Genomic DNA, 56,176 nt, shown 5'->3' on the forward strand with positions numbered 1-56,176 from the left:
GGGGATGCCGGACTCCGCAGGGGTGTTTCGTTCCCCCTTTTTTCCCCCCCCGCCCCCCCCCCCCACCAAGGGTCACCGCGGGCGACCGAAGTCCGTGCGGGTAGCCTCTCGACGCCGCGGACGCCCTTCAGTGGCGCCGCTGCTAGATACGGCCGAGAGTCCCGATGTCCTCCAGGAAATCCTCGAGGACCTCGTCGCTGACCGTGGTCCGTGTCTCTCCGATGGCCTCCAGGTAATCCTCGGTCGAGGGGCCGTTCCGGACCGTCTCGCGGACGGAGAGCTTGCCTCCCGGGGCGGGGCCGCCGGTCTCGTAGACGGCCTTCTCGAGGGCCCGCTGGGATGCGCTGCGGGCCGCGTACTCGATATCTGCGGGAGAGAAGCCTGACGTCCGGTCGACGAGCAACCCCACATCGACCGCGTCCACGACGGACCCTGGGATGAAGCGCCGCCAGATGGCCTCGCGGGCTTGTGTGTCGGGCAGGCCGATGGGGATGACGTAGTCGAACCGCCCGTGCCGGAGAAACGCCGTGTCCAGGGAACGTATGAAATTCGTGGCGCAGACCAGCAACCTCCCGGGTTGTTCACGGAAGGCCGGGATGATCTTGAGCAGCTCGTTCGTGACGCCCTGGAGGGGCGACGGCGGCTCCCCGGATCGATGGGATGCGATCTCCTCCACCTCGTCGATGAAGACGACGGCGTGTTCGAGCCCCGCGATCTCCAGGAACGTCTCCCGTAGGGCTCCGGCCAAGCCTTGTGGGTCGGCCGCCAGGCGGGACGGGAACACTTCGACGAAGGGCCATTCCAGTCGGGAAGCAATGGCTTTCGCGAAGGTGGTCTTGCCCGTGCCGGGCGGACCGAACAGGACCACGGCACGCGGCGGTACCACCCCGAACTCGTCGGCCAGATCCGCCTCGGCAAGGGGGAGTACGAGACGGCGTTCCAGTAGTTCCTTCTCGGTGCGCATGCCAGCGACGTTCTCCCATAGATCGCGCGCGAGGAGGCGCCCGCCCAGTTGGTCCAGTGCGTGGAGTTCCTGGCGCTGGACGGGGATGGTGCGCTCGAAGTAGCGGAGGTTCTTCTTCAGGGCGAAGCCGCGACTGAGGAAAGCCTCCACCCTGGTCTCCGATTCCGGCATCAGGGCAGAGAGCTTGTCGAGGCCGTGCGGCGCCATCCGATTCTCGACCGAAGCCAGCAGCGAGGTACCGATACCGCGGCCGCGGTGCTCGGGGAGGGTCGCCAGGAAGACGATCCACCCCTGGTCATGAGCAGCCCGCCCGACAGCCGCGCCAACGATCTCCTCGTTCTGCACCGCGACCACCGCGTGGTCCTTGGTGCACGATGCGAGTACCTCGGAGAGTGCATAGACAGGTTCGACATTGCTCGCCTTGAGTGTCTCCCAGAGATGCAGGATGCCATCGAGATCTGCAGAGTGGAAATCCCTGATCCGCCAACTGCTCATGCCGTCACCCTCCCACGTCGACGTTCACGGTCCCGCACCCCGGTATCATCGGGCCACCCTGCGTTCTGGTCAGGGTCCAGGCTGTGGCCGGTCACTGAAGTCTCACACCTGCGCCAGGACCAGGGACTGATCATCGCGCAGGTACTTCAGATAGGCGGTGACGGTCAGGAACGCCGGGAAGTCCCTCCCGAGGGCCACTTCCTCGAGGACCTCGCGTGCCTCGTCGAAGCGGTCACCGTCGAATCGGTCCAGGGCCGCGAACTCGTCGTCGAACAGATCGATGACCCACTCCCGCGTGATGACCTCGCCCTCGTCCGTGATGGCGCTCGTGTAGATCCACTGCCAGATCTGGGACCTCGAGATCTCGGCCGTGGCCGCATCCTCCATCAGGTTGTTGATGGCGGCCGCACCGTTTCCCCGGAGCCACGACTCGATGTACCGGACGCCGACCTCCAGGTTGTCGCGGACGCCGCGCTCGGTGATGGAGCCCGGCGTCGAGGCGATGTCGAGCAGGCTCTTCCCGTCCGGCTGGACGTCGTCGCGCAGGCGGTCGAGCTGGTTCGGCCGGTCGCCGAGGGTCGCGTCGAAGACTCCCATGGCGACGGGCACGAGGTCCGGGTGGGCCACCCACGATCCGTCGAAGCCGTCGGCGGCTTCGCGTGCCTTGTCCGCGCGGACCTTCTCGAGGGAGAGCGCGTTGGCTTCCTCGTCGCGACGGTTCGGGATGAACGCAGCCATACCCCCGATGGCATAGGCGCCGCGTCGGTGACAGGCACGGACGAGTTGTTCGGTGTAGCTCCGCATGAAGGGTGCTGTCATGGTGACCGAGTTCCGGTCGGGCAGGACGAACCGCGGTCCGCGGGTGCGGAAGTTCTTGATGATGGAGAAGATGTAGTCCCAGCGGCCGGCGTTCAGCCCGGCCGCGTGGTCTCGCAGTTCGTACAGGATTTCCTCCATTTCGAAGGCCGCGGTGATGGTCTCGATCAGCACCGTGGCGCGGACGGTGCCGTGCGGGATGCCGAGCAGTTGCTGCGCCTGGATGAAGATGTCGTTCCAGAGCCGCGCCTCGAGGTGGTTCTCGATCTTGGGCAGGTAGAAGTAGGGCCCGCGCCCCTGATCGATCAGTGTGCGCGCGTTGTGGAAGAAGTGGAGGGCGAAATCCAGGAGCCCGCCGGCGACGGCGACCTCCTGGATGAGTACGTGCTTCTCGGACAGGTGCAGGCCCCTCGGTCGCACGACGATGGTCGGCAGTTCGTCCTTCGGCTCGTGGACCCGGTACTGCTTGCCCTCGGGAGAGGTGAAATCGATCCGGCCCGCCAGGGCGTCCTTCAGGTTCAGTTGGCCGTTGATGACGTTCACCCACGACGGCGTCGAGGAATCCTCCATGTCCGCCAGCCAGACCTTGGCGCCGGAGTTCAGCGCGTTGATGGTCATCTTGCGGTCCACCGGGCCGGTGATCTCGACGCGGCGGTCCTCGAGCCCGGGTGCAGGCGCTGCCACCTGCCAGGTGGCATCCTCGCGGATGTGCCGCGTCCCGGGCAGGAAGTGGGGGTCGGCGCCCGCCGCGACGGCTTTCCGCTGACGGAGGCGGTCGTGGAGGAGTTCCTCCCGCCGCTTGTGCGTCGCACGGTGGAGGGCTTTGACGAAATCGAGTGCCTCGTGTGTGAGGATCTCGTCCTGCCGTGGGACCGGGGAAGCGGTGAGGGTGATGCCGTTCAGGGTGTACATGTGATGCATGGGAGGCTCCTGGGATTCTTGCCGGTCCGCGAGGCGGGCGGTGGGGAATGGCTAGTGGAACTGCTGGGCTTCGGTGGACCCTGCGAGGGCGAGGGTGCTCCCGGTGGGGTTGAGGACCGTGGCAACCTGATCGAAGTAGCCGGTACCCACCTCGCGCTGGTGCTTCGTCGCGGTGTAGCCGCGGGACTCGGCGTCGAACTCGCGGTCCTGCAGGTCCACGTAGGCGCTCATGCCGTTGCGGGCGTAGCCGTGGGCGAGGTCGAACATGGAGTAGTTGAGGGCATGGAAGCCGGCGAGGGTGATGAACTGGAAGGTGAAGCCCATGGCTCCGAGCTCGCGCTGGAACCGGGCGATCGTGGCGTCGTCGAGATGCTTGCGCCAGTTGAACGACGGCGAGCAGTTGTAGGCGAGCATCTGGTCGGGGAACTCGGACTTGATGCCCTCGGCGAACTGCCGTGCCAGGTCCAGGTCCGGGGTGCCGGTCTCCATCCAGAGGAGGTCGGCGTAGGGTGCGTAGGCCCTCCCGCGGGCGATGCATGCCTCGAGGCCGTTGCGTACGTGGTAGAAACCTTCGGGAGTCCGCTCGCCGGTGACGAAGGGCTGGTCCCGCTCGTCGACGTCCGACGTGATGAGCGTGGCCGCCTCGGCGTCCGTGCGGGCCACGATGACCGACGGTGTTCCCGCGACGTCAGCGGCGAGCCGGGCCGCGTTCAAGGTCCGCACGTGCTGCTGCGTGGGGATGAGCACCTTGCCGCCGAGGTGCCCGCACTTCTTCTCGGACGCGAGCTGGTCCTCCCAGTGGATGCCGGCCGCTCCTGCCTGGATCATGGCCTTCATGAGCTCATAGGCGTTCAGCGGTCCACCGAAACCTGCCTCGGCGTCGGCGACGATCGGCACGAGCCAGTCCTCGACGGTGGAGGCGCCTTCGGCCCACTCGATCTGATCGGCCCGCAGCAGCGCGTTGTTGATCCGCCGGACGACGGTGGGCACGGAGTTCGCCGGGTACAGCGACTGATCGGGATACGTGTGGCCGGAGTTGTTCGCGTCGGCCGCCACCTGCCAGCCCGAGAGGTAGATGGCTCGAAGGCCGGCCTTGACCTGCTGCACGGCCTGGTTGCCGGTGAGGGCGCCGAGTGCATTCGTGTATCCCCCGGTCGCCGCCTCGGTGGTGAGCTGATGCCAGAGCTTCTCGGCTCCACGGCGGGCGAGTGTGTGTTGCTCCTGCACGCTTCCACGGAGGCGGACGACGTCGGCTGCCGAGTAGTCGCGCCGGACGCCTTCCCAGCGCGGGTCGGCCGACCATTCCAGCTCGAGAGCGGTGGCGGCCGGGGCCGCGTCGCGGTCCCGGCTGGAAGGGGTCGAAGGGGTGGGCTCCTGCGTCATTGCGGTCTCCTCGGGTGCTGGCGGGGCGTCCGCCCGATTACTGTAGGACCCACGATTCGCCACATCTCCTCCTCGGCCTAGGCCTCGAGGCTGGAAAGAAACGACGTTCTTCGCTTATCGTCAAGAAATGACGACTCCCGCCTGGTCCCGGCCCGTTCCCGCGGCATCCCCTCCCGACGGCGTCGCGCTGGACCTCATCAGCCTCGGGCGGCGGGTCCGTCACCTCCGGAAGGCGAAGGGGATGACGCTCGATGACCTCGGTGCTGTCGTGGGGACGGCCGCTTCCCAGCTCTCGCTCCTCGAGAACGGGAGACGTGAACCGAAGCTCGGGATGCTGCAGGGACTCGCCGGGGCCCTCGGGGTGACGATCGACGAGCTGCTGGGCGCAGGCCCGCCCTCACGTCGGGCCGCGTTGGAGATCGAACTGGAACGCGCACAGCGCGGCCCGCTCTACGAGTCACTGGGGTTGCCGAAGGTGCGCATCTCCTCACGACTGCCGCTGGAGGTGCTGGAGTCCCTCGTCGGGCTGCAGGCCGAACTGGAGCGACGTCTCAACGAACAGGTCGCCACGCCCGAGGAGGCGCGCCGGGCCAACGCGGAACTGCGCGCGATCATGCGGGAGAGGAACAACTACTTCCCGGAGATCGAGGCGGAGGCACAGACCGTGCTCGATGCGGTCGGGTACGCCGCGGGGCCTGTGTCGCAGCACCTGATCGCGGACATCGCCGCCCATCTCGGGTTCACGCTGCACCACGTGGGCGACCTCCCGCACTCCACACGCTCGGTCACCGACCTGAAGAACCGCCGCATCTACCTGACGCAATCGGAGCGGACGGACCACGACCCCCGCTCGGTTCTGCTGCAGGCGCTCGGCCACTATGTCCTCGGGCACCGCACGCCGGACAACTACGGGGAGTTCCTGCGACAGCGCGTCGCGACGAACTACTTCGCCGCGGCCCTCCTGCTGCCGGAACGTCCGGCCGTCGAATTCCTCAGGCGGGCGAAGGTCTCGAAGGAGATCGCCGTGGAGGACATCCGCGACAACTTCGCCGTGTCGTACGAGACGGCGGCGCACCGCTTCACCAACCTCGCCACCGAGCACCTCGAGATCAGGACGCACTTCCAGAAAACCCACAAGAGCGGGATCATCTACAAGGCCTACGAGAACGACGGCGTCACCTTCCCGCAGGACCACACGGGAGCGATCGAGGGGCAGCCCTCGTGCCGGCGGTGGACCTCGCGGGTGGTGTTCGACGTGCAGGACAAGTTCCGGGCATACAACCAGTACACGGACACGCCGAGCGGGACCTACTGGTGCACCGCACGCACGGAGCGGGCAGCAGGCGGCGAGTTCTCGCTGAGTATCGGGGTGCCCTACGCACAGGTGAAGTGGTTCCGCGGACGCGATACGGACATCCGGGAGAAGTCGACCTGTCCGGATGAGTCATGCTGCCGACAACCGCCGTCGGACCTCGCGCGGGAATGGGCGGGACACGCCTGGCCGAGCGCCCGGGCCCACTCGCACCTTCTGGCCGCGATGCCGCCCGGTGCGTTCCCCGGCGTCGACGAGACCGAGGTGTACTCGTTCCTGGCGACGCATTCCAGCTGACACTCGACGAGGTCGTGCAGGGCAGCACGGTCGAAGCCGGCCTGCGCGCGGATGCTGCGTGCGGGCCGCAGGCCGGCCCTGGTCGGAACATCCGCGACGTCAGCCGGAGCTTCGCCAGTAGCCGTCGGCACGCTGCGCAAGGAGGGTCGTTCGCCGATGGTGAAGCCCAGGTCGCAGGCGCTGCCCGAGGCTCCTGGGAGGAGGGCGCGGGACCGTCCCGTCGGCCCGACCGTCGCGCCGGGTGGTCGGACGCCCCGTGGGGTGATGTGCTCTCTTGACGCCGATGAGCGGCGGGAGCAGGATGCGGGCATGGCACATCCGGCGCAGGGTGACGTTCCCTCCACCGGGGTGAACGCCACGGTCGGTGTGACCCGGCACGACGGCGAGGGCACACGGATCACCTACGACGTCCTGCGCTGGATGATGATCGGGCTTCCCGCACTCCTGTTCACGGTCACCGTCCTCTACGCGTGGAGGACCGGGAGCCTCGAAGGCTCCATCAGCGCCTACTACGGCGGCCCGGTCCGGGACGTCTTCGTCGGGGTGGTCGTCGCCACCGCCGCCTGCATGGTGGCGTACCGCGGCTGGTTCGCGCTCGAGGACTTCGCGCTGAACGCGGCCGGCTTCTTCGCCGTCTTCGTGGCACTGGTACCGGACGGGCTCGGCACCATCATGGGCGACCTGCGCGACCGTGAAGCGGCGTTGGCGACCGTGAGGACCGGGAGCACCCTCACGGGAGAGCTGCCGGCTGCGCTCGAGAACGCCCAGCCGGCGTTCACCGCCGAGGAGTACGGCTGGTCCCTGCGGATCGCCCTGACCGCCGTCGCCCTGCTGTGTGCCTGGCTGGTGTGGAACGAGGTGCAACAGTCCCGCCGTACCCTCGACCTTCTCGACCGTGGCGGGTGGAGCCGGCGAACGGTCATCTGCACGGCCGTGGTCGTCCTCGGGTTCGTCGTCCTGACGTCCTGGCAGCTGTGGTTCCTCGGCCCTGCGGACCGTGTCTCGCTGCCCGGAATCGTCCTGGGTCCGTTCCAGGTCGAAGTGCACGACATCGCGGCGATCCTCATGATCGCCTCGTTGCTGGTCGTGGTGGCCGGTCACGGGTGGCCCGAGCGGGCGGCGCAAGCGGACCCGGAACGCTCCGTGCAGCGCGCGGATTCTGACTTCCGGCATGGCTACAGGATCATCGTCGGCCTGATGTCCGTCGGCGCGGGTTGCGTGCTCGGCCTCGGGTCGCTGTTCTTCCGTCAGCACGTCGTCCTGGTGCTGGAGTGGTACGAGATCCTCCTCTTCTGCTGGTTCTGGTTCCTCGAGACGCGAAGGGTGAGCAGGTGTCGTCGCGACGTCGCGACGGCCGGGAAGTAGAGGCTGCCGACCATCGAGCCGATGTCGAGCCAGGGCGGTTTTCGCCGCACTTTCCTGCCCGCGCCCCCGCGTCGACCAGTACCCTTCACGGGCCCGGCGCTGCCTGATCGGGTGCGGAGAACCGCCGCAGGAGCTGGAAGCCGTGCCTGTCGACGGACCGGTGGACCGCGCTGAGCACGACGACCCCGGTGCCGGCGCCCCGGTCGACCCCGATCCAGCTGCTGAAGCCTCCGGTACTGCCGTTGTGCCAGGTCATCCCCCGGCCATTGCGCTCGAGGGTGATCCACCCGGCGCCGATCCCGACCCGGGGACCGAAGTCCGTGACAGGATCGAGCGCCGAGACGCCCCGGACCGTCCCGTCGAGGACCGAACGGAGGAAGCCGCGCATGGTGCCGATGGTCGCGCGGACCCCTCCCGCGGGAGCGAGGGCCTCACCGACCCAGGGGTGCATGCGGCGTCCGAAGCGATCGGATCCCGTGAGGTCCGCGGGGCCGAGGTCCTCCATCCGGGCGGGAGCCGGGAACCCGGGCCCCAGGACGTCCTCCAGGAGCTGTCCGTAGCTCCTGCCGGCCGCTGCCGCCACGGCATGCCCGAGCAACTGGAAGCCGAGATTCGAGTACCGCGGTCTGGGAGCGCCGAGGCGCACGTCGCGTGTCTGCACCAGGAGATCGGCGAGCGAATCGCCGTAGGGGTTCTCGCCGCGGACCCAGAACCCGAGGGTTCGCCGGAGCGGGTGCATCCCCGGGGGCAGGCTCGGGAGCCCGGAGCGGTGGGTGGCCAGGGAGCCCAGGTCCACGGATGCGACCCTCCCGCTGCCGACCGGCGGAAGCAGTTCGCGGAGAGCGGTCGTCTGCGAGACGAGGCCGCGCTCCACCGCATCCCGGTAGACCATGCCGGTGAGCGCCTTCGAGATCGACCCGATCTCGAAGGTGGAGGAAGGGTTGGAGCCCACCATCGCCGTCATCTCGCGGTCCGGCGTCACCACAGCCACCGCTGCGGTCGATGATCGGAACCCGCGATCCACGGTACTCACGAGGTCCGCATCCCCGACCCATCCAGCCGCCACCGCGATCTCCCTCCTAAGCCGACAACGCACCATCAGTCAACACCTGTTGACGGACGGTCCCTCACGGCATAGTACCCATCGGCGGTCCGCGACGTCAGGGGGCAGGAGCAAGGGATCCTGCCACCGGGCAGCCGGTGCGTCAGAAGCGTGCCGACGCTTCGTTCTGCGCCGGGACGACCGGCGTGAGGCGGGTGAGCTGGGTGACGTGCCTGGGCTCGAGTTCGTCGAGGGAGGAGACGCCGAGCAGGCGCATGGTCCTCTCGATCTCGTCCCGGAGGATGGCGATGGCCCGGTCCACGCCGTCGCGCCCGCCGGCCATGAGCCCGTAGAGGTAGGCCCGGCCGATGAGCGTGAACTTCGCGCCCAGGGCCATGGAGGCGACGATGTCCGCTCCGTTCATGATGCCGGTATCGACCATGATCGTGGCGTCGCTGCCGACCTCGCGGACGACCCGGGGGAGGAGGTGGAAGGGGATGGGGGCGCGGTCGAGCTGGCGGCCGCCGTGGTTGGACAGGATGATCCCGTCGACGCCCAGGTTCACGAGGCGGACGGAGTCCTCGACGTTCTGCACGCCCTTGATGACGATCTTCCCGGGCCACAGGTCGCGGATGACGGCGAGGTCGTCGTAGCCGATCGTGGGGTCCATCGCGGCGTTCAGCAGGTCTCCCACCGTCCCACCGGTATCGGTCAGGGACGCGAACTCCAGCTTCGGGGTGGTCAGGAAGTCGACCCACCACCAGGGCCGCGGGACCGCGTTGAGGATGGTGCCGATGGACAGCTGCGGCGGGATGGAGAACCCGTTGCGCCTGTCCCGCAGCCGGGCGCCGGCGACGGGGGTGTCGACGGTGAACATGAGGGTGTCGAAGCCGGCCTCACCTGCCCGGCGGGCGAGCTCGTACGAGATCTCCCGTTGCCGCATCACATACAGCTGGAACCAGTTGCGCCCGGTCGGGTTCGCCGCCTTCACGCCCTCGATGGACGTCGTGCCGAGGGTCGAGAGGGTGAAGGGGATCCCGGCGGCGGCCGCTGCGCCCGCGCCGGCCGTCTCCCCCTCCGTCTGCATGAGGCGGGTGAAACCGGTCGGGGCGATGCCGAAGGGCAGCGCGCTGGGTCCGCCGAGGATCTCGACGGAGGTGTCGACGTGCTCGGCGGGACGGAGGATCGAGGGGTGGAACTCGATGTCCTCGAACGCCTGGCGGGCACGGTTCAGGGACAGCTCACCCTCGGCGGCGCCGTCGGTGTAGTCGAAGGCGGCCTTGGGCGTACGGCGCTTGGCGATCGTGCGCAGATCGGCGATCGTGAGCGCGGCAGCCAGGCGCCGCTTCTTGCCGTTGAGCTCGATCTTCTTGAACTGCATCAGCTCGAGCATCTCCGCGGGAACGGGGAGTTGGCGCTTGGTCACTGGGTGATCCTTTCAACGGTAGGAACAGTGCCGGGATCGCGGCTGGGTTCGTAGAGTACCGGCGTGACCCCTGCCACGACGACGTGCCGGAGCTCCGGCAGTCCGCCGTCGAGCCGGCCACCTGCCCGCGCCTGGACGAGGATGTTCCCGAGCGCCGTGGCCTCGACCGGGCCCGCCAGCACATTCCTGCCGGCGGCGTCGGCCGTCAGCCGGCAGAGCAGCGCGTTCTGCGAGCCGCCCCCGACGATGTGGATGACGTCGGCTCTCGTCCCGGTGAGCCTCTCGGCGTCGGCGATAGTCCGGGCATAGCCGTCCGCCAGGCTGTCGAGGATGCAGCGGACGATCGCCGCCGGCCGGCCGGGAAGGACGAGGCCGGTGCGCGCCACGGCCTCCACGAGGCGACGGGGCATGTTGTCGGGCGCGATGAAGGAGGCGTCGTCCGGATTGACCGTCGGCCCGCCGACCGGCAGGGCCGCGGCGGCGGCCAGCAGCGCGGCGAGATCCGGCTCCGGCCCCTCGACACTCCATTCCCGCAGGCACTCCTGCAGCAGCCACAGACCGCCCGTGTTGCGGAGGTAGCGGATGGTCCCGTCGACGCCACGCTCGTTGGTGAAGTTCGCGGCGCGGCTCTCCTCGGTGAGGAGGGGCGCGTCGAGTTCGACGCCCACGAGGGACCACGTCCCCGACGAGATGTAGGCGAACGAGCCCGACGTCGCGGGGACGGCGGCGACGGCCGAAGCGGTGTCGTGGGATCCGACGGCCACGACCCGGGTCGCCGACGGAAGCCCGGTCCTGGCCGCGACGGCCGAGGACAGCGTCCCGATCGTCTCGCCCGCCTCGATGAGCGGCGGGAACAGGTCGGGGGCCAGGCCGAGCGGGTCGAGGAGGTCGGCGGCCCAGGTGCCGGTGGCGGCGTCGAGCAGTCCCGTCGTGGAGGCGTTCGTGGACTCCGTGCGGCGCTCGCCGGTGAGCCGGTAGGCCAGCAGGTCGGGGATGAGCAGCGCCTGCACACCGTCCAGCGACCGCTCCGCGGCCAGCTGGTACAGCGTGTTGAACGGCAGGAACTGGAGCCCGGTCCGCGCGTAGAGCCGTTCCGGCGGCACGGCCCGGTGCACGACGTCGATCACGGCCGCCGTGCGCCCGTCCCGGTAGCTGAAGGGGAGGTGGCGGAGCACGCCGGCGTCGTCGACCAGTCCGTAGTCCACCGCCCACGTGTCGATCCCGATGCTCGCGACCGTATCGCCCGTCCCGGCCGCGGCCTCCGCGGCCAGGCGGAGGCCCACCAGCACCTCGTCGAACAGGGCCTCGACATCCCACCGCAGGGCACCTCCCAGGAACTGCGCGCCGTTGGGGAAACGGTGCACGGTCGTGAGGCGCGGGCCGGCGTCCGTCAGCTTCCCGACGATCACGCGGCCCGAGGAGGCCCCGATGTCGACCGCCACGAACACCGCTGAACCGTCTGCCCTGGCGTCGGCGTGCGTGTCGGTGTCGGCGTGCGGGTCATCGGCCATGTCAGCGCAGGAACGCGGCGGCGACGCCCGCGTCGACGGGGATGTGCAGCCCCGTGGTGTGCGAGAGTTCCGCGGAGGTCAGGACCGCGACGGCGTTGGCGACGTTCTCCGGCAGCACCTCGCGCTTGAGGAGCGTGCGCTGCGCGTAGTACTCGCCCAGCTTGTCCTCCTCCACGCCGTAGACCGCTGCCCGCTTGGCGCCCCAGCCACCGGCGAAGATGCCGGAACCGCGGACGACGCCGTCGGGGTTGATGCCGTTGACGCGGACGCCGTGGCCGCCCAGCTCGGCGGCGAGGAGCCGGACCTGATGGGCCTGGTCGGCCTTGGTGGCGCTGTAGGCGATGTTGTTGGGGCCGGCGAACACGGAGTTCTTGGACGAGATGTAGATGATGTCCCCGCCCATGTCCTGCTCGATCAGCACCCTCGCAGCGGCCTGGGACATGAGGAAGGAACCCTTCGCCATGACGTTGTGCTGCAGGTCCCAGTCCTTCTCGGTGGTCTCCAGGAGCGGCTTGGAGATCGACAGCCCGGCGTTGTTGACCACGAGGTCGAGCCCGCCGAAGGCGAGCACGGCGGCCCTGACGGCCTTCTGCACCTGCGCGGGGTCTGTGACGTCGGCCTGGACGCCGAGCGCGACGTCCGGCCCGCCGAGACCCTCGGCGACCGTGGTGGCGCTGTCGATGTTCAGGTCCGCGATGACCACGCAGGCACCCTCGGCGGCGAGGCGGGTGGCGATGGCCTTGCCGATGCCCGACGCCGCCCCCGTCACCAGGGCGATGCGCCCGGCATGGGACTTCGGCTTCGGCAGGCGCGCGAGCTTGGCCTCCTCGAGGGCCCAGTACTCGATGCGGAACTTCTCGACCTCCTCGATGGGGGAGTAGGTGGAGATGGCCTCGGCGCCGCGCATCACGTTGATGGCGTTGAGGTAGAACTCCCCGGCGACCCGGGCGGTCTGCTTGTTCGCGCCGAAGGAGAACATCCCGACGCCGGGCACCAGGACGATCGCGGGGTCCGCGCCGCGCATCGCCGGGGACTCCGGGGTCGCGTGGCGGTCGTAGTAGGCCGCGTAGTCCGCCCGGTACTCGGCGTGCAGTTCGCGCAGGCGCAGCAGGCAGCTCTCCACGTCGGCGCCGGCCGGGAGGTCGAGGATCAGGGGCTTGACCTTGGTGCGCAGGAAGTGGTCCGGGCAGCTCGTGCCGAGGGCGCCCAGCCGGGGGTGCGCCTCGCGGGCCAGGAAGTCCAGGACGCGGGGGTCGTCCGTGAAGTGGCCCACCTGGGCCTTGTCCGTGGACGCGAGCCCGCGGATGGTCGGGGCGAGGGCCGCGGCCTTCGCCCGGCGTTCCCCCTCGGGGAGTGCGGCGTAGCCCTCGAGGGCCGGACCGAACGGCTCGGCCGAGCCGTGCTCGGCGATGTAGCGCTCCGCCGTCTCGATGATCCACAGGGAGTTGGCCTCGGCCTCCGCGGAGGTCTCGCCCCACGCGGTGATGCCGTGACCGCCGAGGATCGTGCCGATCGCGCCGGGGTTGGCTCGCCTGATCGCGGCGATGTCGAGGCCGAGCTGGAACCCGGGACGGCGCCAGGGCACCCAGACGACCTTCGGCCCGAAGATGGCCGTCGTCAGTGCCTCGCCGTCCGCCGACGTCGCGACGGCGATGCCGGAGTCGGGGTGCAGGTGGTCCACGTGGGCGGCGTCGACGAGGCCGTGCATGGCCGTGTCGATCGACGGGGCCGCCCCGCCCTTGCCGTGCAGCGTGTAGTCGAAGGCCGCGACCATCTCGTCCTCGCGCTCCACGCCCGGGTAGACGCCCTGGAGGGCGCGCATGCGGTCCAGCCGCAGGACGGCGAGTCCGGACTCCTGCAGCGTCCCGAGGTCCCCGCCGGATCCCTTGACCCAGAGTAGTTCGACGTCCTCGCCCGTCACCGGGTCCATGCCCCGGCCCTTGGCCGAGGTGTTGCCGCCGGCGTAGTTGGTGTTGCGCTTGTCGGCACCGAGCCTGTTGGAACGCGCGATGAGGTCGCCGACCGTCGGGTTGGTGGACGTGGTCGTCGGTTCTGTCATGGCTGTCATGCTCCCCATCCGGCCTGCCGGCCGCCCTGTCGTTCGGTGTTGATCCGGTCCTGGTAGCCGCTCGTCCGGTACGCCGCCATCGGATCGGCGGGCAGTCCCTTCGACTCGCGCCACTGGGCGAGGCCGGGACGCACGTCCGTGTAGAAGGCGTCCATCAGGATCGCGTTGGCGCCGAGCACGTCACCGGACTCCTGCGCCGCGGTCAGCGCGGTCCGGTCGATGAGCAGCGCACGCGCCGTCATCTCCTGCACGTTCAGCACCGACCGGATCTGGCCGGGGATCTTCTCCTCGAGGTTGTGGCACTGGTCGAGCATGAGGGCGATCCCGCTCGACGGGTCGAGGCCCCCGCCCCGGACCACCTCGGCCATGATGCGGAAGAGCTGGAACGGGTCGGCGGCGCCCACGATGAGGTCGTCGTCGGCGTAGAAGCGCGAGTTGAAGTCGAAGGAGCCGAGCTTCCCGAGGCGGATCAGCTGCGCCACGATGAACTCGATGTTGGTCCCCGGGGCATGGTGGCCGGTGTCGAGGCAGACGAGTGCCTTCTCGCCGAGCTGGAGGCAGTGTGCGTAGGAGGTGCCCCAGTCGGGGACGTCCGTGTGATAGAACGCCGGCTCGAAGAACTTGTACTCGAGCACGAGGCGCTGGTTCTCGCCGAGGCGGTCGTAGACCTTGCGCAGGGACTCCTGGAGCCAGTCCTGCCGGGACCGCATGTCGGCCTGGCCGGGATAGTTGGAGCCGTCCGCCAGCCAGATCTTCAGGTCCCGCGAGCCCGTGACGTTCATGACCTCGATGCACTCGTACATGTGGTCGATGGCCTTGTTCCGCACGGCGGCATCGCTGTGGGTCAGGCTGCCGAACTTGTAGTCGTCGTCCTGGAACGTGTTGCTGTTGATGGTGCCCAGCCTCATGCCGTGCTCCGCGGCGTAGGACGCGAGCGTGCCGTAGTCGTCGACCCTGTCCCAGGGGATGTGGAGGGCGACGCTCGGGGCGAGGCCGGTCAGCCGGTGGACCATGCCCGCGTCGGCGATCTTCTCCTCCACGGTGCGGGGGGTGCCGGGGGTCGCGAACACCTTGAAGCGTGTTCCGGAGTTGCCGTAGGCCCAGGAGGGAACCTCGATGGCGAGCTGGTCCAGCTCCGCGGCGATGTCGTCGATGACAGTCATATACTCTCTCCAGCGTCGGAAGGGCGGCCACCGGGTGCCCGGGGGCACTGCCGACGGCGGTTGTTCGGGTGTCTTCACCTGCCCGGAACGGACCGGGGAGGACTCCGACAGATCGACGTGCTTTTGAATCGTTTCATTGGCACGTTTCAAAGTTATCCTTGCTGAAGACCGAGTGTCAACAGTCCTTCCGGCCCCTGTTCCTGCCGGGCCCGGGCGTCGAGGTAGGCGAGGTAGTCGTGGAGAGTCGGCCAGTGAGCATCAAGGACGTCGCGGACCGGGCGGGAGTGGCAGTCGGCACGGTGTCCAATGTGCTGAACCACCCCGCACGCGTCTCCGCCGTCACGCGGGAGCGCGTCCAGGGGGCGATCGACGCGCTCGGCTTCGTCCGGAACGACGCCGCACGGCAGCTGCGTGCGGGCCAGAGCCGCACGATCGGCCTGATCGTGCTCGACGTCGGCAACCCGTTCTTCTCCTCGCTCGCCCGCGCCGCCGAGGACTGTGCGGCAGAGAACGGCAGCACCGTGGTCCTCGGCGACAGCGGCCAGGATGCCGAGCGCGAGACCCGGTACATCGACGTCTTCGAGCAGCAGCGCGTCCAGGGCATGCTCATCTCACCCGTCGGCGATGTCGGGCCCCGCGTCGAGGCGCTCCGCGCGCGCGGCATGCCGGTGGTGCTGGTGGACCGGGTCGATGCGCAGCGGCGCTGCAGCTCCGTGTCCGTCGACGACGTCGCCGGGGGCTCCATGGCCGTACGGCACCTCCTCGCGGCGGGCCGACGGCGCATCGTCTTCGTGGGGACCCGGGCGGACTACCGGCAGGTGGCCGACCGCCTGGCAGGGGCCCGCCAGGCGGTCGGGGAGCAGGACGGCGCCGTGCTCGAGGTCGTCGAGGCCGAGGCGATGACGGTCCTCGCCGGCCGCGACGTCGGCGGCGAGATCGCGCAGCGCCGCAGGGAGGAGCTGCCCGACGGCATCTTCTGCGCGAACGACCTCCTGGCGATCGGCGTCATGCAGGCGGTGCTGCTGATCCGCGGACTGCGGATCCCCGAGGACATCGCGCTCATCGGCTACGACGACATCGACTTCTCGGCCTCGGCGGTGGTCCCGCTGTCGAGCGTCAGGAAGCCGACCACGCTCATGGGGCGCACCGCCGTCGAGCTCCTCCTCGAGGAGATCGAGGGGCCCGCGTCACGACGCCGGCAGGTCATCTTCGACCCCGAGCTCGTGGAACGCGGCAGCACGCAGGCGCCGGTCCGCGCCGTCGGCTGACAGCCCCCGATGCCCGGACACCGGAGGTAACAGGTCGATCTCGGGCTGTTGACGGTGATGTGGCTCACGCCTACTATTCGAGGTGAACCGTTGCTCTGAAACGATTCATTTCTGACGAGGAGTCGCATTGACGCACTTTTCCGGTCCTGGCAGTGAAGCCGGTGACCCGACGGGCCCGGAGCGGACGTCCGTGCTGACCCTCCGCGGGGCGCTGAAGACGTTCGGCCCGGTCGTCGCGCTCGCCGACGGCACGATCGACCTCGCGGCCGGCGAGATCCACGCGCTCGTGGGGGAGAACGGGGCGGGCAAGTCGACGCTCGTGAAGATCCTCGCCGGGGTGCACCAGCCCGACGCCGGGGACTTCCTCGTCGCGGGACGGACCGTCAGCTTCCGCAACGTCGCGGACAGCAAGGCCGCGGGCATCTCCGTCATCTACCAGGAACCCACGCTCTTCCCCGACCTCACGGTGGCCGAGAACATCTTCATCGGACGCCAGCCGAAGGGCCGCTTCGGCCTCATCAGCCGCGTCGAGATGCGCCGGCGCGCCAAGGAGCTCTTCGATCAGCTGGGGGTCCCGATCGACCCGGACCGCGTGGCGGAGGGGCTGTCCATCGCGGACCAGCAGATCATCGAGATCGCCAAGGCCATCTCGCTCGACGCGCGCGTGCTCGTCATGGACGAGCCCACGGCGGCGCTCAGCGGCGTCGAGGTGGACCGACTGTTCGCCGTCGCCCGTCGCCTGCGGGATGCCGGCAGCGGCATCCTCTTCATCTCGCACCGCTTCGACGAGGTCTTCGGGCTGTGCGACCGCATCACCGTCATGCGCGACGGCACCTACATCGCCACCCATGAGACGGGTGCGACGTCGGTCGAGGCGATCGTCCGGGAGATGGTGGGCCGCGACATCGACGCCCTGTTCCCCAAGAGCGAGACGGAGGCGGGCGACGTCGTCCTGCGGGTCCGCGGGCTGACCCGCCCCGGCGTCTTCCACGACATCGACTTCGAGGTCCGGGCCGGCGAGATCGTGGCGCTCTCCGGGCTCGTCGGCGCCGGGCGCACCGAGGTGGCCCGGGCGGTCTTCGGCATCGACCGCTACGAGCAGGGCGCCGTCGAGATGGCCGGACGGCCCCTGCGGCGCAAGGACCCCCGGGCCGCGATCGACGCCGGCATCGGCTTCGTGCCCGAGGACCGGCGCAAGCAGGGGCTCGTCATGGACCTGTCGGTCGAACGCAACGCGGCCCTCACCCTCCGGCATTCGCTCGCGCGGTTCGGCATCATCAGCGCCCGCGCCGAACGCGAGGCCGCCGAGACGTGGGGGAAGCGCCTGCAGGTGAAGGCCGGTTCGCCGGAACACGCGGTCTCCACGCTGTCCGGCGGCAACCAGCAGAAGGTGGTCCTCGCGAAGTGGCTCGCCACGGACCCGAAGCTCCTCATCGTCGACGAGCCCACCCGCGGCATCGACGTCGGGACCAAGGCCGAGGTGCACCGCCTCATCTCCGAGCTCGCCGGGCGCGGCATCGCGATCCTCATGATCTCCTCCGAACTCCCCGAGGTGCTCGGCATGGCGGACCGCGTGCTGGTCATGCGGGAGGGCCGCATCACCGCCCACCTGGACCGCGCCGAGGCCACGGCCGAAACCGTCATGCACGCCGCCACCGCATCCCTGGAGTCCTCGCGATGAGCCTCGACAGCAAGAGTGCGGTCCCCGCGCACCCCACTCCGGAGCACTCCCGCCCGTCGGCGTTCGCCTCCTTCCTCAGGCTCCGCGAACTCCCCGTGATCCTCGCCCTCGTGGTGCTGGTCGCCGTGACCGCGGCCCTCAACCCGCTGTTCCTCAGCGAACAGGGCATCAAGGACCTGCTGCTGAACGCGACGATCCTGATGATCCTCGCCGTCGGCCAGACACTCGTGATCATCACCCGGAACATCGACCTGTCGGTGGGCTCCATCCTCGGCCTCGTGGCCTTCGGCACCGGCAGCATCTTCGTGGCCGCGCCGAACCTCCCGATCATCGCGGTGTTCGTGGCCGGCATGCTCTTCGGTGCGGTGCTCGGCGCCCTGAACGGCCTGCTCATCACCATCGCGAAGGTTCCGGCGCTCGTCATCACGCTCGGCACGCTCTACATCTTCCGCGGCATCAACAACGCCTGGGCGGGCGGCACCCAGTACTTCGCCGGCGACCGCCCCGAGGCGTTCGGGAACCTCTCGGTGGACACGATCCTCGGGTTCCCCGTGATCACCCTGATCGCCGTCGTCGTCGTCGCGATCGTCGCCGTGTACATGCTGGGCACGAGGCCGGGCCGCGACCTCTACGCCATCGGCTCCGATCCCGACGCCGCGCGCCTCTTCGGCATCCCCGTCACCCGCCGGGTCCTCCTCGCCTTCGTGGTGAACGGCCTGCTGGCCGGCCTCGCCGGTGTGCTCTACGCCAGCCGCTTCAACTCGGTGGGCGCGACGACGGGCTCCGGACTCGAGCTCGACGTCGTCGCCGCGGCGGTGGTCGGCGGCGTCGCGATCTTCGGCGGCAGCGGCACCGTGGTCGGTGCCGCCATCGGAGCGCTCCTCCTGACCACCATCACCAGCGCCCTCACGGCCCTGCGCGTGGACAAGTTCTGGCAGCAGGCCATCGTGGGCATCCTGATCCTCGCCGCCGTCGTCATCGACCGCATCGCCAGCGTGCGGTCCGCCCGCAAGCTCCGGATCGCGGAGGCCCGCAATGTCTGACCGCCTCGACGCCCAGCCCGGGCCGGGCACCGGGTCCGGCACCTCCGCCCAGCCCGGCCGGGACCAGCCGGAGACCGGCTCACCAGCGAAAGGCACGCGCATGGCCGCCCCAGGCACCAGGACCTCCGAGGAGAAGGGCGCACGCCGGCCCGCAGCCGGGAAGGCCGACACCACCAGGGTGCTCGCCGTCCCCAAGGGCCGCACCGGCGCCGCGCGGATCCTGCTCGGACGCGACGCGATCATGATCTACGTGCTCGTCGTCGTCGTGCTGTACGCGAGCCTCGTGATCCCGCGCTTCGCCTCACCCGTCACGGTCGGCTTCCTGCTCCTGGACGTGATCCCCACCCTGCTCATCGCCCTGCCGATGACGCTCGTGATCATCTCCGGGGAGATCGACCTCTCGGTGGCGAGCATCGCAGGGCTCACCAGCGCCCTCATGGGCGTCCTCTGGCAGGGCGGCATGCCGATCGCGCTCGTCCTGGTGATCTGCGTCCTCGCGGGCCTCGTCGCCGGCGCGTTCAACGGCATGCTCATCGCCTACCTCGGCCTGCCGTCGCTCGCCGTCACCATCGGCACGCTCGCCCTGTTCCGCGGGCTCGCCCTCGTGGTGATCGGCGACAACGCGGTGGCGAACTTCCCGCCGGGGCTCACCGCGTTCTTCACCTCGAAGATCGGCGGCACAGGCATCCCCACCGTGATGGTCGGCGTCGTGGTGCTGATTCTCGCGTTCGCCGTCGTCCTGCACTTCACGCCGTTCGGCCGCGGGCTCTTCGCCCTCGGGTACAGCAAGGAGGCCGCGACGTTCGTGGGGATCGACGTCGCCCGCTCGAAGTTCCTCCTCTACCTGGCCACCGGGACCGTGTCGGCACTCGCCGGCATCTACTGGACACTCCGCTACTCGAGCGCCCGCAGCGACAACGCGAGCGGGCTCGAACTCGCGGTCATCGCCGCCGTGCTGCTGGGCGGCGTCTCGATCTTCGGCGGCAAGGGGTCCATCCCGGGCGTGCTCGCGGGTGTGCTGCTGATCGGCACCATCAACTACGCCCTCAAGCTGGACCGCGTGTCCGAGGTGGTCCTCATCATCGTGACGGGCTCCCTGCTCATCCTCTCCGTGGTGGCGCCGAACATCGCCGCCGCCGTCCAGCGGGCACGCCATGCCAGGCAGGTCCGCTCAGCACCACTTCCCTAGGCCGTCCCCCTGGGGTTGCACCCGGCGTCTGGAGTCCAGCGCCCTTCGAAAGGAAAAAACGATGAGGTTTATTCATTCCGGATCCACCCGGCGCCGGGCGGCGTTCGCGGCTCTCGCGACGAGCGCCGCACTGGTCCTCAGCGCCTGCGGTGGCGGTGCGGCCACCGAGGGCGGTGCTGAGGGCGGCGCAGGAGCGGACGGCGATCAGACGATCACGTTCATCCCCAAGCAGCTCAACAACCCCTACACCGACGTGGTGCTCGGCGGCGGCGAGGACGGCGCGACGGAGGCCGGCTTCGCCTCCTCCGAGGTGGTCGGCCCGCTGGATGCCAGCGCGTCCAGCCAGGTGTCCTTCATCAACGCGGAGACGCAGCGCGGCACCAACGTGATCGTGATCGCCGCCAACGACCCCGACGCCGTCGGGCCGGCCCTCGAGGAGGCCCGCACCGCGGGCGCCAAGATCGTCGCGTTCGACTCCGACACCAACCCCGACTACCGCGACCTCTTCGTCAGCCAGGTCAACGCCAAGGACGTGGCCCTGATCCAGCTCGAGCTCATCTCGGAGCAGATCGGCGGCGAGGGCGAGGTCGCGATCCTCTCGGCCACCGCCAACGCCACCAACCAGAACGAGTGGATCAAGTTCATGGAGGAGGAGCTCGCCTCCAACCCCGAGTACGCCAAGATCAAGCTCGTGGCGAAGGTCTACGGCGACGACGACGACACCAAGTCCTTCCAGGAGGCCCAGGGCCTGCTGCAGGCCTACCCGAACCTGAAGGGCATCATCTCGCCCACGACGGTCGGCATCGCCGCGACGGCCCGCTACCTCTCCACGTCGGAGTACAAGGGCAAGGTCGCGCTGACCGGGCTCGGACTGCCGAACGAGATGCGGCCGTTCGTGAAGGACGGCACGGTCTCCGAGTTCGCGCTCTGGGACCCGGCACAGCTCGGCTACGTGGCGGCCTTCGCGGGCAAGGCGCTGGCCGACGGCGACATCACCGGTGAGGTCGGCGACACCTTCGAGGCCGGCGAGCTCGGCGAGCGCGAGGTCGCCGAGGGCGGGATCGTCCTGGTCGGTCCGCCCACGCAGTTCAACGCGGAGAACATCGACGACTACGACTTCTAGTCGCCCTGGCGGGGCGCCATTCGGGGCGCCCCGCCTTCGTCCGCCCCGCCCGTCCGCCCCGCCCGTCGGCCCCGCCCGTCCCCGTCCCGATCGTCCCAGGAGCACCCATGACCGCCGACCCTCCGGTCCCGTCCGCCGCGCCGCTCGCGCTGTCCGGCCTGCTCGAACCGATCCGCCGCCGTCGCACGCGCCTCGGACTCGTCGCGGGAGGCCTCGGCGCGTACTGGCCGCAGTTCCCCGAGCTCCTGCCGCAGCTGCAGGAATCGGCGCGGTACGTCACCGCCCGCTTCGAGGCGCTCGACGCCGACGTGACCGACGTCGGCTTCGTGTCCGATGCGCGGGAGGCGGCGCTGGCCGCGGAGGAGCTCCGGCGGGCCGACTGCGACCTGATCGTCATCTTCCTCACCACCTACCTGACGTCGTCGATGGTCCTGCCGATCGCGCAGCGCTCGCAGACCCCGGTCCTCGTGATCGACCTGCAGCCCACCGAGGCCATGGACCACGCGAACTTCGACACCGGCAGATGGCTCGCCTACTGCGGGCAGTGCCCCGTACCGGAGGTCGCGAACGTCTTCAGGCGCGCGGGCATCCCGTTCCGGTCCGTGTCGGGCCACCTCACGCAGGAGTCCGCGTGGGAGCGCATCAACCAGTGGGTCCATGCCGCCGGGGTGCGCGGCCGGCTGCGGCACGCCCGCCACGGGCTGATGGGGCACGTGTACCCGGGCATGCTCGACGTCTCGACCGACCTCACCACCGTCTCGACGACGTTCGGCTCCCACGTGGAGGTGGTCGAGTTCGACGACCTCCGCGAGTTCGTGGGCGAGGTGACGGACGAGCAGGTCCGCGAGCGCGTGGCGCTGGCCCGCAGCCTCTTCACCGTGGACGGTTCCGTGAACGACGACGACTTCGCGTGGGGCGCGAGGGTCTCGGTGGGGCTCGACCGGCTCGTCGCCGAGTTCGACCTCGATTCCCTCGCCTACTACCACCGCGGCCTCGCGGGGGAACAGCACGAACGCCTGGGTGCCGGCATGATCCTCGGCGCCTCGATCCTCACCGCGCGCGGCGTCCCCATGGCGGGCGAGTACGAGCTGCGGACCTCGATCGCGATGCTCGCGGCCCAGGCCATGGGTGCCGGCGGGTCCTTCACCGAGATCCAGGCGCTCAACTTCTTCGACGACGTGGTGGAGATGGGCCACGACGGCCCCGCCCACCTCGCTGTGAGCGCAGCGGACCCGCTGCTGCGCGGACTCGGGGTGTACCACGGGAAGCGGGGGTGGGGCGTCTCGGTCGAGTTCGACGTACGCCACGGGCCCGTCACCACGTTCGGCATCGGCCAGGACCCGGACGGCTCCTACGTCTTCATCACCTCCGAGGGGACCGTGGTCCCCGGACCGCTGCTCGCGATCGGCAACACGACGTCGCGCGTGGACTTCGGGGGAGACCCCGGGCTGTGGGTGGACGAGTGGAGCCAGACGGGTATCGGACACCACTGGGCCCTCTGCGTGGGTCACCGCGCGGCCGACGTGAAGGCTGCCGCGTCCCTCCTCGGCGTCGAGCACCGCCACGTGGCGCTCTAGCGCCCCTCCCGCTGCCACCAATCGCCCTGAACCCCTGATACCTACGACGAACGGAGACCGATGGAACGCCTGTGCTTCCAGCTGCAGGTCAGGCCCGAGCTGATCCCCGAATACCGCGAGCGCCATGCTGCCATCTGGCCGGACATGGCACGTGCACTCAAGGACACCGGGTGGGACAACTACTCGCTCTTCCTGCGCCCGGACGGTTTGCTGATCGGGTACGTGGAGTGCGAGGACTTCGCTGCTTCCCAGGCCGCCATGGCGGGTACGGAGGTCAACGCCCGGTGGCAGGCCGAGATGGCGCCGTTCTTCGTGGCGCTCGAGGGCCGGCCCGACGAGGGCTTCCTCCGCCTCGACGAGGTCTTCCACCTCGAGGACCAGCTGCAGGGCTGAGAAGCCCCGGGCGGTACTCGGCGGGCGGTGTCGAGCGGTGCGGGGCCTGGAAGAGCATCGTCCGGCTTGCGGTGTTCAGCGGTGCGGTGTTCAGCCGCGCTGGGCATCACCCGTCGGGAGGCCGCGCGCCACGCGCAGCAGGGTGACGGCGAGCGTGCCCGCGACGGGGGTCCAGAGCGTCCGCTCCAGGCGCGACCGTGACGCGAGGTTCATGGCGGTGCCCAGCATCATGAGGGCGGAGGCCCCCGAGAGGATCCGGCGCCTCGTCGCCGCCCGTGGTCCCCTGCCGACCGTGACGAGGACGAGTGCTCCGTACATGACGGAGGCCACCGCACTCGACGCTCGATACCGCGCGGGCAGGGCACCCCGGTGCATACCTCCGTACGCAGCGCGCCCCCACGGCACGCCGGCGGCGAGAGCGGCCTGGAAGGCGGAGACGACGGCGAGGAGGAGGGCGGCGAGGGTTGCCGGGCCCTGCTGTGCGGTCGGGCGGAGCGGGCTTCTGGTCATGCTCGGATCGTAGCGAGGAATACCGTGCGGGAGGAGGGCCGGGGTGAAGCGCGACGAGTTTGGCGGCGTGCCCCTGCGCGGTGGAATGTGAGCATTTGCGCTGCAATCCACCAAGTTCCCGGTGGTGGACAGCAACACCGGCGTCTAGTAAGGACTCTCGGACGCTGTCACGCCGAAGCCCTCCGATCCGTAAAGCGCCTGATCAGAGGGCGTTCCGGGGCGGCAGGGCGGCCGGTGGAGGAGCGTGAAGGCCGGCGCGCCACGCACGTGCCCGGAGCGGGGTTCGGCAGGGAGCGGGAAGTCGCGTCGGTGGCAGGCGCTAGCGTAGGGGGTGGACCGGCATTCGTCCGGCGGACTCAACCACTGTGTGGTTCCTTGGAAGTGGCACCATGATCAGCCAGAACGTACAGCAGTGGGTGGCTGTTCAGACTCTCCGGACCGCGAATTTCGAGACCTCGTCCGTGTGGTTCACCTATGTGAGCTTCGGGGGGCAGCGTGACGTCCTCGAGGTCACCGCCTACCTCCAGGGGGTAGGGCGACTGCCCACCGCCGACCGGGACCTCGTCGCGCACGCCCTCAACGAGATGATCGACGACTGCGGGCTCCCCATGGACGGCGCCCACTACAGCACCATGGACGTCGCGGACATGTCGGGCTACGGGGACAATCTCCGCAGGCTCATCCTCGACCCCGACAGGTACAGGTTCGACCGCCCCGCGGCCACGGAGCCCCGCGGGATCTCCTGCGACGGCCGGGGCGTCGACGACACGGCGGAGCGCGAGGCGGAAGCCGAGGACCGGCGGTGCCGTGCCCTGTACGCGACGGGTCTGCTGGACACCGGAGCCGAAGACCGCTTCGACCGCATCACGCAGCGCGCGCGCCGGCATTTCGGGGTGAAGTCCGCCTCGATCGCCCTCATCGCCGAGGACCGGCAGTTCATCAAGTCCGTCGTCGGGCCCATCGGGAAGGACCTGCCCCGTGAGACCGCCCTCTGCGCCAGGACCATCGAGGCTTCCCGCACGCTGATCATCAGGGACGCCAGCACCGATCCCGGGTACCGGGACCACCCGCTCGTCGTCGACGGGCCGCACATCCGGTTCTATGCCGGGCACCCCATCGAGACGGTCGACGGGTGGAGGATCGGCTCGCTGTGCCTCATCGATGATCAGCCGCGTACCTTCGACGAGGACGAGGCGCGGGACCTCCGGCGCATGGTGCTGGACGTCCAGATCGAGATCTGGCTCGGCAGCACGCAGTAAGTACCCGACCGGCTCCCTGAGTCCGCCGGTCCGGCCCGACGCCGCCGAGCGCTGCGCCCCGCCTCCTCCGCCTCCGGGCTCCTCGCCGACCGGATCGACGGCTCTACTACTCCCTCTTGCTATGTACCGGTAGCCAGTGCTACTTTGTACCGGTATCAAGCGTCACTGAGTAGTTGGAGAGAGCCCATGGGCAAGCAAGCGACGGAGATGCTGAAGGGCACCCTCGAGGGGATCGTCCTCGCCCTCCTGTCCGGCAGGGCGGCATACGGGTACGAGATCACGGCCTGGTTGAGGGACCAGGGCTTCACGGACATCGCGGAGGGCACCATCTACGCGCTCCTGATCCGGAGCGAGCAGCGCGGCCTCGTCGACGTCGAGAAGGTCCCGTCGGAGAAGGGCCCGCCCCGCAAGGTCTACTCACTCAACGCGCAGGGGCAGGACTACCTCAACGAGTTCTGGAGGACATGGAGCTTCCTCTCTGAACGGCTCGAACAGCTCCGCGAAGGAGGACGGTGACCATGTGGATCGAGAAGATCGTCGGGGACCTCGGCGAGAAGAAACGCTACAAGGAGTACAGGGAGCGCGTCCGGCAGTTGCCCGACGGCTATCGCCAGGCGGCCGGCGCCCTCGAGCGCTACCTCCTCAACCTCGGGCCGAGCAACGACGGCAGCAGCCTCATCGCGATGCTCACCGACCTCGCCGACCTGCTCGAGCAGAGCGTCGCGGCGGGCACCCCGCTCCGCGACGTCGTCGGGTCGGACCCCGTCGGGTTCGCCGAGGAGTTCATGCAGAACTACGGCGGCGGGAGCTGGATCCGGAAGGAACGGGACCGGCTCGCCCAGGCGATCGACCGCGCCGAGGCGGAGGAACGGCCATGACCACGCACGCTCCTGCCATTCGTGTGACGGCGCTCGAGAAGTCCTACAAGGACCTGCAGGTCCTCCGAGGCGTCGACTTCGAGGTGGCCCGCGGCAGCATCTTCGCGCTGCTCGGCTCGAACGGCGCGGGCAAGACGACGGTCGTGAGGATCCTCTCCACACTGCTCGCGGCGGACGCCGGGACGGCGGCCGTCAACGGCTTCGACGTCTCCACCCGGGCAGCGGACGTGCGCGAATCCATCAGCCTCACCGGACAGTTCGCCGCCGTCGATGAGGTGCTCAGCGGACGCGAGAACCTCACGCTCGTGGCGAGGCTCCGGCACCTGAAGGATCCGGGCGGCATCGCCGATGATCTCCTGCGGCGCTTCGCGCTGACCGATGCGGGGGACCGCAGGGCCGCGACCTACTCCGGCGGGATGCGGCGTCGCCTGGACATCGCCATGAGCCTGATCGGCCACCCGCCGGTCATCTTCCTCGACGAGCCGACCACCGGCCTGGACCCCGAGGCGAGGCTCGAGGTGTGGCGCGCCATCCGGGAACTCGCACGACAGGGCACCACCGTGCTGCTGACCACCCAGTACCTGGACGAAGCCGAGCAGCTCGCGGACCGCATCGCCATCCTCCACGACGGCCGGATCATCGCCGACGGCACGCTCGCCGAGCTCAAGAAGCTCCTTCCCCCTGCCCGCATCGAGTACGTCGAGAAACAACCGACGCTCGAGGACGTGTTCCTCGCGATCATCGGCAGCGGGTCCGCGGGTGCCGCACCAGATCGATCGACCCGGAAGGAATCCTGATGAGCACGCACTTCGTCGGCGACACGGCCGCGCTGACCGGCCGGTCGCTGCGCCACATCTCCCGGAGCATGGACACCATCGTCACGACGGCGGTCATGCCCATCGCCATCATGCTCCTGTTCGTCTACGTGCTGGGAGGGGCGATCGACACCGGGTCCACCTCCTACGTGAACTACCTGCTGCCCGGCGTCCTGCTCATCACGATCGCCTCGGGCGTCGCCTACACCGCCTACCGGCTGTTCCTCGACCTGCAGAGCGGCATCTTCGAACGCTTCCAGTCCATGCCCATCGCCCGTTCGAGCATGCTGTGGGCGCACGTGCTGACGTCACTGGCCGCCAATCTCGTCTCGCTGGTCATCGTCGTCGGCGTAGCCCTCCTCATGGGCTTCCGGTCACCGGCCGGCGTCGGCGCCTGGCTCGGGGTCGCGGGCATGCTGGTGCTCTTCACGCTGGCCCTCACGTGGATGGCGGTGATCGCGGGCCTGTCCGCGAAGACCGTCGACGGCGCGAGCGCGTTCTCCTATCCGCTGATCTTCCTCCCGTTCGTCAGTTCGGCCTTCGCCCCGACGGAGTCCATGCCGGGCCCGGTGCGCTGGTTCGCCGAGAACCAGCCGGTCACGTCGATCGTCGACACCATCCGGAACCTGTTCGCACAGCAGCCGGTGAGCAGCGACATCTGGACCGCCCTAGCCTGGACCCTCGGACTCCTGGTCGTGGCCTACGCCGTCGCCACCGCCACCTACCGCCGCAGGACCGCCTGAGGCGGAACAGGCAGTGCGCATCACGGCGTCGATCCCACTGTTCGGGGACCCTGAGTGGGAATGTGCGAACATTCCCACTCACTGGGCATCGGACGCGGGATCGAGGCCCGGACAGGCGCTCTGCCCTGAGCAGAGCGGCCCCCACACGGGTCCCCGCAGGACTACAGTCGGGCTGCATGGGCGAGATTCTGTACTTTCCGTCACCTGCAGCCGGCGCACGACGGCGGGAGGTCCCGTCGCGCGGGGAGCGCCGGGCCGGAAGCCCTCCGGGGCGCCCGGACGAGGACGGCCGGGGGCGAGAACCGCTGCTGCGCGAGGCCTACGGCGACGTGCTGCGGGACCTCCGCCTGGACCGCGGCGAACGGCTGGCCGACGTCGCGGGCAGGGCGGCCATCTCGCCGCAGTACCTCTCGGAGATCGAACGGGGTCGCAAGGACGCCTCGTCGGAGATCCTCGCGGCCATCGCCCGGTCGCTCGGCGTGACGGTGAGGACGCTGAGCTCCCATGCCACGGCCCGCATGGCGCGGACCGGCTCCTCCCGGGTCGACCTCGCGGCCTGAGTGCCCCTACCCGGGCAGATCCGTCTTCCGGTACTCGACCACCGTGTCGACCACCCCGTAGGCAACGGCCTGTCCGGCGTCGAGGACGAGGTTCCGGTCGGTGTCCCGCCGGATGTCCGCCACCGTCCGCCCGGTGTGCCGGGCGAGGAGTTCGTCCAGGACGGCCTTGATCCGCTCCACCTCGTCGGCCTCGAGGATGAGGTCCGGGATGGTCCCTCTGCCCGTGTCGATCGTCGGCTGATGCAGTACCACGCGGCCCCGCGGGAGGATGGAGCGGGCACCGCGCTCACCCCCGGCGAGCAGCACCGCCGCCGTGAAGGTCGCCTGCCCGATGCAGGTGGTGCGGACCGGGGGAGTGACGTACTGCATCGCGTCGTAGACGGCGAGCATGGCACTGATGGAACCGCCCGGTGAGTTGATGTACAGGTCGATCGGCAGCGACGCGCTCGCGGACTCCAGATGCAGCAGCTGCGCGATCAGCGCATTCGCCACCCCGTCATCGAGGGGAGTGCCGAGGTAGATGATGCGCTCGGTCAGCAGGCTGCTGTAGATGTCGAGGGTCTGCTGCGAGCCGTTGCCGTGGCGCACGGTGACGTAGGGGATGGCGTAGGTGCTCATCGCACGCCTCCCAGACTGACCGGGGGGCGCCGGCCCGGCCGGATGTCGTCGAGGTGGTCGATCACCCGGTCCACGAACCCGTACTCCCGCGCTTCGGCCGCCGTGAACCAGCGGTCGCGCAGCGAGTCGGCCGTGACACGTTCGAGCGGCTGGCCCGTGTCCGCGGCGATGAGCCCGAGTACCGTGTCCCGCGTGTGCCGGAGGTCCTCGGCCTGGATGGCGATGTCCATCGCGGTGCCGCCGATCCCGCCGGAGCCCTGATGCAGCAGGATGCGGGCGTGGGGCAGCGCGAACCGCTTGCCCCGTGTGCCGGCGCTCAGGAGGAACTGCCCGGCGCTGAGGGCGAGTCCGAGGACGACGGTGGAGACGTCGTTCGGGATGAGGCGCAGGACGTCGCGGATGGCGAGCATCGCGGGGACGGACCCACCGGGGGAGTTGATCCACAGGCTGATGTCGCGCTGCGGGTCCTCGGCCGAGAGCAGCATCAGCTGCGTGCACAGCCGGTTGCCGCCTTCCTGGTCCAGTTCGGTGCCGAGCAGCAGGATCCGGTGGCTCATGAGCTGCTGGGTGAGGGTGTCGTCGAGGGATGGGGGTCTGCGTTCGTCGGTCATGACCCCACCCTCGTCCCGCCGGTGCGTCCGGACAACGGCGCGCTGCCGAGGGCAGATCTGCCGGCCGCTGCGGATGGGCCCAGGCGACGGCGCGACCGTCGGGCGGGGTCCCCGGCGTCCCCGGGCCTCCCGCCGCCGGCCGGGTGGGAGTACAGTGTCGCCACGATCCAAGGAACGATCATCGGCTGGCTCGAGCCCGGGAGGCGACGATGGACCAGGTCACCGTCGACGACCGGCCGCTGTCCCTCGAGGAACTCCTCGCCGTCGTCGACGGCGCGCAGGTGCGGCTCGGCGACGTGGCACGGGCGCGGATCGCGGCGGCCCGCGCACTGGTCGACGAGGCGCTGGCCTCGGGCGCCCCGGTCTACGGCCTCACCACCGAGGTGGGGCACGGCAAGGACCGGCGGGTACGCCGGGAGGACGTCGAACGGCAGCAGCTGATGCTCATCGCCACCCACGGCGGGGCCTTCGGTCCGCCGCTCCCACAGGAGGTCGTCCGCGCGGCCATGGTCGTGCGTCTGAACGGGATGGCGAGAGGCGGTTCCGGGGCCGGCCTCGCGGCGGCGGAGATCCTGGTCTCGATGCTCGACGCGGGTGTGCACCCGGTCCTGCCCGGGACGGGCTCCGTCGGGGCCGCGGACATCGCCCACATGGCCGGCATCGCGCAGGTGGCCGTCGGTGCCGGCACGGCGGAGTACGGCGGCGAGACCCTGCCGGGTGGGGAGGCGCTGCGCCGAGCGGGGATCCCACCGCTCCACCTCGAAGGGAAGGACGGCCTCGCACTGATCTCCTCGAACGGGGTCTCGGTGGGGCACGGCGCCATCGTGACCGCCGGAGCGGGCCGGGTCGCCGACGCCGTCGACGAAGCGGCGGCCCTCTCCCTCGAGGCGACGGGCGGCAATCCGTCCATCGTGCTGCCCGCCGTCGGACGCGCCAAGCCGTACCCCGGCCAGATCGCCGCTGCGGCGCACCTCCTGGCGCTGCTGGACGGCAGCCGCCTCCTGGACGCGGCAGGACCGCGGTCCGTCCAGGACGCGCTGTCGTTCCGGGTGGCCCCGCAGGTCCACGGCGCACTGCGCGAGTTCCTGGACATCACGCGGCGCGCGGTGGAGATCGAGCTGAACGCGGCGAGCGACAACCCCCTGGCCGACGTCGCATCCGGCACCCTCATCAGCAACGGCAACTTCCACCCCATCGTGATGGCGGTCTCCTTCGACGCGTTGCGCGTGGCGCTCGCCCACGCGGGCCAACTCAGCGAGCGGCGCATGAGCCACCTCTGGGACGCCGTCATGGCGGTCCTGGAGCGGGGGGCTCCACCGCCGTCGGGCGGCCCCGCATCGCTGCCGGGCGTCCAGCTCCGGTACGCGGCCTCGGCATCCTTCACGGCCCTCCGACAGCTGGCGGCCCCCGCGACCCTGGACTCGACCATCCTCGACCGGGGCATCGAGGACCACGCCACAGGCGCTGTCCTCGCCGTCGGGAAGACCGGAGAAGCCCTCGGACTGCTCGCGGACATCCTCGCGATCGAGGTCCTCCTGGCCGTCGACCTGCTCGACCTGTCGTCCGCCGGAGGGCTCGATCCGCCCGCCGGTCTGGGCCGCGGGGCCACCCGGGCAGTGCGCCTGGCGCACGAGGCGGCCGTGGGGGCTGCCTCCGCAGCCGACGTGCACCGCGGGCTGCGGGAGCGGTTCCCGTCCTAGCGGTCAGTAGCTCGCGGGGGAGGTGCCGCCGTGGTCGTCGGCGGCGGGCGGGATGAAGGTCGCGGCGAGGGCTTCGGAGCCGCGGGCGAGGAGGGCGACGTCGGCCCCGACGAGGACGAAGCGGGCGCCGGTGTCGAGGTAGCGTCGGGCGGTCGTCGGGGTGAAGGCGTTGACGCCGGCCGGTTTCCCTGCCCGCGCGGCGGCGGCGAGGCAGTGCTCGACGGCGGCGCGGACGTCGGGGTGTTCCTGCTGGCCGAGCAGCCCCATGGAGGCGGCGAGGTCGGAGGGTCCGACGAAGATCGCGTCGAGGCCGTCGACGGCGAGGATCGAGTCCACGGCCTCGACGGCGGCCGTGGACTCGATCTGCACGGTCAGGCTGATCGTCGACGCCGCGGAGGCCAGGTAGTCCGGGATTCGATTCCAGCGTGCTGCGCGGGCCAGTGCGGAACCGACGCCGCGCACCCCCTCGGGCGGGTAGCGGGTGGCGGCGACGGCGGCCCGCGCGTCCGCGACGGAGTGCACCATGGGGATCAGGAGGTTCTGCGCGCCGAGGTCGAGGTACTGCTTGATGAGGACGGGGTCGTTGACGGGCGGCCGGACGAGGGCCTGGACCGGGTAGCCGTGGACGGCCTGCAGCTGGGCGAGGATTGATTCGAGGCCGTTGGGGCTGTGCTCGGCGTCGATCAGGAGCCAGTCGAGGCCGGAACCGGCGCAGATCTCCGCAACGAGCGGGCTGCCCGAGCACACCCACATGCCGGCCAGTGGACGGGCGGATGCGGCCAGTGCGTCGGCGAAGGTGGGGGCTAGACGAAGCGGCATGTGACGGCTCCCAGGGGTCCGTAGTCGGCGTGGACGGTGTCGCCCCGGTCCACCCAGAGCGGGCGCGTGAAGGAGCCGGCGAGGATGATGTCGCCGGCCTTCAGGCCGTCGCCGTGGGCGGCGATCTTGTTGGCGAGCCAGTGCACGCCCGCGGCGGGATGGTCGAGCACCCCGGCGGCCACCCCGGTCTCCTCGACGACCTGGTTCTTGTAGAGGATGGCGGACACCCAGCGGAGGTCGACGGCGTCGGGGCGCACCGGGCGTCCGCCGACCACCATCGCGCCCATCGCCGCATTGTCCGAGATGGTGTCCACGATGGTTCGGCCCTCCATCTCGATGCGCGAGTCGAGGATCTCCAGGGCGGGCGCCACGTAGTCGGTGGCGTCGAGGACGTCGAAGATGCTGCAGCCGGGCCCGGCGAGATCGTCCTTCAGGACGAACGCGAGCTCCACCTCGACCCGCGGCCGCGTATATGCGTCCCACGGAACGGAGCACCCGGTCTCCAGGACCATGTCGTCGAAGACCGCCCCGTAGTCGGGCTCGGTGATCCCGGTGGCCGCCTGCATGGCCCGCGAGGTGAGCCCGATCTTCCGGCCCACGAGCGTGCGGCCGGCATCCTCGTTGCGCTGCCGCCAGAGCCGCTGCACGGCATAGGCGTCCTCCACCGTCATCCCCGGGTAGCGGGCGGTCAGCAGCGGCACCGGCGTGCGGGTGCGGGCGGCGTCGACGAGCTCGTCGGCGATGGACTCGATGATCGCGGGGTCAAGCATTGTGCGTACTCCTCAGGTGTTCGGGCAGCTCAGGGGATGTTCCGGGGCCGGTCCCGCAGCTGGAGGGCGGGACCGGCGACGGGGTGAGCGGTTCAGAGCTGGGTGCCGAGCTTGAAGCCCTCGGCCGCGCCGTCGTCGTCCCTGCGCGTGTAGGAGAAGCCGTCGGCGCCGACGGTCACGGCCATCTCGCTCTTGTCCTCGCGTTCGACGACGGGCTGGGGGGTGCCGTCGAGGTCCAGGACGAGGGAGGCCTCCGAGTACCAGGACGGGACGACGGGGTTGCCCCACCAGTCGCGGCGCTGGTTGTCGTGGACGTCCCAGGTGATGGTCGGGTTGTCCGGGTCGCCGGTGTAGTAGTCCTGGCAGTAGATCTCGATGCGGTGGCCGTCCGGGTCGAGGATGTAGAGGTAGAACGCGTTGGAGACGCCGTGGCGTCCGGGCCCGCGTTCGATGCGGTCGCTGATCCGCAGGGCGCCCATCTTGTCGCAGATCTGGATGATGTTGTGCTTCTCGTGCGTGGCGAAGGCGACGTGGTGCATGCGGGGACCGTTGCCCCCGGTCAGGGCGGTGTCGTGCACGGTCTGCTTGCGGTGCATCCACACGGCGTAGGTGACACCGTCGGAGTCCTGGATGTCCTCGGAGACGCGGAAGCCGAGGTCCTCGAGGTACGCCCGTCCCCGCGGGACGTCCGGCGTCACCTGGTTGAAGTGGTCGAGCCGGACGAGCTCACCCGCGGAATAGAGGTCGTAGCGCTGGGTCAGGCGCTCCACGTGCTCGACGTCGTAGAAGAACTCGTAGGGGAAGCCCAGCGGATCCTCGACGCGGACCGAGTCCCCGACGCCCTTCGTGAAGCCGTCCCGGCGGCGCTCGGTCCGGCAGCCGAGCTCACGGTAGTACGCCTCGGCGGCGTCGACCTCTGCCGGTGACTTCACCCGGTACGCGAAGGCCGCGACGGCGGCGACCGGACCTCGCCGGAGCACCAGGTTGTGGTGGATGAACTCCTCGAGGGAGCGCAGGTAGATCGCGTTCTCGTCCTCCTCGGTGACGTGCAGGCCGAGGACGTCGACGTAGAACTCACGGGAGCGGGCGAGGTCGGTGACCACGATCTCCATGTACGCGCAGCGGACGATGTCCGGGGCGGGGACCGAGGGCGTGGGGATGGGCTGGGCCATGGCGGTTCTCTCTTCGTCGAGCGGACAGATGGTCAGCCTTCGTCGGCTGCGGAGTCTGCGATGCTGCCGAACTTCGGCGTGTGGACGGTGCCGAGCGTGATGTGCACGGCCTGCTGGTCGGTGTAGAAATCGATGGAGCGGTAGCCGCCCTCATGGCCGAGCCCGGAGGCCTTGACGCCGCCGAAGGGCGTGCGGAGGTCGCGGACGTTGTGGCTGTTGAGCCACACCATCCCGGCCTCGACGCTCTGCGCGAAGGTGTGGGCGCGCGTCAGGTCCGTCGTCCACACGTAGGCCGCGAGCCCGTAGCGCGTGTTGTTGGCGAGGTCCAGGGCCTCGGCGTCGGTGTCGAACGGGGTGATGGCGACCACGGGGCCGAAGATCTCCTCCTGGAAGATCCGCGCGTCGGGGGAGACGTCCGCGAACACCGTGGGGGCGATGTAGTTGCCGTGCGGGAGGTGCTCCGGGCGGCCGCCGCCGGCGAGGAGGCGGCCCTCCGTCTTGCCGATCTCCACGTACGAGGCCACCTTCTCGAAGTGCTCCGGATGCACGAGCGCGCCGACCTCGGTCCTCGGGTCGTGCGGGTCGCCGACGACGATGGTCCTCGCCCGGGCGGCGTACTTCTGGCAGAACTCCTCGTACACGCCGCGCTCCACGAGGATGCGGGAGCCGGCGGTGCAGCGCTCACCGTTGAGGGAGAACACCCCGAACAGGGCCGAGTCGATCGCGGCGCCGAGGTCCGCGTCGGCGAAGACGATGCAGGGCGACTTCCCGCCGAGCTCCATCGAGAGTCCCTTGAGGTTCGCCGCCGCATTCCGGAAGATCGTCTGGCCCGTGGTCGTCTCGCCCGTGAAGGAGATCAGGGGCACATCCGGGTGCTTCACGAGGGCGTCGCCGGCCTCCTCGCCGAGTCCGTTGACGAGGTTGAACACGCCGTCGGGCAGGCCTGCGTCCTTGAAGATCTGCGCCCAGAGCGAGGCGGAGAGAGGTGTGAACTCGGCAGGTTTCAGGACCACGGTGTTGCCCGTCGCCAGCGCGGGGGCGAGCTTCCAGGACTCCAGCATGAAGGGCGTGTTCCACGGCGTGATGAGCCCGGCGACGCCGATCGGCTTCCGGTTCACGTAGTTGATCTGGGAGCCGGGGACCTTCATGGCGTCGTCGAACTGGGCCACGATCAGGTCCGCGAAGAAGCGGAAGTTCTCGGCGGCACGCAGCGCCTGGCCCTTGGCCTGCGTGATGGGCAGGCCGGTGTCGAAGGTCTCCAGGTCGGCGAGCCGCTCCTCCTGCGCCTCGACGGCGTCCGCGATCCGGTTGAGCACGCGCGCCCGTTCGCGGGGCTTCATGCGGGGCCACGGACCATTCGTGAACGCTTCGCGGGCGGCGGCGACCGCCAGGTCGATGTCCTCCTGCTGTCCGGCGGCCGCCGTGGCGTAGGGGGTGTTGGACACGGGGTCGAGGACGTCGAACGTCTTCCCGCCGATCGAGTCGACGAAGCGGCCGCCGATGTAGTGCTGGATGGTGGAGGGCAGCCCCTCCGGGATGTACTGCTCGGTCGCGGCGCCGGTCGTCGTCATCGGTGGGTCCTCACGGTGGTTCTGGACGGTGGTTCTGGACGGTTGTTCTGGACGGGGTTCGGACAGGGATCCTGAACGCGGTCAGGGGTGCGTGTCGTGGGTGTGCGTGTCGTGGGCGTGCGCCAGGTACGCGTCGAGCGTGGCGCTGCGGTGGGATCGGGCGGCACGCTCGATCTCATCGGCGTCGGCCGATTCCTCGATCAGGCGCAGCAAGCCCTCGTGTTCCTCCACCGAGGCGCGGGCGCGGCCGGGGACGAAGCGGAAGGTCGAGGACCGCAGCGACGCCAGGCGGTTCCAGCCCCGGTGCACGAGGTCCAGGAGGTGCGGATTCGGGCAGCGCTCGAAGAGGATGGCGTGGAACTCCTGGTTCAGCCGCGTGAAGCGCAGCGGGTCGAAGTGCTGCAGGCAGGCCCGCATCTCCTCGTTCACCGCGCGGGCGCGCGCGATGTCTGCAGCGCCGATGAGGGGAGCGGACAGCGCGGTCGCGGCGCCTTCGACGAGGCTCAGGGTCTGCATCGTGTACTGGTACTCGGTGGGGTCGATGCCCGCGACCGTCGCTCCCACGTTGCGCTGGAAGGTCACCAGGCCCTCCGCCTCGAGGCGGCGGATCGCCTCCCGCACGGGCACCACGCTCACGCCGAGGTCCTGGGCGATCGCCGCGAGCACGAGGCGGTGCCCGGGCGGATAGGTGCCGTCCACGATCCGGGCTGTCACGGCGGCATACGCCTGCTGGGACTTGCTGCCCTCCGCCGGGGCGTCCCTGGCGGGTCCTGCCACCTCAGTCATCGGACCTCCCCGCCTGCTCCGTCTCGTACCGCGCCCGCCAGGCGGCGTTCAGCGGGTAGAGACCGTCCACGCCGTGCCCCTCGGCGACCATCCGGGCGATGAAGGTCTCCTCGCGCTCCTGCGCGACGGATTCGTCGGCGAGCTCGGCGGCGAGTGCGGGCGGGATGACGAGGATGCCGTCGGCGTCCGCGACGATGATGTCGCCGGGCTGGACGGTGGTGCCGCCGCACGCGATGGTGACGTCGGTGTCCCACGGGATGTGGCGGCGCCCGAGCACCGCGGGGTGGGGGTTGGCGTAGTAGGTGGGCATGTCCATGGCGGCCACCGTCGCGAAGTCGCGGACGCCGCCGTCGGTGATGATCGCTGCGGCGCCCCTCACCTGTGCGCGGAGGGCGAGGATGTCCCCGATGGTGCCGGTGCCCTTCTCGCCACGGGCCTCCATCACGAGGATCTCGCCCTCGTTCACCGTGTCGATCGCCCGCTTCTGGGCGTTGTAGCCCCCGCCGTGCTCCTTGAACAGGTCCTCCCGGTTCGGCACGTACCGCAGGGTGCGTGCCAGGCCGACCACGCGCCTGCCGGGCTGTGTGGAGGTGAGGCCGTCGATGCTGACGTTGTTCAGGCCGCGCTTGCGCAGTTGGGAGGAGAGCGTGGCGGTGGAGACGCCCTCGAGCCTCGCCTTCAGCTCCGGTGTCAGCACCACCTGCGACACGGGCGCAGGTAGTCCCGCCGCTTCGCGGGATCCGTACGCCTCCTCCCGCTGGACGTCATCGGTCTTCGGCCGGGCACCGAATTCGGCCAGCGGCGTCGTCCCCCCGCTCACGGTCGTGGTGAGCCGTCCCGTGGAGAGGGCGCCCGCGCTGACCTCGACCTCGAGGAGGTCACCGGGGACGGCGACGGACGCCCCGGCCGGTGTCCCGGAGAGGATGATGTCGCCCGGCTCGAGGGTCATCAGCTGCGACAGGTCGGCGACGAGCCGGGAGAAGGGGAAGAGGAGGTCGGCGGTGGTGTCGTCCTGGACGAGGGCGCCGTTGTGCCAGGTGCGGATGCGGAGGTCTCCGGGATCGACGGCGGCTGCGGGCAGGAGGCCCGGACCCACGGGGGTGAAGCCGTCGCCGCCCTTGGAGCGGAGGTTGGAGCCCTTGTCGGCGTAGCGGAGGTCGTAGACGCCGAGGTCGTTGCTCGCGGTCACCCAGCCGACGTGGCCCCAGGCGTCCGTGGGGGAGACCCTGCGGGCGGCCGTGCCGATGACGAGTGCGATCTCGCCCTCGAAGCCCAGCAGCTCACAGCCGGCAGGGCGCTCGACCGCGGAACCGGACAGGGCGAGGGACGACGACGGCTTGAGGAAGTAGGAAGGCTGCTCCGGGGTGCGACCCCGCTGGGCGGCCCGGCTGGGGTAGTTGATGTGCACCGCGATGACCTTGCGGGCTACGGCCAGAATGCCCTCGTCGACCTGTTCCACCCGCGGCTCCTCATCGAGTACGAAATCGTATACGAAGGGTAGGCAGGCGCCGGAGGGCGCGTCAAGAGCGGGCTGCGAATCCCCGCCGTCGCGCGGCCGCGGATCCCTAGCGGGGCACCGTGCGGACGACGCGCGCCGGTGACCCCACGACGACGGCGTCGGCCGGAACGTCCTTCGTGACGACCGCGGCGGCTGCGACGACGGCGTTGTCCCCGATGGTCACGCCCGGCAGGATCGTCGCGTTCGACCCGATCCAGACGTTGCGACCGACGACGATGCGCGCGGGGTGCATGTCGGCGCGTCTGCCGGGGGCGAGATCGTGGTTGAGCGTCGCCAGCACGGTGTTGTGCCCGATGAGGGTGTCGTCGCCGATGACCACGCCGCCCTGGTCCTGGAACGTGCAGCCGGCGTTGATGAAGACCCGTTTCCCGAGGGTGATGTTCCTCCCGAAATCGGAATAGAACGGCGGGAAGACCGTCACCGACGGGTCGATCGGTTTCCCTGTCAGCTGGGACAGGAGATGCAGCACCCGCTCCGGTTCCTGGTATCCGCTGTTGAGTTCACCGGTGATGCGCAGGGCGGCCTGGCTTGCCGCATGCATCGCCAGGTGCAGGGGCGAACCGGCGGTGATCGTCTCGCCGGCCGTCAATGCGTCCAGTAGATCGTCGAGTTCCATGGTTCCTTCCTCGGAGGTGGCGGCGTGGTCGTGGCACGGCCGGGAGGCGGCCGAACCGCACCGGTCCATCGTCACACGGGCCCGCCGACCGCCGGCAGGGGTCGGTCGTCCGGCGGGCAGGACAGGCGTCGGTCGCCCGGCGGGCAGGATCCGGGCACAGTCCCCCTTCCGTGTGCCAGAGGGTGCCAGTATCCGCGGGGGCTGGGCGGGCCACCTGCGAGGACCTAGGCTGATGCCGAAGTCGGGTCGACGAAGGGGTGCTCTGTGGTCGAAGGTACGAAAGCCGATCCGTGGCGGCTGGTCACGGCTCCGGGATCGTCCCAGTACACGATGTACGAGGATGCGGAGGGCGACCCCCCGGCCCTGGTCTGCCAGGTGGGTTCCACGACGTTGCGATACCACCTGCGGGCTGTCGGCGACCTGCACGCATGGTTGCTGGAACAGGGCGACTGGGTCCCGCTCGGCGCCGCCGACGAGAAGAAGGCGGCGCCTGAGGGCAGCGTCGAGGCCTGGGCCCGTGATGCCTCCAACCCGGTGGGTGGCTGGTACGGGCTGAGGAACGGCTACCGGGGCAGGTTCGGGATGTACCTGCCGCCGTTGCTGGAGGCGCTCGGCCTCGCCGAGCTCACGCACGAGGCGCGCAACAACAGGGTCCGCGCCGTCGGACGGCCCTGACGGACGAGGGCCCGGGATCCACGGGCCCGCCGTCGTGGTCCGGCCCGCTCGGACCGCGGTTCAGTGGGTTGCACCGAGTTCGATGAGGAGCACGCCGCCGATGATCAGGATGATCCCGAGGCCCATCAGCCAGGTGAGCGGCTCCTTGAAGAGGAACCGGGAGATGATCGCGGTCAGCGCGACGCCGGCCGCCGCCCAGATGCCGTACGCGACGCCCAGCGCCATGCCGGTGCGGAGCACGACGGCGAGCAGGGCGAAGGCGCCCAGGTAGCCGACGGCGACCACCGCATACAGGGCGGGGTACTCGAGCGCACCCTTGAGGGTGAGCGAGCCGGTCACTTCCGCCAGGATGGCGGCGGCGAGCAACAGCCACCCCTTGGTCGTGGTGTTCATGACCTGGTTCCCCCCGTCCCCTCGGTGACGAGCCGCTGGGCGATCCGCAGCAGGGCGTCGTGCTCGTCGTCGCGGACGGCCGGGATGTTCAACGCGGCGTTGAACCACGCGCCGTCCGCGAGCAGCCGGGCTGCTCGCAGGGAGGCCCGTTGGGCAGGATCGCCGTCGATGGCGTCCCCGAACCAGGGGTTCAGGCGCGCCACCCACCGTTCCGCGAGCTGTGCACGGACCCGGGCGTCGACCATGAACGCCAGGTCGCTGGAGTCGAAGTCCCCGGTGAGGGCGTAGTCGACGTAGGCACGCAGTTTGTCCACCGCGGTGCTCGCGTCCGGAGCCTGCGCGACGAGGTCGGCCTCCCACCGGTCGGTGATGCGGTCGATGACGGAGACGACGAGCGTCTCCTTCGTCGAGAAGTGGTGGACCACGCCGGGCTTCGTCAGGCCGGCCTCACGGGCAACGGCGTCGAGGGTCAGCGACTCGCCGCGGCGCAGCACCGTGATCGCATGGTCGAGGATCTCGTTCTTGGAGGGCATGACACCACCATACCTACCATACGTATGGTAGGCATCATGAGGTGCAGACCGGTCATATCCGGACGAGGGTGTCGTGCCTGCGCCGGGTGTGCCGGCTTCCCCGTCCGACGGAAACGGACGGCAGGTCCCACCCCGTGCGGGGCGAGACCTGCCGTCCGCCGTCGGACCCTTGCCTACCGCCCGGAACATATGCTCCGGCGTCGACGTCCGTTGTCGGCCCGGAGGGCGGCCGAAGGGTCGGTCAGCGCGTCACGACGACGTGCTCGTTGGGGACGCAGTGCGTCATGGTCAGTCCCTCGACGTCGCGCGGGCCGTTGCTGCCGAGGTTCTTCAGTCGCGTCAGCTCGTCGTCGGACAGGGTCTGGCTCGCGAGGGGAGGCAGGTCCTTGACCTCGTCGACACCGATGCCCAGGCCTTCACCGACACGTGCTCCCAGCTCGTCGTCGACGAGGTAGAAGTGCCAGACCATGCGCTCCTGCACCGCGCGTGCCGCCTGCCCGATGAGCGTGACGAAGTTGCCGACGAGGTCGTCCTTCTCCCACTGCTCGAGCAGCTGGTACCGCTGGCCCGCCTGCAGGTAGTCGTTGGTGAGGGGGATCCGCTTGCGCGTCAGGCGGCCGTGGATCTCGGGCCCCTGGTCGTCATGGGTGGGGTACTGGCCTTCGCGCAGCCCGCCCGTGACGGAGGGTTCGTAGTTGACGTGAGGATTCTGCCCCGGCGCGCGGTCGGTCCCGTAGGACATCTGCCCGCCGCTCTGGTTCGTGTGCACAGGGGCGTGCTTCGCCGAGTTCACCGGCAGCTGGAGGTAGTTCGGGCCGACGCGGTAGCGCTGGGCGTCGCTGTAGCTGAAGGTGCGGCCTACGAGCATCTTGTCGTCCGAGAAATCGAGCCCGTCCACGAGGACGCCCGTGCCGAAGGAGATCTGCTCGTTCTCGTTGTGGTGGTCCGAGACGTTCCTGTTCAGCGTCATGGTGCCGATGAGCTTCGGCTCGAAGTCCTGCTCCGGCCAGGTCTTCGTGTCGTCCAGCGGGTCGAAATCGAGTTCCGGGTGGTCGCCGTCCTCCATGAGCTGCACGTACAGGTCCCACTTCGGGTAGTCGCCGCGCTCGATGGCCTCGAACAGGTCCTTCGACGCATGGCCGAGGTCCGTCGCCTGGATGTTGGCGGCGTCCTCCTCGGTCAGGCTCTTGACGCCCTGCTGCGGCTGCCACGTGTACTTCACGAGCTTGGTGTCGCCATCGGCGTTGACCCACTTGTAGGTGTTGACGCCGAAACCCTGCATGTGGCGGTAGTCCGCGGGGATGCCGCGGGGGCTGAAGAGGTTCACGAGCATGTGCATCGCCTCGGGGGTCTGCGACATGAAGTCGAAGATGCGCGCCGGCTCCTGCCTGAACGTGATGGGATCCGGCTTCAGGGAGTGGATGACGTCGGGGAACTTGATGGCGTCGCGGATGAAGAACACGGCGAGGTTGTTGCCCACAAGGTCCCAGTTGCCGTCCTCGGTGTAGAACTTCACGGCGAAGCCGCGGGGATCACGGGCGGCCTCGGACGAATCCCGGCCGCCGATGACGGAGGAGAAGCGGATGGCGACGTCGGTCTTCTTGCCCGGTTCGGAGAACAGCTTGGCCCGGGTATGGGTGGCGATCGGCTCGTCGCCGACCAGGCCTGTCGCCACGAAGTCGCCGTAGGCGACGAACCCACGGGCGTGGACCACGCGCTCGGGGATGCGCTCGCGGTCGAAGTGGCTGATCTTCTCGAGGAACTGGTAGTTCTCGAGGGTGGCCGGGCCGCGGGCACCGACCGTCCGGGAGTTCTGGTTGTCGTACACCTGGTGGCCCTGGCGGTTGGTCAGGACGGCCCGGTCGTCCCCCTCGGCGGGTGGCTGGCTGGCGACATCGGTCATGTGGTTCTCCTCACGGTGGACTCTCAACAACAGTTTGTTTTGAGTAGTTCAAAACAAACGGTACAGTGATGAGCATGCCTACCGCACCTCCTTCCCTCCCTGACACCGATCTGCTACGGCAGATGATCAGGGCGTCGGGGCTGAAGGTGACGGCACCCCGGGTCGCCGTGCTGCGAGCGCTGCAGCAGCTTCCTCACTCGAGTGCGGAGCGCGTTTTCGACGGCGTGAAGGACGAGCTCCCCAGTACTTCCCCTCAGGCGGTCTACGGGATCCTCGCGGCCTTCACGGGGGCCGGGCTGGTCCGCCGGTTCGACCCCCCGGGCTCGCCGGCCCTGTTCGAGTGCAGGGTCGGGGACAACCACCACCATCTCGTCTGCATCAGGTGCGCGACTGTCAGGGACGTCGACTGCGTCATCGGGGAAGCGCCCTGCCTGCAGCCGTCCGACGATGCCGGCTTCACCGTCTTCGCCGCCGAAGTGACCTTCAACGGCCTGTGCGAGCAATGCCGTACTTCCTCCACGACCGACGACGACTCCTGATCCCATAACCACCGGGCGCCAACCGACCAGCGGTTCGGTGCCCACCATCCGGGCAGACGCTCACCCGTCCCTATGCCGTCGTGCCCAAAATCCGACAAGGAAGAACCATGACACTCATCGATTCCACCCGCACCGACCTCCGCTCCACCTCCCGCAGCAGCGTGGCACCCACGCCGGCTCAGGGGAGCTACATCACGACGTCCCGCACGACGACGCCGCAGAGGAACGCGAGCACGGGCACCTATACGTCGCGCACGCCTGCTTCGACCGCTCCCGGCAGCTACGTCACGACCGGCGCGCCCAGCGCGGTGTCCGGCGGCTCGTACACCTACACCGGCTAGCCGCCCGAGGTCCGTCAGATCCCTCGCCAGGCACCCGTACCCATGCCGAACCGTCCACCCGGCGCGCTCCGATCGTGCCGGGCAGACGCGTGCCCGGTGGCGGCTGATCACGTCGCACGGCGAAAGTGCAACCGGCCGGCGATCGAGCGGGCCCGGGACCGGACGGCGATGATAGGGAGACCGATGGCGTGCGGAGCAGCCCGGACCGGGCGACCACCCACGCCACGACCACGACCACCGAGGACCTCCTGTGAACGAATCTGCTGAACACCCGAGCCACGACGACTCCGCCGACCAGGAGCTCTCCGCGTCCCTGGCAGGTCATGGCGATCTACCGAAGCACGACGGCGACGAGCCCACGACCCCGGACGACGCCTCAGCGCCGGCAGCGCCCGCCGACGACGACGCGGACGCGCTCGAGGAGATCGAGGACAGCCCGGTCCGGACCAAGAACAGCTGAACCGGCCCACCACGAGCGGTCTCCCCACAGCGGCCGGGGTCTGCCAGAGTATTGACCATGCGCCACACCCCTGCCTTCGTCCTGTCCGATGTCGACGAGGTGAAGCGGCTCGTCCGTGAGAACCCGTGGGCGACGATCGTCTCGACGCCGGCCTCCGGCCTGGTGGCATCCCACTACCCCGTCATGCTCGAGGAGACGTCCGACGACAGCATCAGCATCGTCAGCCATGTCGGGCGCCCCGACGAGCGGCTGCACGAACTCGGCGACCATGAGGTGCTGCTGATCGTGCAGGGGCCCCACGGCTACATCTCACCCGGCTGGTATCCGGGCGGGCAGATCATCCCGACCTGGAACCACGTGACAGCGCACCTGTACGGCACGCCGGACGTGCTGTCCGACGAGGAGAACTTCCGGGTCCTCGGCCGGCTGGTCGACCACTTCGAGCGCGTCATGCCCGACCCCAGCTCGCTCGATCTGGATCGGGAGGGGTCACGGCGGGTGGCGCAGGGCACCGTGGGCATCCGCCTGCGCGTGACGCGCTTCGACGCGCGGCTGAAGCTCAGCCAGGACAAGGCTCCCGACGTGGCCGACCGCATCATCGACGAGCTCGAGCACGGGGAGCACTACGCCCATCCCGCCCTGGCCCGCGAGATGCGGCGGGTACGGGGGTGAGCGGGGGAGACGGCATCCTGCTCCGCTCGGCGCGACTGGTCGGAGGGTCCGGCATGCCCGTCGACATGCTCGTCCAGGACGGGCTCATCACGGCGGTCGGTGAGGGCACGGCGTACGGCGCGATGCCCGTCGTCGACCTGGACGGACGCTGGGTCTTGCCGGGACTCTGGGATTCGCACGTGCACATGGACCAGTGGGCCCTCGTCCGTCAGCGTCTCGACCTGTCCGCGGTGACCTCCGCAGCGGAGGCAGCCTCGCTGGTCCGGGAGCGCCTGAGGACCGCGCCCTCGACCCGGCAGCCGCTGATCGGCTACGGATTCCAGGACGCCCTGTGGCCGGATGCGCCGTCGCGGGAGGTCCTCGACGCCGGGGGCGTCGACGTGCCCGTCGTCCTCGTCAGCAAGGACCTGCACACGCTCTGGCTCAACGCGAGCGCCCTCGCGGAATACGGTTCCGCCGACCATCCGACGGGGCTGCTGCGCGAGGACGAGGCGTTCGACGTCAGCGCCCGGATCGGCACGGTGTCCGAGGAGCAACTCGATGCCTGGGTGGCCGAGGCAGCGGCTGCGGCGGCCGCCCGTGGTGTCGTCGGCATCGTCGACCTCGAGATGACGTTCTCGGTCGACCGGTGGGCACGACGCGTCGCGGCCGGCAGCCGGGACCTGCGGGTGCGGGCCGGAGTGTACCCAGGCGATCTCGACGCCGTCATCGCGCGGGGGCTGCGCACCGGGGACGTCATCGACGGAACCGGGGGCCTCGTCGCGATGGGCCCGTTCAAGATCATCACGGACGGCTCACTGAACACCCGGACCGCGTACTGCCACGATCCGTATCCCGGTCGGGGAGCAGCAGCCGACAGCCACGGGATGTCCACCGTCGGCCGGGAGGAACTGGTCGGGTACCTGCGCCGTGCGTCCTCTGCAGGGCTGGTACCCGCGGTGCACGCCATCGGTGATGCAGCGAACGCGCTCGCCCTCGATGCGCTCGAGGAGGTGGGCTGCGGTGGCAGCATCGAACACGCGCAGCTCGTCGGTGCGGGTGACTTCGAACGCTTCGGGCAGCTCGGCATCATCGCCAGCGTCCAGCCGGAGCACGCGATGGACGACCGCGACGTCGCGGACCGGTACTGGGCCGGGCGGACCGACCGGGCCTTCGCCCTCGGAAGCCTCGTGGCCTCCGGAGCGGAGATCCGGCTGGGCTCGGATGCTCCGGTCGCGCCGCTCGATCCGTGGATCTCGATGGCCGCCGCCGTCTCGCGCGCCCGCGACGGACGGGTTCCCTGGCATGTCGAGCAACGCGTGCTCGCGTCCGTCGCGCTCGCGGCCTCCACCGGGGGACCCGCCACCGTCGCAGCGGGCGCCGTCGCCGACCTCGTCGTCACGGAGACGGACCCGCTCACCGCCGACGATCTCCACCTGCGACGGCTCGAGGTCTCGGCGACGATGCTCGGTGGCCGCTGGACCCACCAGACCCTCGACTGAGCCGGAGCCGGAGCCGGACGCGCGGGAATAGGAGACCCGGCGAACGGTCCAGGGTACGGAATCAGAAGTCCCGGTCGCCGGCGCCGCTCTCCGTCGCGGGAGTGGCGGAGGATCGGATGCCCGTGGGGGTGGCGACGGTGGTGCTGGGGGTCCAGATCATCACGGCCGGCGTGCCCGTGGTGCGCAGGTTCCCCGCACCCGTGGCGGCCGTTCCCAGCGTGACGGTGACGACCGTGCGGGGGACGCCGTTGGTGACGACGTTCGTGGCCGTCATCGTGGCGTTGAACGTGACGGTCCGGCGGTTCCGGACGTAGTTCTGCCGCAGGTTCACCGATCCGAGGTTCACGGCGGCACCGGAGCGCTGCACATCGACCGTGTCGCTGGCGCTGTCCAGGCCGACGAGGCTTCCATCGCGCAGGCGCACCGTCACGGGCAGTGCCGCGCCGTTCCAGTTCGGGGTGACGGTGGCCGGGTTGATGGGCTGGCTGTAGGTGAAGACCAAGCTGTCGCCGGGTCCTGCTGTTCCCGGTGTGTTCGCCGTGCTGGTGGTCTGGATGTCGGTCCCGCGCAGCGGACTGTTGTCCACCCGGCGCTGGGCCACGACGGCGGAGATCGTCTCCCGCCCCGCGGTGTCCGTGAGGACCGCGCGGAGGTCGTACAGGCCGTCGACGACCGAGCGGGTGTCCCAGTCGCAGCTGTACGGGGCGGCGACGAGGGTGCAGCGGGTCGTCCAGGTGGCGGTTCCCGCGGGAGCGGTCTGGATCCGGACCCGGCTGATACCCGCGGTCGAGTTCGCCGAGGCGGTGAGCCTGGCCGTTCCGGTCAGGTAGGCCCCGGGGTCCTCGACCGAGACCGAGGCGATGGTGTTGTCCACCAGGCGGTTGGGCACGACGGCGGAGACGGTGCTGTTCCCGGCGGCATCGGTGGCGATGGCGCGGAAGCCGTAGGTGCCGTAGGGGAGGGTGGTGGTGTCGAGCCGGCAGGAGTAGGGAGCCGTGTCGACGGCGCAGACGGTCGTCCAGGTCGTCGTGCCGGAGCGGGCGTACTGGATCTGGGTCTGGGCGATCCCCGAATGGGCGTCGACGGCGGTCGCGGTGAGGGTCCTCGTCCCGCTCAGGGGTGTACCGGGGTCGGCGACGCTGACCGAGGGCGGGGAGTTGTCCGTCAGGATGTCGGAGAGGGTCTCGGAGTGGACGGTGGTGTTCCCCGAGGTGGCGACGGCGCGCAGGTCGTAGTAGTCGTTCGCGAAGCCGGTCGTGTTCCAGGCGCAGTCGTAGGGTGCGACGAGGTTCGTGCACAGGGCGCTCCATCGGTCGGCTCCTGCCGGTGAGTACTCCACCCGGACCGAGTAGTTCCTCGTGCCCGAGCCGGACAGGGCGGTCGCCAGGATGACGGTTCCACGCTGGACCTCGCCGGGATCCGCCAGCACGACCGTGAAGGCGTTGGCCACCCTGGTTGCGACCTCGGAGGACGTGGTCGTGAGGTCGATGCCGTTGGTCGCCACCGCCCGGAGGGTGTAGGCACCATCGGGTATCCCCCCGGTGTTCCACGAGCACGTGTAGGGCGGCGTGGTTGCTGTGCAGATCGGCGTCCACGCGGTCGTCCCGGCGGAGGCGTAGTCGATGCGGACGATCCGGATGCCCGACTGGGCGTCGGAGGCGTCGGCGGTCAGCACGACGACCGCCTGGACCGATGCACCGGGATTCGCGAGCGTAACCGTGGGGGGCGTCCAGTCGGCCGCCGCAGCGAAGGTGTTCGAGGTGTTGGCGGCACTCGCCGTGAACGCCGCCGAGGAGAACGCGCTCGGGCCCACCGATGCGAGGCCGATCAGGGCCGCCACGATGCCCAGGGCGGCCCCGGTCCGCATCCCGGTCCGCATCCCGGTCCGCGGAGAAGCGCCGACCGGCGGTCGATGTCCGTCGTTGCCCGGATCGTCCCCGCCGGTGCTCGTTCCCTTCCCGTCCCTGGTCCTGGTGCGGGTGGTGAAGACACTGATCGCGATGGCGAGGAGCGTCCCCACCGACCACAGTGCCAGTGACGGGAGATCGTGGTGGGCCAGCCAGAGGCCGGGTAGTCCGATCATCGGGATCAGGAGCCGCGCCTGGCCGGTGATCTGTTCCCGCGCCAGCGGCGTGCTGTCGTTGTCGGTGTTCGCATCCCCGGCGGTGACGAAGGTGCCGTCGGGATTGCCGGCGACGATCCGGTGCAGGCGGGTCTTCTCCACACCGCTGGGCTCGGCCGAAGCGGGGCTCGTGAACTCCACGACCGTCCCGAGGGGGACGGGGGCGCCGTCGTCCAGTGTGCCCGCGAGGACGACGTCGCCGGCGCTGATGTGCGGTTCCATCGATCCGCTCTGGACGACGGTGCCGTGCCAGCCCAGGAGGTGCGGCAGCAACGCGATCAGGGCCAGGCTGAAGACCAGCCCCAGGTACAGCCGGGAGAGGAAGGAGGCGACGAAGGGCACCCAGCCGTCTGCGGAGAGCAGGGCGCCCGGCCGGGAGGCTCCCGGGGCAGGCCCGAGTTCCTCCCGGCTCATCAGGTCGCTACCGCCGTCGGCGCCGGATCAGCGGGCTGCTGGTGCCGGCGCGGCGTCGTCCGACTGGAGCTCCCAGACCAGGTCGATCCCGACCCTGGCTCCCTGCAGCGCGTTGACCTCGTCCTGGCTCATCCCCGTGATGTCGAATCTCCAGGTCGCACGGTAGCTCTGCGTCTCACCGGGTGTCCCCGCCGTCTGCCAGACGGAACCGCCGGTGAGGAAGTCCCTGTTCTCCCGCGCAAGCGTGGACAGGGGGAGTTCGGGAACGGTGTTGGCCGTGGGGGTGAAGCCGGAACAGTTGTTGAAGGAACCACCCGTGCCCTGCTCGAGGTCGAGGTAGATCCGGTTCTCCATCCCGCGGGCGGTGATCAGGTTCTGGGTATAGGCACGCACCTCACCCGCGACGTTGGACTGCGAGGTCACGACGATGCACTTCTGGCCGGTCTGGTTGGGGACGATGTTCTCGATCGTGAAGGCGGCAGCACCGAGGTCGTCGTCGTTGAGGACCACGTTGCCGGTACTCCAGGAGTTCCCGGCATTGCGGGTCGACGCCGTGAAGGCAGCCTGGGAGCCCTGCCAGACCATGCCTCCGGCCAGCAGGACGGCGAGGGGGGCGGCGCCGAACGCCGCGATGGTGCGCATCCGCGCAGAGGGGTTTTTCATGGGAGAGACCTTAGGTTCGAGACCGATGTGGAGACCGACGTGTCAGCGTGGTCCGTGATCGGAACCCCCTTCGCTGATGCTGTCAACGTACGGGGAGGACTCCGGATCACCTAGGAAACTGGGGAGAACCTGAGTATCGGAGGGCGATCGAGCCGCCGGCCCCGCCGGCCGCATCAGGTCCCGGCCGGCGGGGAATGCCGGTAGTAGATTGAACGGTGTGGTCTCACCTCTCGCGCGGATCCTCCCCGCGCTCCTTCTCCTCTCCCTGTGCGCCTGCAACATCAACCCCGCTGCGGAGCCCTGCGAACCCCTCGAGGGCGGCATGCTCGCCCCGGCGGACGGGACGCTGATGGGCGTGAACCTCGAGTGGGGCAGGGAAACCCTCGCCGAGTACTCGGAGAAGCTGGGTCGGCGCCCTGCTGTGGCCGTCACCTTCGCCGACTTCCCGCTCGGTCAGGAAGACCCCGGCCTCCTCGCTTCCGCCGCGGAGCAGGTGCGGCAGGAGGGCGGGATGCTGCTGCTGACGCTCGAGCCGATGGAGGGCCTGGCCGCGGTCACCGACGAGCGGGCGGTCGAGCTCGCAGCCATGCTCGCGCGGTTCAATACCGACGGAGTGCCGGTCGTCGTCCGCTTCGCCCACGAGATGAACGGCTCCTGGTATCCCTGGGGTCAGCAGCCGTCGGAGTACATCGCCGCCTTCAGGCGTGTTGCCGACGCGGTGCACCGGGACGCGCCCGGATCGGCGATGATGTGGGCGCCGAACTACGGAGGGGGGTACCCCTTCTCGGGAGGCGTGCACGAAGCGCTGCCCGGCATGGCCGGGTTCCCGGAGCTGGACACCACCGGTGACGGGGTCCTGACGCCCGACGACGACCCCTACGCGCCGTACTATCCGGGCGACGACGCCGTCGACTGGGTGGGCATGTCGCTGTATCACTGGGGCAGCACCTATCCCTGGGGCGAGAGCGAGATGCCCGAGGAGGGCAAGTTCATCGACCAGTTGACCGGGCAGTACGACGGGAAGAACGGCGACGACTCGATGCTGCCGGACTTCTACGCCGACTACGCCGGAGGTCACGGCAAGCCGGTGGCCATCCCGGAGACGGCGGCGCTCGTCAGGGACGACATCGGTGGCCTGCGGGCCCTGAACATCAAGCGCGCCTGGTGGGAGCAGGTCTTCGATCCCGAGGTCCAGGAACGGTTCCCGCAACTGGCGATGGTGAACTGGTTCGAGTGGAACAAGGTGGAACCCGAGGTCGGCGCCGCCGTGGACTGGACGGTGGTGGAGGACGACGCCGTCCGGACCGAGTTCACCGCCGCGTTGCCGGACTGGTACCGCTTCGCCGAGGGGCCGGCGGACTGCGGGGAACCCCTGGACTAGGCCCCTGCCCGTGGAGCGGGCGGAGCCGGGGGCTCCACCGGCAGGGGATCAGCGTCGTCCGGCGAGAGCGGCCCGGAAGGCGCTGGTCGAGGCATCGCTGCTGTTGATGCGCCAATCGGCCTCCTTGTCGATGTGGAACCAGATCAGGGCCATCACGTCGGGTTGTGCCGAGAGGTACTGGAAGAGGGTCGTGTTCCAGGCCGCCTTCGAACCGCCCACCTCGGAGGACGAGGTCTCGGCGATCATGACCGGTTTCCCCGGTGCCAGCTGCCGCACCTGCGACAACCCCTCCCCGAACAGGGCCTGGGGTTCCTGCCACGTGCTCCAGGCCTGGGAGGTCCCCCAGTTGTAGCCGTCGAGCGCTGCCACGTCGACGTAGTCGGCACCCGGGTACAGCCCCGGGAGCGGTGTGGACCCCCAGTAGGGGACGTTCGGGTTCCAGACCCAGCGGATGTTGGTGGCCCCGGTCGAGGCGACGACGTCGTGGACGTGACGGTACGCGGCGATGTAGTCGCCGGCGCCGTTGCCGTTGATGCCCTCGGCCCACGGGTACCAGTCCCCGTTCATCTCGTGTCCGAACCGCAGGTACACCGGCTGGCCCCACTGCCCGAGGGCCGATCCCCACTGGCGGAGGTAGGCATCGAAGTCGCCGGCCGTGATGCGGTCGAGGGAGTAGGCGGGCTGGTCAGTGCCGCCTCCCCAGGACCAGGGTTCCCAAGTCAGCAGCGTCTCCGCTCCCCGTGCGCGTGCCGCATCCAGTTCGGCAAGGGGAGGCACCTGGTTGAAGTCCTTGTACGACAGCACCAGGGACGGCGCTTCTCCGGCAAGGGTCGTCACCTCGTCGAGTTCCGCACCCGCTGCCGGTCCGCCCTCGGTGCCGACGCCGAACCTGATGCCCTTCGTCGACGCCGGCGCACCCGGCGCAGGCGCGGGGGCCACGACGGTGAAGACGGACGACGCCGTTGCCGCACCTGCGGTCGCGGTGATGGTGACGGAGGACCCCGGCGGGATGACGACCGAGGAGAGGAAGGAACCCTTCCCGTTGGTGCTGATCGCCGTGGCGGAGGTCCCGTTCGTGAGCGACCCGCGGGTGTTCTTGGGGAACCCTACGCCGGTGACCGTCACGGATGTCCCTGCCGGTCCCGTCGTGCTGCTGAGGCTGATCGACGCCGCGGCCTGTGCTGCGGGTAGACCGCCTGCCGAGAAGAGGGCGACTGCGCACACCAGCAGGAGGAGGCGCAGGACGGAACCGCGACGGGCCGTCGGTGCTGCTGCGGGCGGCGCTTCGAACGGGGACAGGGACGGGGCTGGGACCATGACGGACGCCTCCACTGGGTCGGTAGCCCGGCTGACCCGGAGGGTCCCGTGGCTTTGCGTCCCCAGCTCGCACCGGGTTTGCCCTTGCCTCCGGGCGGTCGCCCGGAGCGGACCGGCTAGGAGCCGGGCCTTTCCATCCTGCCTCACGGCTGTCGCGAGGACCGGCGGAACCGCGAAGGATACCGGCAGGATTCCTGCAGGACCGGGTCCCCTTGAGTACTGCCCCGGTGAGGACTAGCATCGGCGTCACGATAATAGAACGACGTGTTCGATTATCGAACACTGCAGCAGCGGCACGACCACGACGAAGTGAGGACAGTCCGTGCAATTCCACCACCACGGTTACGTCTCGGGTGACCCCCGGATCCAGCCCGCAGCAGGCGTCGGGCTCGACCGGCCGCAGGAGCTCCCCGACGAGGTCGACGTCCTGATCATCGGCACCGGGCCTGCCGGGATGATCACCGCCGCGCAGCTCTCGCAGTTCCCCGGCATCACCACGCGGATCGTCGAACGCCGCCCGGGCAGGCTCCCCATCGGTCAGGCCGACGGCATCCAGGCCCGCAGCGTCGAGACGTTCCAGGCCTTCGGCTTCGCCGAGCGCATCACCGAGGAGGCCTACCGGATCGTCGAGATGGCCTTCTGGAAGCCGGACCCCGCGGACCCCTCCCGCATCGTCCGCACGGCACGTCCCGAGGACGACCCGACCGGCATCAGCGAGTTCCCCCACCTGATCGTCAACCAGGCCCGCGTCCTCGACTACTTCGCCGAGTTCATGAAGAACGCGCCCACGCGCATGGAACCCGACTACGGCTACGAATTCGCAGGGCTCGATGTCGACGACGACCGCGAGTTCCCCGTGACGGTCACGCTGGTGCGGACCGCGGGGGAGCCTGCGGGCGAGGAGCGCACGGTCCACGCGAAGTACGTGGTCGGGGCCGACGGCGCCCGCAGCAGGGTCCGCCAGGCCATCGGCTGCAGCCTCGCGGGCAACCAGGCCAACCATGCGTGGGGTGTCATGGACGCCGTCGCCGTCACCGACTTCCCCGACATCCGCCGCAAGTGCGCCATCCAGTCCGGTACGGGCGGCAGCATCCTCCTCATCCCGCGTGAAGGAGGCCACCTGTTCCGCATGTACGTGGACCTCGGCGAGGTGGACCCCGCGACCAAGGGTGCCGTCCGCAGCACCACGATCGAGCAGATCGTCGCGAAGGCCAACACGATCCTCAGCCCGTACACCCTCGACGTGCGCAACGTCGCCTGGCACAGCGTGTACGAGGTGGGCCACCGCCTCACCGACCGGTTCGACGACGTCCTGCCCGAGGACATCGGAACGCGCACACCACGGGTCTTCATCACCGGGGACGCCTGCCACACCCACAGCGCCAAGGCCGGCCAGGGCATGAACGTCTCGATGCAGGACGGCTTCAACCTCGGCTGGAAGCTCGGGCATGTCCTCGAGGGACGCAGCCCCGAGGCCCTCCTCGCGACCTACTCCGCGGAGCGTCAGGTGGTCGCGAAGGACCTCATCGAGTTCGACAAGGAGTGGTCCGCGCTCATGGCGCGGAAACCGGAGGACTTCGCCGACTCGTCCGAACTCGAGGACTTCTACGTCAGCACCGCCGAGTTCCCCGCGGGCTTCAGGACCCAGTACGCGCCCTCCCTCCTCGTCGCCGAGGCCACCCACCAGGATCTCGCCGCCGGATTCCCGATCGGCAAGCGGTTCAAGTCCGCGCCGGTGGTCCGCGTATGCGACGGCGTCCCGATGCACCTCGGCCACCATGCGACGGCCGACGGGCGCTGGCGCATCTACGTCCTCGCCGATCCGGCAGCGCCCGGAGCGGCGTCGGGGGTGGCGGACTTCGCGGCGTGGATCGGGAGCGCCCCCGGCTCGCCCCTCGCCGCGACGCCCGACGGGGCGGACCGCGATGCCTGGTTCGACGTGAAGGTCGTCTACCAGCAGGACCACACGCGGGTGGACATCGGGCGCGTGCCGCCGGAGTTCAAGCCCGCCACGGGGCCCTTCGGGCTCACCGACTACGAGAAGGTGTATGCCGCGGACCCTGAAGCCGACATCTTCGACCTGCGCGGCATCGACCGCGCCGGAGCCGTCGTCGTCGTCCGCCCCGACCAGTACGTGGCGCACGTGCTGCCCCTGGCCGACACCGCGGCACTGGCCGGCTTCTTCGCCCCGCTCCTTTCCGCCCCGCTCCTCGCCGTACCGTCCGATGCCGCATCGGGCCCGCGCGCGGGCCGGGCGCCGGCCTGACATGCACACGGCGGACGACGTGACGGCCGAGGTGGGCACTCCGGCGGCGGCCCCCGCCTCGCAGACGCTCTCCCGGGGGCTCCGCACACTGGAGATCCTGGCCGAGGCGCCGGAGGGCCGGACGACGGCGGAGATCGCCGGGGAGCTGGGTGTCCACCGGTCCATCGCGTACCGGATCCTGCGGACCCTCGAGGAGCATTCGCTGGTGGTGCGGGACGCGGCCGGGAGGTTCCAGCCCGGCCCGGGCCTCGCGAGCCTGGCCCGCGGAGTGGCTCCCCGGCTGCAGACGGCAGCCCTGCCGGAGCTCACGGCGGTCGCGGCCGAGCTGCAGATGACGGCGTTCATCGCCGTCTGGGACCGGCGGCACTGCGTGACCCTCGTGGCCGTGGAGCCGCCCCACGGCGAGGGGACCCTGGTGCAGCGGCCGGGCTCCCGCCACCGGTTCGACGCCGGGGCGCCCGGCATCGCCATCCAGTCGGCGCTGACCGAGGCACGGTGGGACCGGCTCGCGCCGGGGGAGCCCTACCGCGAGGAATCGCGGATCGCGGCGGCCGCCGGCTACGCGGTGAGCCGCGACGAGGTCATCCCCGGCGTCAGCTCCGTCGCAGCTCCCGTCCTCGTGCGCGGACAGCTCCCCGCCGCGCTCGCCGTCGTCTACCTCCGCAGCGACCGCCCCGTCGAGGAGATCGGCGCCCGCGTGGCCGAGGCGGCCCGCGCCGTCGCCTCGGTCCTCTGATGCCCGTGCACCGCGACATCCCCGGAGTCCTCCGGACATACCCTGCGAAGGAGCAGCCATGACCACCCTCCCCCTCCGGGCCTCGGCCGCGGACCCCTCCACCCTCGACGTGGAGGAGACCTGGTCCCGCGACCACCTCGAATCGGAGCAGCTGGAGCGGCTCCGGTGGACGTTGCGCCACGCCTACGCGAACGTGCCCCTGTACCGGCGGAAGTTCGACGACGCCGGTGTGCATCCTGGCGACCTCCGGGAGCTCGCGGACCTGGCGAAGTTCCCCTTCACCACGAAGGAGGACCTGCGCAGCACCTACCCGTTCGGGATGTTCGCGGTGCCGCAGGCGCAGGTGGCGCGTGTCCATGCGTCGTCGGGCACGACGGGCCAGCCCACGGTCGTCGGCTACACGGCGGGAGACCTCGACCGCTGGGCCTCCCTCGTGGCCCGCTCGCTGCGCGCCTCCGGGGTGAAGGCCGGATGGAAGGTCCACAACGCCTACGGGTACGGGCTGTTCACGGGCGGCCTCGGCGCGCACGCCGGTGCGGAGCGGCTCGGCTGTACCGTCATCCCGATCTCCGGCGGCCAGACCGAGCGGCAGGTCCAACTCATCCGCGACTTCGAACCGGACGCCATCCTCGCCACGCCCACCTACCTGCTGACGATCCTCGACACGATGGCCGCGGCCGGGATCGATCCGTCGTCGACGTCGCTCCAGACCGGCGTGCTCGGCGCGGAGCCGTGGACGGAGGGCATGCGGCAGGAACTCGAGGGGCGCATGGGCTTCGACGCGTGCGACATCTACGGGTTGTCGGAGGTCATGGGGCCGGGCGTCGCGGGTGAGTGCGTGGAGTCCAAGGACGGCTCGCACGTCTGGGAGGACCACTTCCGCCCCGAGATCATCGACCCGTTCACCGAGAAGGTGCTCGGTGACGGCGACGCCGGCGAGCTCGTCTTCACGTCCCTGACCAAGGAGGCGCTGCCCATCATCCGCTACCGCACCCACGACCTCACGCGCCTGCTGCCCGGCACCGCCCGCCCCGGGATGCGCCGGATGCAGCGCATCACCGGCCGCAGCGACGACATGGTGATCGTGCGCGGTGTGAACCTCTTCCCCACGCAGGTGGAGGAGCTGGCGCTGCGCATCCCGGCGCTGAGCCCGCACTTCCAGCTCGAACTCACCCGGCCCGAGGGGCAGCGGATGGACCAGCTGACCATCAGGGTGGAGCCCCGCGAGGGGGTCAGCGCCGCCGACGCCGTGGCGGCCGCGGAGGAGCTCCGCCACCAGATCAAGACGCACATCGGGTCGACGTGCGCCGTCGCGGTCGTGGAACAGGGCTCGCTGGTGCGCTCCAGCGGGAAGCTCAAGCGGATCTACGACCTGCGGCCCCGGGGCTGACATGTGACGGCAGGTGTCCGGGCGGGTGCCTCCCGGCGGGCACTCACCGGTGCAGGGTCTCCAGGACGGCTATCGCGGCGGCCGGCCCGTCCTCGGCCGCCATGGACCGTGCAGCCCCGCGCACGGCCGGACGGTACCGGTCGACCTGCGACAGGGCCTCGGCCGCGCGGGGGGACGTCAGCGAGCGTTGCCCGATCGGGGCGGGAGCCAGGCCGCGAGCGTGGAGCCTCGATCCCCAGAAGGGCTGGTCGGCGATGAACGGCACCACGACCGACACGGTGCCGGCCGCGGTGGCCGCGTGGACCGTCCCGATCCCCCCGTGGTGGATCGCTGCTGCAGCCCGGGGCAGGACGACGTCGTGGGCGACCGACGCCGTGACCAGGACATCGGCCCCGGCCACGTCGGAGGGGACGGACAGTCCGCCCAGGCCCGTGGCCACGAGGGCGCGGGCCCCGGTCGCACGGATGCCGCCGATCACCTCCCGTGCCCGGGCGACGGGATCACCTGCGACCATGGAACCGAACCCCGCGTAGACGAAGCCGTCCTCCGAGATGAAGTCCGCCACCTCGGGGGGAACCGGGCCCGGCGCTCCACCACGCCACGGACCGGTGAGGTGGACGCTCGACGGCCAGTCGGCGGGACGGCGGAGGATCGCCGGGCTGATGGGCATCAGCGTCGCCGACGCCGGAGGACGAGCGGACCCCTGCCCGCCGACCAGCCTGGCCACGTCCTTCAGGTCCTGCCGGAACATGGCGGCCCCGCCGGCTGCGGCCCGATAGGTGAGCCGGTTGAACCGGCCGAGATCCCGGGTGACGGTTCCGGCAGCAGGGAACTCAGCGGTCGGCGTCATCACCGGGACGAGCTCGACCCACACGAAGGGGATCCCGAGTCCGGCCGCGATCAGCG

51 protein-coding genes and 1 riboswitch (1 of these 52 cut by a window edge) are annotated in these 56,176 nt (G+C 70.0%); of the genes, 26 read left to right on the top strand and 25 right to left on the bottom strand.

Translation table 11 applies throughout. The features are described from left to right. Positions 1-142: 142 nt before the first annotated feature. From ACX80K_RS04570 to aceA, 3 genes are all read right to left on the bottom strand, one after another. Positions 143-1,459 (bottom strand): ATP-binding protein, encoded by a 1,317-nt coding sequence (locus ACX80K_RS04570; protein WP_459270691.1) that lies wholly within the window; start codon positions 1,457-1,459, stop codon positions 143-145. Between the two features lie 102 nt (positions 1,460-1,561). After that, positions 1,562-3,196 (bottom strand): malate synthase A, encoded by a 1,635-nt coding sequence (gene aceB, locus ACX80K_RS04575; RefSeq protein ID WP_459270692.1) that lies wholly within the window; start codon positions 3,194-3,196, stop codon positions 1,562-1,564. A 51-nt stretch (positions 3,197-3,247) separates the two neighbouring features. Further along, on the bottom strand, positions 3,248-4,579 hold the full coding sequence (gene aceA / locus ACX80K_RS04580) for an isocitrate lyase (protein ID WP_459270693.1): 1,332 nt from the start codon (positions 4,577-4,579) through the stop codon (positions 3,248-3,250). Positions 4,580-4,706: 127 nt separating this feature from the next. Here aceA and ACX80K_RS04585 point away from each other — a divergent pair, with 127 nt between their 5' ends. Then, the gene (locus ACX80K_RS04585; RefSeq protein ID WP_459270694.1) at positions 4,707-6,188 is read left to right on the top strand and encodes a helix-turn-helix domain-containing protein; all 1,482 of its coding nucleotides are present in this window, start codon (positions 4,707-4,709) and stop codon (positions 6,186-6,188) included. Between the two features lie 309 nt (positions 6,189-6,497). Next, complete coding sequence (locus ACX80K_RS04590; RefSeq protein ID WP_459270695.1) at positions 6,498-7,553, top strand: hypothetical protein; 1,056 nt, start codon at positions 6,498-6,500, stop codon at positions 7,551-7,553. 85 nt (positions 7,554-7,638) lie between these two features. Here ACX80K_RS04590 and ACX80K_RS04595 read toward each other — a convergent pair whose 3' ends face one another. The 5 genes from ACX80K_RS04595 to rhaI all read right to left on the bottom strand — a co-directional run bounded on the left by ACX80K_RS04595 (position 7,639) and on the right by rhaI (position 14,763). Next, a complete protein-coding gene (locus tag ACX80K_RS04595) occupies positions 7,639-8,586 on the bottom strand; it encodes a serine hydrolase domain-containing protein (RefSeq protein WP_459270696.1) in 948 nt (315 codons plus the stop codon). Between the two features lie 172 nt (positions 8,587-8,758). Further along, positions 8,759-10,021, bottom strand: a complete 1,263-nt coding sequence (locus ACX80K_RS04600; protein ID WP_459270697.1) for an alpha-hydroxy acid oxidase — start codon at positions 10,019-10,021, stop codon at positions 8,759-8,761. After that, positions 10,018-11,532, bottom strand: coding sequence for a rhamnulokinase (locus tag ACX80K_RS04605; protein ID WP_459270698.1), 1,515 nt, complete (start codon positions 11,530-11,532; stop codon positions 10,018-10,020). Before ACX80K_RS04605 ends, ACX80K_RS04600 begins: the two co-directional genes overlap by 4 nt. 1 nt (position 11,533) lies before the next feature. Next, positions 11,534-13,591: a bifunctional aldolase/short-chain dehydrogenase gene (locus ACX80K_RS04610; protein WP_459270699.1), complete on the bottom strand. Its 2,058-nt coding sequence runs from the start codon at positions 13,589-13,591 to the stop codon at positions 11,534-11,536. A gap of 5 nt (positions 13,592-13,596) precedes the next feature. Beyond that, entirely contained in the window at positions 13,597-14,763 is a 1,167-nt protein-coding gene (rhaI, locus tag ACX80K_RS04615; RefSeq protein ID WP_459270700.1) for an L-rhamnose isomerase, read from the bottom strand. Between the two features lie 251 nt (positions 14,764-15,014). Here rhaI and ACX80K_RS04620 point away from each other — a divergent pair, with 251 nt between their 5' ends. From ACX80K_RS04620 to ACX80K_RS04650, 7 genes are all read left to right on the top strand, one after another. Next, complete coding sequence (locus ACX80K_RS04620) at positions 15,015-16,031, top strand: LacI family DNA-binding transcriptional regulator (protein ID WP_459270701.1); 1,017 nt, start codon at positions 15,015-15,017, stop codon at positions 16,029-16,031. Positions 16,032-16,158: 127 nt separating this feature from the next. After that, positions 16,159-17,712, top strand: a complete 1,554-nt coding sequence (locus ACX80K_RS04625; RefSeq protein ID WP_459270702.1) for a sugar ABC transporter ATP-binding protein — start codon at positions 16,159-16,161, stop codon at positions 17,710-17,712. Beyond that, complete coding sequence (locus ACX80K_RS04630) at positions 17,709-18,755, top strand: ABC transporter permease (RefSeq protein ID WP_459270703.1); 1,047 nt, start codon at positions 17,709-17,711, stop codon at positions 18,753-18,755. Before ACX80K_RS04625 ends, ACX80K_RS04630 begins: the two co-directional genes overlap by 4 nt. Then, positions 18,748-19,944, top strand: a complete 1,197-nt coding sequence (locus ACX80K_RS04635) for an ABC transporter permease (RefSeq protein WP_459270704.1) — start codon at positions 18,748-18,750, stop codon at positions 19,942-19,944. Before ACX80K_RS04630 ends, ACX80K_RS04635 begins: the two co-directional genes overlap by 8 nt. Before the next feature lie 61 nt (positions 19,945-20,005). Next, positions 20,006-21,067 carry a rhamnose ABC transporter substrate-binding protein gene (gene rhaS / locus ACX80K_RS04640; protein WP_459270705.1) on the top strand — a complete coding sequence of 354 codons (1,062 nt, stop codon included), beginning with the start codon at positions 20,006-20,008 and terminating at the stop codon, positions 21,065-21,067. A gap of 107 nt (positions 21,068-21,174) precedes the next feature. Next, positions 21,175-22,644, top strand: a complete 1,470-nt coding sequence (locus tag ACX80K_RS04645) for an arabinose isomerase (protein WP_459270706.1) — start codon at positions 21,175-21,177, stop codon at positions 22,642-22,644. 60 nt (positions 22,645-22,704) lie between these two features. Further along, positions 22,705-23,037, top strand: coding sequence for an L-rhamnose mutarotase (locus ACX80K_RS04650; RefSeq protein ID WP_459270707.1), 333 nt, complete (start codon positions 22,705-22,707; stop codon positions 23,035-23,037). A gap of 90 nt (positions 23,038-23,127) precedes the next feature. Here the strand turns inward: ACX80K_RS04650 and ACX80K_RS04655 are convergent, their stop codons facing one another. Next, positions 23,128-23,547 carry a hypothetical protein gene (locus tag ACX80K_RS04655; protein ID WP_459270708.1) on the bottom strand — a complete coding sequence of 140 codons (420 nt, stop codon included), beginning with the start codon at positions 23,545-23,547 and terminating at the stop codon, positions 23,128-23,130. 389 nt (positions 23,548-23,936) lie between these two features. Here ACX80K_RS04655 and ACX80K_RS04660 point away from each other — a divergent pair, with 389 nt between their 5' ends. The 6 genes from ACX80K_RS04660 (at position 23,937) to ACX80K_RS04685 (ending at position 27,802) form a co-directional block, all read left to right on the top strand. Then, positions 23,937-24,806, top strand: coding sequence for a GAF domain-containing protein (locus ACX80K_RS04660; protein WP_459270709.1), 870 nt, complete (start codon positions 23,937-23,939; stop codon positions 24,804-24,806). Between the two features lie 186 nt (positions 24,807-24,992). Further along, positions 24,993-25,322, top strand: coding sequence for a PadR family transcriptional regulator (locus ACX80K_RS04665; RefSeq protein WP_104182110.1), 330 nt, complete (start codon positions 24,993-24,995; stop codon positions 25,320-25,322). 2 nt (positions 25,323-25,324) lie between these two features. After that, positions 25,325-25,684: a DUF1048 domain-containing protein gene (locus tag ACX80K_RS04670; RefSeq protein ID WP_459271367.1), complete on the top strand. Its 360-nt coding sequence runs from the start codon at positions 25,325-25,327 to the stop codon at positions 25,682-25,684. After that, a complete protein-coding gene (locus tag ACX80K_RS04675; protein WP_459270710.1) occupies positions 25,681-26,481 on the top strand; it encodes an ABC transporter ATP-binding protein in 801 nt (266 codons plus the stop codon). The genes ACX80K_RS04670 and ACX80K_RS04675 overlap by 4 nt, the downstream gene beginning before the upstream one ends. Beyond that, positions 26,481-27,242, top strand: coding sequence for an ABC transporter permease (locus ACX80K_RS04680; RefSeq protein ID WP_459270711.1), 762 nt, complete (start codon positions 26,481-26,483; stop codon positions 27,240-27,242). The genes ACX80K_RS04675 and ACX80K_RS04680 overlap by 1 nt, the downstream gene beginning before the upstream one ends. Before the next feature lie 176 nt (positions 27,243-27,418). Beyond that, positions 27,419-27,802 (top strand): helix-turn-helix domain-containing protein, encoded by a 384-nt coding sequence (locus ACX80K_RS04685; protein ID WP_459270712.1) that lies wholly within the window; start codon positions 27,419-27,421, stop codon positions 27,800-27,802. Positions 27,803-27,808: 6 nt separating this feature from the next. Here ACX80K_RS04685 and ACX80K_RS04690 read toward each other — a convergent pair whose 3' ends face one another. Both ACX80K_RS04690 and ACX80K_RS04695 read right to left on the bottom strand, forming a co-directional pair. After that, a complete protein-coding gene (locus tag ACX80K_RS04690; protein WP_459270713.1) occupies positions 27,809-28,420 on the bottom strand; it encodes a ClpP family protease in 612 nt (203 codons plus the stop codon). Then, a complete protein-coding gene (locus ACX80K_RS04695) occupies positions 28,417-29,031 on the bottom strand; it encodes a ClpP family protease (protein ID WP_459270714.1) in 615 nt (204 codons plus the stop codon). Before ACX80K_RS04695 ends, ACX80K_RS04690 begins: the two co-directional genes overlap by 4 nt. Before the next feature lie 209 nt (positions 29,032-29,240). Between ACX80K_RS04695 and ACX80K_RS04700 the strand changes: the two genes are divergently transcribed. Next, complete coding sequence (locus ACX80K_RS04700; RefSeq protein WP_459270715.1) at positions 29,241-30,731, top strand: aromatic amino acid ammonia-lyase; 1,491 nt, start codon at positions 29,241-29,243, stop codon at positions 30,729-30,731. A 3-nt stretch (positions 30,732-30,734) separates the two neighbouring features. Here ACX80K_RS04700 and ACX80K_RS04705 read toward each other — a convergent pair whose 3' ends face one another. From ACX80K_RS04705 to ACX80K_RS04735, 7 genes are all read right to left on the bottom strand, one after another. Beyond that, positions 30,735-31,550 carry an HpcH/HpaI aldolase family protein gene (locus ACX80K_RS04705; protein ID WP_459270716.1) on the bottom strand — a complete coding sequence of 272 codons (816 nt, stop codon included), beginning with the start codon at positions 31,548-31,550 and terminating at the stop codon, positions 30,735-30,737. Next, positions 31,535-32,320 carry a 2-oxo-hept-4-ene-1,7-dioate hydratase gene (gene hpaH / locus ACX80K_RS04710; RefSeq protein ID WP_459270717.1) on the bottom strand — a complete coding sequence of 262 codons (786 nt, stop codon included), beginning with the start codon at positions 32,318-32,320 and terminating at the stop codon, positions 31,535-31,537. Before hpaH ends, ACX80K_RS04705 begins: the two co-directional genes overlap by 16 nt. Positions 32,321-32,412: 92 nt before the next feature. Next, entirely contained in the window at positions 32,413-33,492 is a 1,080-nt protein-coding gene (gene hpaD, locus ACX80K_RS04715; RefSeq protein WP_459270718.1) for a 3,4-dihydroxyphenylacetate 2,3-dioxygenase, read from the bottom strand. Positions 33,493-33,524: 32 nt separating this feature from the next. Next, positions 33,525-35,063, bottom strand: a complete 1,539-nt coding sequence (gene hpaE / locus ACX80K_RS04720; RefSeq protein WP_459270719.1) for a 5-carboxymethyl-2-hydroxymuconate semialdehyde dehydrogenase — start codon at positions 35,061-35,063, stop codon at positions 33,525-33,527. Positions 35,064-35,144: 81 nt separating this feature from the next. After that, positions 35,145-35,849 carry a GntR family transcriptional regulator gene (locus tag ACX80K_RS04725; protein WP_459270720.1) on the bottom strand — a complete coding sequence of 235 codons (705 nt, stop codon included), beginning with the start codon at positions 35,847-35,849 and terminating at the stop codon, positions 35,145-35,147. Beyond that, positions 35,842-37,308 (bottom strand): fumarylacetoacetate hydrolase family protein, encoded by a 1,467-nt coding sequence (locus ACX80K_RS04730; RefSeq protein WP_459270721.1) that lies wholly within the window; start codon positions 37,306-37,308, stop codon positions 35,842-35,844. The genes ACX80K_RS04725 and ACX80K_RS04730 overlap by 8 nt, the downstream gene beginning before the upstream one ends. Before the next feature lie 106 nt (positions 37,309-37,414). After that, on the bottom strand, positions 37,415-37,984 hold the full coding sequence (locus ACX80K_RS04735; protein WP_459270722.1) for a DapH/DapD/GlmU-related protein: 570 nt from the start codon (positions 37,982-37,984) through the stop codon (positions 37,415-37,417). Positions 37,985-38,248: 264 nt separating this feature from the next. On the opposite strand from ACX80K_RS04735, the gene ACX80K_RS04740 reads away from it, so the two are divergent. Next, entirely contained in the window at positions 38,249-38,659 is a 411-nt protein-coding gene (locus tag ACX80K_RS04740) for a DUF6855 family protein (protein ID WP_459270723.1), read from the top strand. A gap of 60 nt (positions 38,660-38,719) precedes the next feature. Here ACX80K_RS04740 and ACX80K_RS04745 read toward each other — a convergent pair whose 3' ends face one another. The 3 genes from ACX80K_RS04745 to ACX80K_RS04755 all read right to left on the bottom strand — a co-directional run bounded on the left by ACX80K_RS04745 (position 38,720) and on the right by ACX80K_RS04755 (position 41,488). Next, on the bottom strand, positions 38,720-39,052 hold the full coding sequence (locus tag ACX80K_RS04745) for a DMT family transporter (protein ID WP_459270724.1): 333 nt from the start codon (positions 39,050-39,052) through the stop codon (positions 38,720-38,722). Further along, complete coding sequence (locus ACX80K_RS04750; protein WP_459270725.1) at positions 39,049-39,585, bottom strand: TetR/AcrR family transcriptional regulator; 537 nt, start codon at positions 39,583-39,585, stop codon at positions 39,049-39,051. Before ACX80K_RS04750 ends, ACX80K_RS04745 begins: the two co-directional genes overlap by 4 nt. A gap of 241 nt (positions 39,586-39,826) precedes the next feature. Beyond that, on the bottom strand, positions 39,827-41,488 hold the full coding sequence (locus ACX80K_RS04755) for a catalase (protein WP_459270726.1): 1,662 nt from the start codon (positions 41,486-41,488) through the stop codon (positions 39,827-39,829). A 74-nt stretch (positions 41,489-41,562) separates the two neighbouring features. Here ACX80K_RS04755 and ACX80K_RS04760 point away from each other — a divergent pair, with 74 nt between their 5' ends. The 5 genes from ACX80K_RS04760 to ACX80K_RS04780 all read left to right on the top strand — a co-directional run bounded on the left by ACX80K_RS04760 (position 41,563) and on the right by ACX80K_RS04780 (position 44,981). Beyond that, positions 41,563-42,027 carry a Fur family transcriptional regulator gene (locus ACX80K_RS04760; RefSeq protein WP_459270727.1) on the top strand — a complete coding sequence of 155 codons (465 nt, stop codon included), beginning with the start codon at positions 41,563-41,565 and terminating at the stop codon, positions 42,025-42,027. 107 nt (positions 42,028-42,134) lie between these two features. Then, positions 42,135-42,368 (top strand): hypothetical protein, encoded by a 234-nt coding sequence (locus ACX80K_RS04765; RefSeq protein ID WP_459270728.1) that lies wholly within the window; start codon positions 42,135-42,137, stop codon positions 42,366-42,368. A gap of 250 nt (positions 42,369-42,618) precedes the next feature. Then, a complete protein-coding gene (locus ACX80K_RS04770) occupies positions 42,619-42,828 on the top strand; it encodes a hypothetical protein (RefSeq protein ID WP_459270729.1) in 210 nt (69 codons plus the stop codon). Positions 42,829-42,885: 57 nt separating this feature from the next. Then, complete coding sequence (locus ACX80K_RS04775; RefSeq protein WP_459270730.1) at positions 42,886-43,500, top strand: FMN-binding negative transcriptional regulator; 615 nt, start codon at positions 42,886-42,888, stop codon at positions 43,498-43,500. Further along, positions 43,497-44,981 carry an amidohydrolase gene (locus tag ACX80K_RS04780; RefSeq protein ID WP_459270731.1) on the top strand — a complete coding sequence of 495 codons (1,485 nt, stop codon included), beginning with the start codon at positions 43,497-43,499 and terminating at the stop codon, positions 44,979-44,981. The genes ACX80K_RS04775 and ACX80K_RS04780 overlap by 4 nt, the downstream gene beginning before the upstream one ends. Before the next feature lie 61 nt (positions 44,982-45,042). Here the strand turns inward: ACX80K_RS04780 and ACX80K_RS04785 are convergent, their stop codons facing one another. Next, on the bottom strand, positions 45,043-47,517 hold the full coding sequence (locus tag ACX80K_RS04785; RefSeq protein WP_459270732.1) for an Ig-like domain-containing protein: 2,475 nt from the start codon (positions 47,515-47,517) through the stop codon (positions 45,043-45,045). Positions 47,518-47,544: 27 nt separating this feature from the next. Continuing rightward, positions 47,545-48,180, bottom strand: coding sequence for a hypothetical protein (locus tag ACX80K_RS04790; protein WP_459270733.1), 636 nt, complete (start codon positions 48,178-48,180; stop codon positions 47,545-47,547). 217 nt (positions 48,181-48,397) lie between these two features. On the opposite strand from ACX80K_RS04790, the gene ACX80K_RS04795 reads away from it, so the two are divergent. Continuing rightward, complete coding sequence (locus tag ACX80K_RS04795; RefSeq protein ID WP_459270734.1) at positions 48,398-49,561, top strand: glycoside hydrolase family 26 protein; 1,164 nt, start codon at positions 48,398-48,400, stop codon at positions 49,559-49,561. A 48-nt stretch (positions 49,562-49,609) separates the two neighbouring features. Here ACX80K_RS04795 and ACX80K_RS04800 read toward each other — a convergent pair whose 3' ends face one another. Continuing rightward, positions 49,610-50,878, bottom strand: a complete 1,269-nt coding sequence (locus tag ACX80K_RS04800) for a glycoside hydrolase family 26 protein (protein ID WP_459270735.1) — start codon at positions 50,876-50,878, stop codon at positions 49,610-49,612. An 18-nt stretch (positions 50,879-50,896) separates the two neighbouring features. Continuing rightward, positions 50,897-50,971, bottom strand: a riboswitch (cyclic di-GMP riboswitch). A gap of 229 nt (positions 50,972-51,200) precedes the next feature. Here ACX80K_RS04800 and ACX80K_RS04805 point away from each other — a divergent pair. Genes ACX80K_RS04805 through paaK form a run of 3 tightly spaced genes read left to right on the top strand, consistent with a single transcriptional unit; the run spans position 51,201 to position 55,270 of the window. Next, positions 51,201-53,144, top strand: coding sequence for an FAD-binding monooxygenase (locus ACX80K_RS04805; RefSeq protein ID WP_459270736.1), 1,944 nt, complete (start codon positions 51,201-51,203; stop codon positions 53,142-53,144). A gap of 1 nt (position 53,145) precedes the next feature. Continuing rightward, positions 53,146-53,880, top strand: coding sequence for an IclR family transcriptional regulator (locus ACX80K_RS04810; RefSeq protein WP_459270737.1), 735 nt, complete (start codon positions 53,146-53,148; stop codon positions 53,878-53,880). Positions 53,881-53,938: 58 nt separating this feature from the next. Then, the gene (paaK, locus tag ACX80K_RS04815; protein WP_459270738.1) at positions 53,939-55,270 is read left to right on the top strand and encodes a phenylacetate--CoA ligase PaaK; all 1,332 of its coding nucleotides are present in this window, start codon (positions 53,939-53,941) and stop codon (positions 55,268-55,270) included. A 43-nt stretch (positions 55,271-55,313) separates the two neighbouring features. Here paaK and ACX80K_RS04820 read toward each other — a convergent pair whose 3' ends face one another. Next, a protein-coding gene (locus tag ACX80K_RS04820) for a glycosyltransferase (RefSeq protein WP_459270739.1) crosses the window boundary here: on the bottom strand, positions 55,314-56,176 show its 3' portion. Its footprint extends 328 nt past the window's final position; 863 of the gene's 1,191 nt are visible here — the last part of the coding sequence; its start codon lies off the right edge, out of view; its stop codon occupies positions 55,314-55,316.

It is taken from the genome of Arthrobacter sorbitolis (assembly GCF_054510995.1).

Bases quoted from the DNA above. Each gene is read 5' to 3' on its own strand.
- ACX80K_RS04570 (WP_459270691.1), bottom strand. From the start codon at position 1,459: ATGAGCAGTTGGCGGATCAGGGATTTCCACTCTGCAGATCTCGATGGC.
- aceB (WP_459270692.1), bottom strand. From the start codon at position 3,196: ATGCATCACATGTACACCCTGAACGGCATCACCCTCACCGCTTCCCCG.
- aceA (WP_459270693.1), bottom strand. From the start codon at position 4,579: ATGACGCAGGAGCCCACCCCTTCGACCCCTTCCAGCCGGGACCGCGAC.
- ACX80K_RS04585 (WP_459270694.1), top strand. From the start codon at position 4,707: ATGACGACTCCCGCCTGGTCCCGGCCCGTTCCCGCGGCATCCCCTCCC.
- ACX80K_RS04590 (WP_459270695.1), top strand. From the start codon at position 6,498: ATGGCACATCCGGCGCAGGGTGACGTTCCCTCCACCGGGGTGAACGCC.
- ACX80K_RS04605 (WP_459270698.1), bottom strand. From the start codon at position 11,532: ATGGCCGATGACCCGCACGCCGACACCGACACGCACGCCGACGCCAGG.
- ACX80K_RS04610 (WP_459270699.1), bottom strand. From the start codon at position 13,591: ATGACAGAACCGACGACCACGTCCACCAACCCGACGGTCGGCGACCTC.
- rhaI (WP_459270700.1), bottom strand. From the start codon at position 14,763: ATGACTGTCATCGACGACATCGCCGCGGAGCTGGACCAGCTCGCCATC.
- ACX80K_RS04630 (WP_459270703.1), top strand. From the start codon at position 17,709: ATGAGCCTCGACAGCAAGAGTGCGGTCCCCGCGCACCCCACTCCGGAG.
- ACX80K_RS04635 (WP_459270704.1), top strand. From the start codon at position 18,748: ATGTCTGACCGCCTCGACGCCCAGCCCGGGCCGGGCACCGGGTCCGGC.
- rhaS (WP_459270705.1), top strand. From the start codon at position 20,006: ATGAGGTTTATTCATTCCGGATCCACCCGGCGCCGGGCGGCGTTCGCG.
- ACX80K_RS04645 (WP_459270706.1), top strand. From the start codon at position 21,175: ATGACCGCCGACCCTCCGGTCCCGTCCGCCGCGCCGCTCGCGCTGTCC.
- ACX80K_RS04650 (WP_459270707.1), top strand. From the start codon at position 22,705: ATGGAACGCCTGTGCTTCCAGCTGCAGGTCAGGCCCGAGCTGATCCCC.
- ACX80K_RS04655 (WP_459270708.1), bottom strand. From the start codon at position 23,547: ATGACCAGAAGCCCGCTCCGCCCGACCGCACAGCAGGGCCCGGCAACC.
- ACX80K_RS04660 (WP_459270709.1), top strand. From the start codon at position 23,937: ATGATCAGCCAGAACGTACAGCAGTGGGTGGCTGTTCAGACTCTCCGG.
- ACX80K_RS04665 (WP_104182110.1), top strand. From the start codon at position 24,993: ATGGGCAAGCAAGCGACGGAGATGCTGAAGGGCACCCTCGAGGGGATC.
- ACX80K_RS04670 (WP_459271367.1), top strand. From the start codon at position 25,325: ATGTGGATCGAGAAGATCGTCGGGGACCTCGGCGAGAAGAAACGCTAC.
- ACX80K_RS04675 (WP_459270710.1), top strand. From the start codon at position 25,681: ATGACCACGCACGCTCCTGCCATTCGTGTGACGGCGCTCGAGAAGTCC.
- ACX80K_RS04680 (WP_459270711.1), top strand. From the start codon at position 26,481: ATGAGCACGCACTTCGTCGGCGACACGGCCGCGCTGACCGGCCGGTCG.
- ACX80K_RS04685 (WP_459270712.1), top strand. From the start codon at position 27,419: ATGGGCGAGATTCTGTACTTTCCGTCACCTGCAGCCGGCGCACGACGG.
- ACX80K_RS04690 (WP_459270713.1), bottom strand. From the start codon at position 28,420: ATGAGCACCTACGCCATCCCCTACGTCACCGTGCGCCACGGCAACGGC.
- ACX80K_RS04695 (WP_459270714.1), bottom strand. From the start codon at position 29,031: ATGACCGACGAACGCAGACCCCCATCCCTCGACGACACCCTCACCCAG.
- ACX80K_RS04700 (WP_459270715.1), top strand. From the start codon at position 29,241: ATGGACCAGGTCACCGTCGACGACCGGCCGCTGTCCCTCGAGGAACTC.
- ACX80K_RS04705 (WP_459270716.1), bottom strand. From the start codon at position 31,550: ATGCCGCTTCGTCTAGCCCCCACCTTCGCCGACGCACTGGCCGCATCC.
- hpaH (WP_459270717.1), bottom strand. From the start codon at position 32,320: ATGCTTGACCCCGCGATCATCGAGTCCATCGCCGACGAGCTCGTCGAC.
- hpaD (WP_459270718.1), bottom strand. From the start codon at position 33,492: ATGGCCCAGCCCATCCCCACGCCCTCGGTCCCCGCCCCGGACATCGTC.
- hpaE (WP_459270719.1), bottom strand. From the start codon at position 35,063: ATGACGACGACCGGCGCCGCGACCGAGCAGTACATCCCGGAGGGGCTG.
- ACX80K_RS04725 (WP_459270720.1), bottom strand. From the start codon at position 35,849: ATGACTGAGGTGGCAGGACCCGCCAGGGACGCCCCGGCGGAGGGCAGC.
- ACX80K_RS04735 (WP_459270722.1), bottom strand. From the start codon at position 37,984: ATGGAACTCGACGATCTACTGGACGCATTGACGGCCGGCGAGACGATC.
- ACX80K_RS04745 (WP_459270724.1), bottom strand. From the start codon at position 39,052: ATGAACACCACGACCAAGGGGTGGCTGTTGCTCGCCGCCGCCATCCTG.
- ACX80K_RS04750 (WP_459270725.1), bottom strand. From the start codon at position 39,585: ATGCCCTCCAAGAACGAGATCCTCGACCATGCGATCACGGTGCTGCGC.
- ACX80K_RS04755 (WP_459270726.1), bottom strand. From the start codon at position 41,488: ATGACCGATGTCGCCAGCCAGCCACCCGCCGAGGGGGACGACCGGGCC.
- ACX80K_RS04760 (WP_459270727.1), top strand. From the start codon at position 41,563: ATGCCTACCGCACCTCCTTCCCTCCCTGACACCGATCTGCTACGGCAG.
- ACX80K_RS04765 (WP_459270728.1), top strand. From the start codon at position 42,135: ATGACACTCATCGATTCCACCCGCACCGACCTCCGCTCCACCTCCCGC.
- ACX80K_RS04775 (WP_459270730.1), top strand. From the start codon at position 42,886: ATGCGCCACACCCCTGCCTTCGTCCTGTCCGATGTCGACGAGGTGAAG.
- ACX80K_RS04785 (WP_459270732.1), bottom strand. From the start codon at position 47,517: ATGAGCCGGGAGGAACTCGGGCCTGCCCCGGGAGCCTCCCGGCCGGGC.
- ACX80K_RS04790 (WP_459270733.1), bottom strand. From the start codon at position 48,180: ATGAAAAACCCCTCTGCGCGGATGCGCACCATCGCGGCGTTCGGCGCC.
- ACX80K_RS04800 (WP_459270735.1), bottom strand. From the start codon at position 50,878: ATGGTCCCAGCCCCGTCCCTGTCCCCGTTCGAAGCGCCGCCCGCAGCA.
- ACX80K_RS04810 (WP_459270737.1), top strand. From the start codon at position 53,146: ATGCACACGGCGGACGACGTGACGGCCGAGGTGGGCACTCCGGCGGCG.
- paaK (WP_459270738.1), top strand. From the start codon at position 53,939: ATGACCACCCTCCCCCTCCGGGCCTCGGCCGCGGACCCCTCCACCCTC.